Raw genomic sequence first — 57,450 nt, 5'->3', positions numbered from 1 at the left:
GGCGGCGCGGCGGCCCAGCTCCGAGTCCACCTTCCACCAGAGGTCGAGCGGCTTCATCCCCAGGCGCGGGCCGAAGACCTGCAACAGCAGCGCCTTCAGGCTGTTGCGCGTCCGGCTGGGGGGAAGGCCTTCGATCTTGCGATGTTTGAGGCTGGGAAAGATGCGCTCGTTCTGTGGGCTGGAGTAGAGGTCGGTGATGAACGTCTCGAGCATGCCTCCCTCTTCGAGGGCCAGGGGAACCTGGTAGAAGTCGCGGTCCCGGTTGAAGGCGACCACGAACGGCTTCTGCTTGGTGGGGGAGGTCTCCATCGCTAAAGCGTTTCCTTTCATCCAGTGCTTGCTCGTGCGGGGTGGATGTATCTGAGCAAAAGACTACCATCCCGACCGGGGTGATGCAGGTCGTGCAAGGGCCTCCCCGGGCCGGTTTTAAAATCTTCGCTGCCGACCCCCCTTGCCGATGACTCACCCACGCCGCCCCGAGAACGGTACGAAGTACCCCTACTGCCAGGTGATCTTGCTGCTCCCCGCGTGGTCAAACTCGATGTAGGGGCCGTTGGCGTCGTTTTTGATCGAGACAGGTGCTCCGTTACAGGTGACGCTGCGCGGGTGCTGGAAGCGGAAGCGCACGATCATGCGCGCCGCCGCGCTTCCCACGATGTCGAGCGTATCGCCCGTCCGCACCAGTGTCCGGCCCTCGAAGTCCGTGATGCTGGTGGGCTTCGACGCCGCCGGTCCCAGCAGCTCGTAGACGCGGCGGTTGTCGAGCGTCTTGACGCTGCTGTTGCCGGACTCGGACTGCGGCACCAGCGTCATCACGTCCTCGGGAATCTTGGGCAGGATGGTTCCGGCGCGGGCGTAGACGGGGATCGCATCGAGCGGCGCGTTGGCCACGATGCTCTGTCCGCCCTTGACCGCTGCCCCGGTGAAGAAGTCGATCCACTCGCCCTCCGGCAGGTAGACCACGCGGCTGACGTTCTCGTCGATCACCGGTGCGACCAGCAGGTCCGGCCCGAAGAGGTACTCGTCCTTGGCCTCGCGGGCGTGCTGGTCGTCCTGGTAGTCGAGCACCAGAGCCCGCAGGATCGGGATTCCGGTCTTGGCCGAGACCTGCGCGGCGGCGTAGCGGTAGGGGAACATCGACATGTGCAGGATGGAGTAGCGTTTATAGGCATCGAGCGCCTTGGTGCCTCCAGCGTTGGCGTCGAAGTTCCACGGCGAGATGTTCTTCGTGCTCATCACCTCCATGACGGGCGAGAAGGCGGCGTACTCGGTCCAGCGCATCAGTAGCTGTTGGTTGGGGGTGTCGGCGATGCCGAGGTAGCCGCCCAGGTCGGCCGACCACAGCGGCATCCCCGAGAGGCCCGCGCCCAGACCAGCCGTAACCGCGGTCGGCAGGCCGTTCTCCGGGCTGAAGCTGGCCTCGTTATCGCCGCCCCACAGGAAGCCGATGCCGTTGGCCCCCACCGTCGCCGAGCGGGCGAAGAGGACGCCGTTGCCCTTCAGGTCCTTCTGGACCAGCTCCTCGACCGCGTTGTTGTAGAGTACGGCATACTTGTTGCGCATCAACCGCTGGTCGGTGCCGTCGGCAAACCTCACCTGGTCGGCCCCGCCGACGAAGCTGCCCTCGGCGTCGTCGTCCTTGAAGCCGTCTGCTCCCTGCTTGATGACCTGCCGCAACTGGTCCTGCCACCACTGCTTCGCGCGAGGGTTGGTGAAGTCGATCAGCGACCCCTGGCCCTTCCACCAGCGCCCTACCCACGGTGTGCCGTCGGGGTTCTTGACGAAGAAGCCCTGGCTGGCGGCTTCGGCGTAGTTCGACGAGAGCAGATCCACCTTATCGGCGAAGCCCGCCTCCTTGGGCACATCGGACTTATTGTTGATCCAGCCCGTGTGCCAGAGAACCAGCTTGAAGCCCTCGGAGTGCAGGTGCTGGATCATCCCCGGAACGTCGTGGAACTGCTTGGGGTTGAACTTGTAGCTGTTGTAACCCGAGGCCCACGGCGAGTCGATCAGGATGACCGAGGCGGGCAGCCCCAGCGCGCGGGTCTTGTCGATATCCTCCAGCACATCGGCGTCGTTCTGATGAACGTCGCGGGCCTTCCACGGCGCGAAGGCCCAGTAGGGCGGCAGCACGGCGCGGCCTTCGAGCGCGGTGAAGTGCTCGAGGATCTCGGGAAAGCGCGGCCCGGTGAAGAGCACGACGCGCAGCCGTCCGGCGGTGGCGTCGATGGTGATCTCCTCCTGCTGGGCGACGTTCATGTCGAAGGTGGCCTCGGCGGTGGTGTCGAGCCAGAGCCCATAGCCGGTGGTGGACATGAAGAACGGGATCGGCTTGTAGGTGGTTGCGCCCTTCGGCCCGGCCTGGTCCAGCCCCGCGTTGCGGACGACAGTGTGGGCGTGGTTCAGGGTGTCGAAGCGCTCGCCCAGGCCGTAGTAATTGCCGCCGTCATGGATGCGGAAGCGCCAGTAGCCGATGGTGGGAGCGACGGAGGTGATCTCGACGACGCCGGGGGAGAGCTGGCGCAGGTGTAGCTTCGAGGTAGCGACCGGCTCGCCGTTAAAGTCGAAGTCGTGCAGCAACAGCGGTCCGGCCTCGAACTTGGGCGGCGTCTTCATGCCCGGCACGGTCAGGGCCAGGGAGTCGGCGTTCACGCGCACGAAGCCGGGGACAGTCGGTTCGAGGCGCGGAGCAGTCGGGGAGGCGGCGACGTTCGTTTGGGCCGTTGCGGTCAGGCTCGCGAGGGGCAGGGCAAGGGTCAGAAGCAGCTTCGAAGAGAAGGGGTGCATGTGCCGTCCTTATAGAGTAAAGGGGCTCTTGTGGGAGCCCCTTTACTCTATAAGGAATTGGTAAGACCTGTCCCGGCAGGGCGTCTTTGCTGGTTTGAAAAAAGCATACCTCAGGGGCTAAAGCCCCGACCTACCCCCGAAGCAACGGCAAGAGCAACAACAAGGACAAAAGCAGAAGCAGATTCCTCCGCTTCGCTCCTGAATGACAACCAAGAAAACAGGCAACGGCAAAGACAAAATGCTCGCTGCCGACCAGCGGAAGGCCCTTTGCTGACAACTCACCCGTGCAACCCCGAGAACCGCACGAGGTGCCGCCCGGCGTTAGGGCACCTCTGGCGTTTACATATTGGTGTGGCCGCCGCGCATGTCTTCGTTGAAGCTGGGCTTGATGAAGGCCAGCGCTTCGACCAGATGAGCCTGATACTCCGCCTTCTTCTCCATCAGAGCCGCCGTGGGCGTGGCGAAGGCCGGGTCATGCGCCAGTTGAATCAGGCCCTTTTTGATGAGCGCCTCGATCGACGCCTTCAGCTCCGCCAGCGTGGTGTTCAGGTACTGCGCGTCGCGCGGGTCCAGCAGCCACACCGGCTCGCCGTTGCCGAGGACACCCGAGAGCCAGAACGTCTTGCCCATCAGGAAGGTCTCGCGGTCAGCCGCCGTCGTGTCGTTGAAGGTATACTTCTTCTGCTTGGTCGAGTAATAGCGCGTCGTGATCGGCACCGGCTGGCGGTTGCCCGACTTCACCAGCTCGAGCTGGCCCTGGTCGAGCGTCTTGCGCACGGCGTTGAAGAGGAACGCCTCGGCAAATGGCTGCTCGGGCGCCGGGACGATCTCGCGGAAGGTCAGGGTCATGGCTGCGGCGATCTTGGCGTGCAGCACGCTGGGCTCGCCGTCTTCGAGGTTGATCTGGCCGTGGACGACCGAGGTGTCCGCACCGGCGCTGGACTCGTGGAAGGGCCAGGAGAACTGCGAGAAGCTGAGCGGAATGCCGTGCAGGGTCAGGTAAGTGTCCGGGCGCGGATTGCGCAGGCGGGTGGTGGCCTCGGTGAAGAAGAGCTTGATGGAGGAGGCGAAGTCGGGGTTGCCGGGCTGCGCGTTCAGGTCGAAGCCCTGCGAGAGCTCAAGCTGCTGGGTTTTTTCCGGAGAAGCCGCGAGGGCGAGCGTGAAGCGCGTCGTCGGGTTGCCGTTGAAGTCCACCGCGGGCGCGGACGAGAGGACGGTGAGACCGGCGGAGGCAGCGGCGGCGGCGACCTGGGTGGGCAGTGCGGCGTTGATCGTGGACATGGTTGCGGTCATCTCTTTGCGAATCTTCCTTGGTTGAAGCTCATCTCTTCTTGTTGTTTCTATTCTAATCGGGCTGCTTATAAATAGTGTTATTCGGGGGTACACTGCCCCCTGCGAGGCTATTCCATGAATCTGACAGGAAATACGATCTTTATCACGGGCGGCGGCTCCGGCATCGGCCGGGCTCTGGCCGAGGCGCTGCACAAGCTGGGCAACCAGGTCATCATCTCGGGACGCCGCAAGACCCACCTGGACGCCACGACCGAGGCCAATCCGGGGATGCAGTCCGTGGAGCTGAACATTGAAGACCCGGCGAGCATCGCGGCGGTCGCGGCCAAGCTGATCGCCGACTTCCCCGCGCTGAACGTGCTCATCAACAACGCGGGCATCATGCAGATCGACGACGCCTCGGCTCCTGTCAGCGATGAGGTGCTGGTCTCGACCGTGACGACGAACCTGCTCGGCCCCGTGCGGATGACCTCCGCGCTCATCGAGCATCTGAAGGCACAGCCCGCGGCGGCGGTGATGAACGTGACCTCGGGACTAGCTTACACGCCGATGGCCCCGACAGCGATCTACTCGGCCACCAAGGCGGCGCTGCACTCCTACACGCTCTCCGAGCGGTACAAGCTGAAGGGCACGTCGGTAAAGGTGATCGAGATCGTCCCGCCGTACGTCCAGACGGAGCTGATGGGGACGCACCAGGCCAGCGATCCTCGGGCTATGCCGCTGGCGGATTACATCGCCGAGACGATCCAGTTGCTGGGGACCGATGCGGAGGAGATTCTGGTCCAGAGAGTGCTGCCGCTGCGGAATAACGCCGGTCCGAATGAGGCTGCGTTCGTCAACCAGTTCAACGACATCATCACCCAGAATCCGCACCATTGAGCACTTCTCGTTGGCCGGAAGTAGAGCTCTTTCTTCCGGCCAACGGGAGGTCCACGCGAAGCTTTAAAAAGGCGTGTGAACGCCCGCTCCGCGCGTAGCGGGCCCATCCGGCAGGACAACAGCAAAAGCGCCCTTACGCCAGGCGGGCGGCACTTCGTGCGGTTTTGGACGCTGCGCGTGTTTCTTTGCTGCCGCGTTATGATGAGCCATCTTCCGAGCACCTCGGTCGTCAAAGGAAATCATGGCCAGTACTGATCTCGCAGCCCTCTCCACCGAAGCCCGCAACCCGCGCTCCGAGCAGCTCGACGAGCTATCCACGCTCGATCTGCTCACCGTCGTCAACGACGAGGACGCCACCGTCGCCGCCACCGTCCGGGCCGCGCTGCCCACCGTCGCGCAGGTCGTCGACGCCATCTCCGCACGCTTCACCACAGGCGGACGCCTCTTCTACATCGGAGCCGGAACCAGCGGGCGGCTGGGCGTGCTCGACGCCAGCGAGTGCCCGCCGACCTTCTCGGTCTCGCCGGAGCTGTTCGTCGGCCTCATCGCGGGAGGCGACTCCGCCCTGCGCCGCTCGTCGGAAAAGAGCGAGGACTCAAAGGAGGAGGGAGCACGCGACCTTGCCGCCGCTGGGTTCGGCGCGGGCGACTCGCTGGTAGGGATCGCCGCCAGCGGCCGCACGCCCTACGTCATCGGCGCGCTGGAGTATGCCCGCCAGCTCGGAGGTCTTACCGTCGCCCTGACCTGCGTCGCGGGTTCGGAGATGGGCCGCGTCGCCGACCACTCCATCGAAGTCGTCACCGGGCCGGAGGTGCTCACCGGCTCCACCCGCATGAAGGCCGGAACCGCGACCAAGATGGTGCTGAACATGATCTCGACCGGCGTGATGGTGCGTCAGGGAGCGGTCTTCGGCAACCTGATGGTCAACGTGCAGCCCACCAACGAGAAGCTGGTCGATCGCGCCGAGCGTATCATCGTCGCGGCCACGGGCTGCGATATGCCGCGCGCGGCCCGGCTGCTGGCCGAGGGCGGAAGCGTCAAGATCGCGATTGCGATGCAGATGCTGGGGGTAGACCGTGCGGCTGCAGAGCAGCGCCTGCGGACCAGCAGTGGGCGGCTGAGGACAATCCTTCCGGCTGGAAAAAGGTAATCACGCTGGCCGGTTCCCGCAGCAGGACGGGAGCCTCCTCAATCTGCTCGACGACGCAGTTGCGGCCGTGACGCTTGGCCGTATACATCGCGAGGTCTCCGCGCCGCCGCAGGGACTCCCACGAATCGCTGGAATCCTGCGAGGCCTTGAGTACGGCCACGCCCAGGCTGGCCGTGATGCAGATCGGCTGGCCCTCGTACAGGACCGCATGGGACGCGGTGGCGGCCCTCATGCGCTCGGCTACTTCGAGAGCCTCGGACATCGGCGTCTCGGGCAGCAGCACCATGAACTCCTCCCCGCCCGACCTGCCGATCCAGTCCTGCGAGCGCAGCTTGGTGGAGAGCAGCGAGACGAAGGAGCGCAGGGCGATATCTCCGGCGTCGTGGCCGCGCGCGTCGTTCAGGATCTTGAAGTGGTCGATGTCGAGCACGATCAGCGAGAGGGGCAGGCCCTGACGGCGACATCGGCTGATCTCGCGCTCGGCCTCCTCGTCCAGCGCCCGGCGGTTGAGCGCTCCGGTCAGGTTGTCAGTGCGGGCCTGGTGGCGCAGCGTGGCTTGCAGCTCCACGACGTAGAACCAGAGGAACGTGGCGACGAAGCAGGAGTCGAGCATCGTCAGCAGCATCATGGAGACGAGCCAGCGCGGGTCGGTCATCGGCGCGTGGATGTTGGGGCCGCTGAAGTCCAGCGTAATCAGCACGGTACGGTAGGCCATGACGAGAATCTGTAGCCCGAAGATAGCTGCCGTCACCCTCGAGACGACGAAGAACGGCCCCCGGGGCGTGCGCAACAGCAGCACGACGGAGAGGACACAGGCGACGAAGACGGGCAGGATGGCGAAGAAGAAGATCCAGGGGGTGTGCAGCAGGAGAACGACCCCGTAGAGCGCCATACTGCCCAGGAGCAGGCCCAGCCCGAGCCGGCTGCGCTGGGGCTGGCGCGGCAAAGCCGGTTGCCCCAAAGGCTGATGTCCCAGGGGTTGCCGTAACAGGAACCAGCGATAGCCGAGGTACATGGCGATGAAGCTGAAGTCGTTAAGCTCATTGCCGACGAAGACGGCCAGGAAGGTCGTAAGCGGCAGCGGATGGAACCCGCGCAGCGACTGCATGACGACCTTGAGGACGTCCACCAGCAGGCAGGCCGCGAACCAGCGCAACCCACGCACCCGGCGATTGCCTACCGCCAGCGCGCACAGCGCGATCATGTAGATGACATGAGAGGTAAGGTCCGAGATGAAGAGGGTCCGGTAGTCCATGGGGGATGTGAAAAAAGCAGGGAGAGCCATGCCGGGGAGTGGGATTCGCATCAAAAGCCTGTATAAGCGGTAATCATAACTCCATTCGGCCTCGGAGCAACCTCACTTTGCTCCCCACAGCCGAAACATCTACTATCGGCCTGAGAACTTTCTGTTGAGCGACCCCACCAATCCGAACGATCCTGACCGCATCGTCTCCGCTGGACGCGTCGAAGACGACGACGCTTTCGAGCTGAAGCTGCGGCCTACGCGGCTCTCCGAGTTCATTGGCCAGACCAAGGCCAAGGAGCAGCTCGCCATCGCGCTCGAGGCCGCCAAGAGCCGCGGCGAGGCGCTGGACCACGTGCTGCTCTTCGGGCCTCCGGGTCTGGGCAAGACCACGCTCGCGACCATCATCGCCAATGAGATGGGCGTCGGCTTCCAGCAGACCAGTGGACCGGCGTTGCAGATTCAGGGCGACCTGACCGCTATCCTCTCGAATATCAAGGATAAGCAGGTGCTGTTTCTGGACGAGATGCACCGCCTGCAACCTGTCTTGCAGGAGAAGCTCTACACCGCGCTTGAGGATTACTCGCTGGATATCATGATCGGCTCCGGGCCTGCCGCGCGGACGTTCATCCTTGATATCAAGCCCTTTACCTTTGTCGCAGCGACGACCCGGCCGGGGCTGCTCTCCTCGCCCATGCGGGCGCGCTTCGGCATCCTGCTGCGGCTGGAGTTTTATACCGACGACGAGCTGCGTTTTGTCGTCGAGCGTTCGGCCGAGGTGCTGGGTGTGCCCATCGACCGCGATGGGGCGGCGGAGATCGCCATGCGCTCGCGGGGGACGCCGAGGATCGCCAACCGGCTGCTGCGTCGGGTGCGCGACTATGCGCAGGTGCGGGCCAATGGCCATATCGACCGGCCCACGGCGATGGCCGCTCTGGAGATGCTGGAGGTCGATGCACACGGCTTCGATGAGCTGGACCGGCGGCTGCTGCGGACGATTATCGAGAAGTACGATGGCGGGCCGGTGGGGCTGAACACGCTGGCCGCTGCGTTGGCTGAGGAGCAGGACGCGCTCGAGGAGGTCTACGAGCCGTTTTTGATCCAGATCGGCTTCCTCGACCGGACGCCACGTGGCCGGGTGGCGACGCGGCTGGCGTATGAGCACCTGGGCATTGAGATGCCGGGTCGATTGAGCCTCTTCTAAACACGCGAAGCGTCGAGAACCGCACGAAGTGCCCGGCGTGAGGGTGCTTTTGCCTTTGCTTTTGCGGCTGAGAAGCAAAGACAACGGCAGATTCCTCCGCTTCGCTCCTGAATGACAACCAAAAGAACAGGCAACAACAACAACGTCCTCACGCCGGACGGGCGGCACTTCGTGCGGTTTTGGACACTGCGCGTGAAGGTGCTAGGCTGGCACAAGGATGTGTGAGGCACGCGAGAGACGGCGAGCTTTGGGGTGGGGCGCGCTGCTCGTGGCCGCCGGCGCCGTGGGCTGCGCCAGCCCGAGCGTGCCCAAGCCCCCGTCGCTCAAGCTGCCGGAGACGGTGAAGAACCTGAGCGCCAACCGCGTCGTCGACCAGGTGACGCTGCGCTGGACCACCCCCACCGAGACCACCGACCACCTGAAGCTGAAGGGAACCATGACGGCCGTAATCTGCCGGGAGCAGCCCAGCCGTCGGCGCGGACCGGGGACGTGCGCGCCGGTGGACCGGAAGGTCGTATTGCCGGGCGCGGCGGTGGAGGCGCTGGAGACGCTGCCGCCGGAGCTGACGAGCGGCAATCCGCGCTCGCTGGCCTACCGGGTGGAGCTGAAGAACGAGAATGGCCGGTCGGCGGGGCTGTCGGAACCGGCGTGGACGGCCTCGGGCAATACCCCGGGAGTGGTGTCACGGCTGGCGGTGGCCAGTCGGCGGGCGGGTGCTCTGGTGACGTGGCAGGCCCAGAAGGACGATGAGAGCTGGGTGGAGGTCAGCCGGTTGCGGCTGGATCTTCCGGCGGGGAAGAGCGCGGCGGCGATTGTGCTGCGCGGCGGCGAGGGTGACGGCAAGGTGCCCGATCAGGGTGGCCTCGTCGACACCGGGGCGGAGCGCGAGGCGCACTACCGGTACACGGCGCAGCGGGTGAGGCTGGTGACCGTGGGCGGGCGGGCGGTAGAGATTCGCGGGCCGGAGTCGCCGGAGGTGAGCTTTTCGCTGCGGGAGATGTCGGCCCCGCGAGTGCCGCAGGGGTTGGTGGCGGTGCCGTCGGAGGGCTCGATCGACCTCTCGTGGGATGCAGGGGACCAACCGGATCTGGCGGGGTACAACGTCTATCGGACCGGCCCGGACGGCGCGCAGACGAAGCTGACCACGGAACCAGTGGCCGGTCCTGCGTTTCGCGACACCACGGCAGCCGCGGGCACCGAGTACGAGTACCGGGTGACGGCGCTCGACGCCAACGGCAACGAGAGTGCGCGCAGCGGAGCGGTGAAGGAGACGGGCCGCTAAGATTGGCGGAGGATTCTCGTACCTGCCAGCTTTCTCTAGAAAAAGATCCGGCGTGCCGCCCTATAGTTTCTCTTCGGTCAGATAGCGAAGAGCAGGCCCAGCATCCTGTGCAGGATCAGCTCCTCGAACCGGATGCGCGGACGCTCAGCCAGCCGAAGAAAGCTGCCGCGGTGATGACGAGGCTGACAAGTGCGAGGGTGCTCATGGTCTCGACTCAAGCGTACTCGATTCGAACAGACCATCTTTTTTACGGGAAGATCATCTAAATTGGTGGAGGATTCTCCCAAAGGGCGGGTGGCCCGTAACATGGTTGTGCGGGAGTCTTGGTAGAATCGCTCCAGAAGATTGAGGATAAAAAAATGGCTACGTTGCTGGAACAGCTTCGCTCGATGACGACGGTGGTTGCCGATACGGGCGACATTAACTCGATTGAAAAGTTCAAGCCGCAGGATTCGACGACCAATCCTTCGCTGATCGCCGCCGCCGCGGCACAGCCCGAGTACGCGGACATCGTGGACGGCGTGCTGCGGCAGGCCCGCATCGACGCCGGTACCGGCGCGACCGATGACGAAGTGGCCAAGCTGGCGTTCAAGTCGCTGGCCGTGGCCTTCGGCAAGAAGATTCTCGAGATCGTTCCCGGCCGCGTCTCGACCGAGGTCGATGCACGCCTCTCGTTCGACGAAGAGGGCTCCATCGCTGCTGCAAAGGACATCATCGCGCAGTACGACAAGGCGGGAATCTCGCGCGACCGCGTGCTCATCAAGCTGGCGTCCACCTGGGAGGGCATCAAGGCTGCGGAGAAGCTCGAGCTTGAGGGCATCCACTGCAACCTGACGCTGCTCTTCGGCCTGCACCAGGCGATTGCCTGCGCCGAGGCCAAGGTGACCCTGATCTCGCCGTTCGTCGGCCGTATCCTCGACTGGTACAAGAAGGACACCGGCAAGGAGTACACCGGCGCTGAGGACCCCGGCGTCAAGTCGGTCACGACGATCTTCAACTACTACAAGAAATTCGACTACAAGACGGTCGTCATGGGCGCGAGCTTCCGTAATATCGGCGAGATCGAGGAGCTGGCCGGTTGCGATCTGCTGACGATCGCTCCGAAGCTGCTGGCCGAGCTGGACGCGACCGAGGGCGAGCTACCCAAGAAGCTGGACGCGGCTCACGCCAAGACGCTCGATATCCAGAAGATTCCGATGGATAAGGCGACCTTCGACGCGATGCACGCCGAGGACCGCATGGCCAAGGACAAGCTGCAGGAGGGAATCGACGGCTTCTCGAAGGCACTCGTGGACCTCGAAAAGCTGCTGTCGAAGCGGCTGAGCGAGCTGGACAAGTAAGGATCGGCAAGGCAAAAAGGAGGAGCGGACTTCGGTCTGCTCCTTTTTCTGTTTAAGTGTGTTTTTCTAGGGATACGATGAGTTTTTTTCTGGCGGTGGATGCGGGCGGGACTAAGGCCGACCTGGTGCTGGCCGATGAGGCGCGCGAGCTGGCGCGGGTGCGGACGGGCACGATCAAGCGGATGCGGGTGGATGCGGCAACGGCTGCGGCGAACCTCGACGCGGGGTTGGCAGAGATTGTGGCTAAGGGCGGGGTCTCCTTGCGCGACGTGACGCGGACGTGCGTGGGCACAGCGGGCGAGAGCGTGCCGCTGGTGGCCGCGTGGCTGCGCGAGGCGTTCGCGGCTCGGGTGGGCGGGGAGCTGGTGCTGGTGGGCGACGTGGAGATCGCACTGGACGCGGCGTTTCCCGGTGGGCCGGGGGTGCTGGTGATGGCGGGGACGGGCTCGAATGTCGCGGGCCGGGGGCTGGCCGGGGTGATCGAGACGGCGGGCGGCACGGGGCCGGTGCTGTCGGATCAGGGCTCGGGGTACAGGATCGGGTACGAGGGGCTGCGGGCTGGGTTTTTATCCCGGGATGAGCGGCGGGAGACCGGGCTGCTCGGGGCCGTGATGGAGTTCTGGGGGCTGGGGTCGGTGGAGGAGCTGATGGAGTATGCGAACAGCGTGCCGCCGCCCGATTTTTCGCGGCTGACGGAGCCGGTGGTGCGGCTGGCGGAGCAGGGCGATGTGGTGGCCGGAGAGGTCCTGCAACGTCAGGGGGAGGAGCTGGGGTACCTGGTGCGTCTGGTAATGCGGCGACTGGATGGGGTTTCGACGATGGCCTGTGCGGGCAGTGTGCTGGAGAAGGTGATGCCGGTGCGGGATGCGATGGTGGAGGCGGTGCGGCGGGAGTTTCCCGGGGTCGGGGTGCTGGATGGAGTGGTTGATCCGGTGGCCGGGGCGTTGTGGCGGGCCAGAAAGGGCAAGACCCTTTGATCGACCAGCGGGAGGACCACGCGAAGCAGTAAAAAGGCGTGCAAACGCCCGCCCGCCGCGCAGGCGGCCCGTCCGGCAGGACAGAGCTGCGCCGAGCGCACGAAAAGCACGAACTCCATACAATTTCTTTATGCAGCCTGAGCTTCAGTCCCGTGTCGTCGTCGTCCTGGTTCGTGCCCGTAACCCCTCCAACATCGGGGCCGTCGCCCGCGCCATGCACGACCTCGGCTACACCCATCTCCGCATCGTCAACGAGTACCCCGTTCCCTTTGCCGCGGCCAAGTCCGCCGTGGACGCCAGCTCTGTGCTGGACGCCGCCACCGAGCACACCTCGCTCGCCGATGCGCTTGCGGACTGCACCCTTGTGCTCGGCACCACTGCCGTCGGGGAGCGTGTCCTCGAGCACCCGCTCTACCTGCTCCCCCAGGCCGCGCCCGTCGTTGCCGAGGCTCTGGCTACGCCCGAGGCCAGGGTCGCCCTGCTCTTCGGGTCGGAGAAGACCGGCCTCTCGAACGACGAACTGAGCCACTGCCACGCGCTCGTCACCATCCCTATGAACGACCGCTCGGGCGACCGGCACCTCTCCATGAACCTTGGTCAGGCCGCCGCCGTCTGCCTCTATCAACTGGCGCTGGAGCCTGCCCCCGCAGCCGCTCCCGACCCCGACCCGCCCGCCAGCGCCGCCGAGGTGGACCGCATCCACGGCCTCTTCCGCGAGGTGCTCGACGACTCCGGCTACAGCCGCCGCCACCCCGCCAACTCCCGTGAAGCCGCCACCCGCCGCCTCGTCCTGCGCATGGCCCTCACGTCGTCCGATGCAACTGTCTGGTCCGGCATCCTGCGCCAACTGCTGCACGCTGTTCGTAAATAGTCCCTAAAAGCGTTACAAGTACACTGACCAGAGTCACCGGAGGCCCCATGCACCTTGCCAAAACCTTTGCCGCCACGCTGCTCCTCGCCTCCGCTGCACTGGCCCAAACGCAGATCCAGCCGCAAGGCCGCGTCTACACCGCCGACGACTACGCCCGCGCCGAGCGATTTATGAACTACAACGTGAACCCGCTCGTGCTCCATACCGTCACCGAGCCTGCGTGGCTGCCCGACGGGCGCGTCTGGTATCGCGACCGCGGGGCCAATGGCACCAGCTACATCCTTGTAGACCCGGCCCATGCCAGCAAGGCTCCGGCCTTCGATCAGGCCAAGCTGGCCACGGCCCTGACCGCCGCCATGCACGCCGAGCCCGCGCTCGACCCGCAGCACCTGCCCATACAGGCCTTCAACCTGGCGGATAAGGACCAGACCGTCGCCGTGGTGCTGCATGGCAAACGCTTCGACTGCGACCTCTCCGGCTCAGGCGTCTGCAAGTCGCCCGAGCCTGCTGCGGCCCCCAACGCCAAGCCCTCCGGCGGTCCCCCCGAGACCTCGCCCGATGGCCGCCGCGCCGCCTTCATTCGCGACTGGAACCTGTGGCTCCGCGACCTCAACACCGGCAAAGAGACCCCGTTGACCCGCGACGGCGTGCCCAACTACGGCTACGCCACCGACAACGCGGGCTGGACCCACTCCGACCACGCCATCCTGGTCTGGAGCCCCGATTCGCAGCGCATCGCCACCTTCCAGCAGGACCAGCGCAAGACCGGCGAGGTCTACCTGACCAACGTCGTCGCAGGCCACCCCGAACTGGCCACGCTGAAGAACCCGCTGCCCGGCGATAAGGACGTCACCATGATCGAGCGCGTCGTCATCGACCTTGGCGCAAAGGCCGAGCCCAAGCCGCGCATCGTCCGCCTGAAGATGGCTCCCGACCAGCATCGGTCTTCCTTGTGCGACGACATCTCGTGCCAGGGAAGCAGCGGCTGGGACGACGTGCAGTGGTCCGCCGACTCGAAGAGCCTAGCCTTCGTGAGCACCAGCCGCGACCATAAGCAGGAGTGGATGCGGCTCGCCAACCCCGAGACCGGCGACGTCCGCGAGGTGATGGGCGAGACTGTCCCCACCTTCTTCGAGTCGGGCAACGGCCGGGTGAACTGGCGCTACCTCTCCAAATCCAACGAGCTGCTCTGGTTCTCCGAGCGCGACAACTGGGGCCAGCTCTATCTCTATGACATCGCCTCCGGTAAGCTCAAGCACCCCATCACGCGCGGCGACGGCAACGTGACCCAGGTGCTCGGCGTCGATGAAGATCAGCGCACGCTTTACTTCCTCGCCGTGGGCAAGGAGCCCAGCCTCGACCCGTACTACCAGCTCTTCTACAGCGTCAACTTCGACGGCAATAACCTGAAGCTGCTGACGCCTGAGCCAGCCGACCACACCATCACGCTCTCGCCCGACCGCAAGTTCTTCGTGGACACCTACTCGACGCCCACCAAGCCGCAGATGACCGTGCTGCGCGACTCCGGCGGCAACATCGTGCAGGCGATCGCTCATCAGGACATCTCCCGCCTCGTCGCTACCGGCTGGCAGCCGCCCGTGCCCATCATGGTGAAGGCGCGCGACCGCCAGACCGACCTCTATGGCCTGCTCTTCCGGCCCACTAACTTTTCGACTGATGCCAAATACCCCGTCGTCGATCTGGTCTATCCCGGCCCGCAGCAGGGCTCGTGCGGCGCGCCCAATGGGTCGCGCTCCTTCACGGCCTCGCACCGCGATATGCAGGCGCTCGCCGAGCTGGGCTTCATCGTCGTGTGCATCGACGGCATGGGTACGCCGGGGCGCAGCAAGGCCTTCCACACGGCCGCCTACGGCAACATGGCCGACTACACCATTCCCGACCAAGTGGCCGGAATCCGCGATCTCGGCGCGCGCTACCCCTGGATCGACCTCGACCGCGTCGGCATCTGGGGGCACTCGGGCGGTGGAGCCGCGACCGCCGCGGCCATGTTCCGCTTTCCCGACTTCTTCAAGGTCGGCATCTCGGAGTCGGGCAACCACGACAACCGCGTCTACGAGGACGACTGGGGCGAGAAGTATCAAGGGCTACTGGTCTCCAACGCCGACGGCACCGACAACTACACCGCTCAGGCCAACCAGACCTATGCCAAGGACCTCAAGGGCCACCTGCTGTTGATGCACGGGACCGCCGACGACAATGTTCCGCCGGTCAATACTCTGCTGGTAGTCGATGCGCTCATCAAGGCCAACAAGGACTTCGATCTGGTGATGATCCCCAATGCCCAGCACGGCTATGCGGCGGCGGCGCAGTATGCCATGCGGCGGCGTTGGGATTACTTTGTCCGCTACCTCGGGGGCGGCACGCCTCCACATGAGTACGAGATGAAGCCCTACGCGGAAATTCAGAAGTTGCTCGCGCCGTAGCACGCGAAGCGTCGAGAACCGCACGAAGTGCCGCCCGCCCGGCGTTAGGGCGCTTTTGCTTCTATGTCCTGCCGGACGGACCCGCTGCGCGCGGGGCGGGCGTTTGCACGCCTTTTTTCTGCTTCGCGTGGTCCTCCCGCTGGTCGGGATTATATTGGTATCCATCACTAAAACTGGATTCCCCGTCGCCCAGGCATCCCTGTCTCGACGCCGCCCCGTGCGTCGTCCATCCACGCTATTCAGGAGCAACCCATGAAGCCTCTCGCCCAACGGCTACTCGCCACCGCAGCCGTCGCCTTCACCCTCGCCAGCCCCCTTGCCTACGCGCAGACCCCAGCTAAGACCGCCGACCGCTGGTTCATCATCCAGTCCGGCACCCTGATGGCCGACGCCACCAAGCCCATCGCCACCAAGGTCTCGGTCATCGTCAAGAACGATAAGATCGACTCCATCAAGCCCGGCTTCGTGGATTCGATCCCCGGAGTGGATTCCACGACTGTCCACGTAGTGGACTTGAAAGACAAGTTCGTCATGGCCGGGCTGATCGACGCCCACGTCCACATCGCCGGGCAAAACTGGGTCGCGGCCCTGCGCACCGCACGCGAGAAGGTCATCAGCGGCGTCACCACCGCTCGCGACGCCGGATCGAACCCCGAGCTGATCTTCCCGCTGCGCGACTCCATCAATCAGGGACTCGCGTACGGTCCGCGCATCCTGGCTTCCGGTTCTCCGATCAGCACCACCGGCGGACATGGCGACCACCGCAACGGCAACTTCCTCGAGTCGCTGGAACCGCCCGCCTTCGACTCCGGCATCTGCGACGGAGAGGACGAGTGCCGCAAGGTCACCCGCCGCCAGATCCAGCTTGGAGCCGACCAGATCAAACTCATCGCCACCGCGGGCGTGCTCGACGACTCCGACACGGGCCTCGAACAGCAGTTCTCGCTGCCCGAGATGAAGGTCATCGTGGAGTCCGCCCACCTGATGAAGCGCAAGGTAATGGCCCACGCCATCGGCCAGGAGGGCATCAAGGCCGCCGTCATCGCGGGCGTCGACTCCATCGAGCACGGCAACTACCTGGACGACGAGGGTGCGAAGATGATGGCGGCCAAGGGCGTTTATCTCTCCGCCACGCTGACCGCTCCAGCCGACGTGCTGAAGCGCGCCCTGCACCCCGAGCCCGGCGCGCGGCCGCTGAGCAAGAACACCTACAACAAGATCATGCGGATGCCCGAGGCGCAGCCCAACGGCATCGGACGGCAGGTGCGGCTGGCAACCAAGTATGGCGTCAAGCTGGCTGTGGCCACCGACTTCGGCGGCACGCCCTCGGGCGAGATGGTGCTATTGGTTCACGACGGCGGCATCAAGCCGCTCGAAGCCCTGAAGGCCGCGACGATCTCGAACGCCGATCTGCTCGGCATCTCGGACAAGGTGGGCACGCTGGAGCCGGGCAAGTCCGCCGATATCGTCGCCTTCACGGGCAGCCCCATCGACGATATCGAGAACGCCACCAAGGTCACCTTCGTGATGAGCCAGGGCCATGAGTACAAGGGACCCGGCTTCGAGCTGCCGTAACGAGAACCGCACGAAGTGCCGCCCGCCTGGCGTGAGGGCGTAGTTGCTTTTGTCCTGCCGGACGGCCCTCCTACGCGGAGGGCGGTCACTTCGTGACTTTCATACTTGTCTTGGTGAATCAACAATCTCGGTCCTCCCGTTGGTCGGAATGAAAATTCTTCAACGGGAGGGCCTTTCACAATCACTGCTCCATATCCCGAGAACCGCACGAGGCTCCATCATGAAGACTCTCTCCAGCCGGTTGTTCGCTGCTCTCCTCCTCGCTTTCACTGCCATTGCGCTCCATGCTCAATCGGCCCCCTCCGTCCTCGACGTCAAGGCCGCCAAGCTGCCCGATAGCTGGTACATCCTGCACGCGGGCACCCTGATGGCAGACGCCTCGAAACCCGTCGCCAAGCAGGTCTCGGTCATCGTCAAGAACGACAAGATCGACTCCATCAAGCCCGGCTACGTCGACGCCGCATCGCTCGGAGTCGCGCCACCCGCCATCGTTCAGGTCATCGACCTCAAAGACAAGTTCGTCATGGCGGGCCTGATCGACGCCCACACCCACATCGCCAACGGAAACCTCGTCAGCGCCCTGCGCATCTCGCGCGAGAAGATCCTCTCCGGCGTCACTACCGCGCGGGACGCAGGCTCGACGCCCGAGCTTATCTTCCCGCTACGCGACGCCATCGCCCAGAGCCTCGCGTACGGCCCGCGCATCCTGGCCTCGGGCGCACCCATCAGCACCACCGGCGGGCACGGCGACTTCCGCAACGGCAACTTCCTCGCCTCGCTCGCGCCGCCCGCCTTCTCCACCGGCATCTGCGACGGCGAAGACAACTGCCGCATGAAGGTCCGCGAGCAGATCCAGCTCGGAGCCGACCAGATCAAGATCATGGCCACCGCCGGCGTCGCCGATGACTCCGATACCGGGCTCGAGCAGCAGTTCTCCGACGCCGAACTCAAGGTCATCATCGAGACCGCGCACCTGATGAAGCGCAAGGTGATGGCCCACGCCATCGGCCAGGAGGGTATCAAGGCCGCGGTCCGCGCGGGTGTGGATTCGATCGAGCACGGCATCTACCTCGACGATGAGGGCGCGAAGATGATGAAGGAGAAGGGCGTCTATCTCGACGCGACCCTGACCGCGCTCGACGACGTCGTCAACCTGCTGCACGAAGGCTCGCCCGCGCTGAGCCAGAACACCAAGAACAAGATCCTGCGGATGCCCGACGAGAAGCCCGGCGTCCTCGGACGACAGGTGCGGCTGGCGCAGAAGTACGGCGTCAAGATGGCCGTCGGCACCGACTTCGGCGGCACGCTGGGCGGCGAGATGGTCATACTGGTGCAGAAGTGCGGCGTCCCTGCGCTCGACGTGCTGAAGGCCGACACGCTCGGCAACGCCGACCTGCTCAGCATCTCCGACAAGGTGGGCACGCTCGAGCCCGGTAAATCAGCCGATATCGTCGCCTTCAACGGCAGCCCCATCGACGACATCACCTTGACCACCAAGCCGTCCTTCGTCATGGGCATGGGCCACGAGTACGTCGCTCCCGGCTTCAAGCTGCCGTAGCACTTCGTGCCATTCCCGGCTTCGTGTGGCCCTTCCGTTGGTCGGAAAGAAAAATGCTCGCTGCCGACCAACGGGAGGCCCTCAGAAGATCACTTCCCCATACCTCCCCAAGAACCGCACGAAGTGCCCCTACTGGACGATGGTTCCGTCTGCTCCGCTCGCTGGCTTCGGAGCGCCCGATACCGCCCATCCGTTCGTCGTATTGGTCAGCGAAGCCACCGCCGTTAGCGGCCCGGTCACATCGTTCTTGACCTGCGGAAACGCCGTCTGCGTCTCGGCCGCAGTTGCCCATCCCGGCGTCCCGCTCAGCGTGTAGTGATAGTTCACCGTCGTCGTCGCGCCCGGCTGCGAGTTCGACGGCGTGGCGCTGTCGATGCTCGACACCTTCCGCGTCCCATAGCAGAAGTTCCCAAACCCCGGCTGCGACTGATCCGCCGTCCACGCGCTCCGCCCCTTGTCGGTCAGGTCGTAGTTCGTCACCTGCTTGGACCCGAGGATGAACCGTTTCTTCTCCGCCGTCGTCCGCTGCAGCAGCCCCTGGTCCACCAGCGCGTCGTAGCCCGTCGTCTTCGATACATCCGACGTATCCGCCTGTACCGGGAACTTCACCTCATCGCTCCACAGACACGAGGGCCGCGACGAGTAGTACGTGTCGATCGCGCTACGGTAGTTCAGCGTGTTATCGCTCGTCTTCTTACAGCCCGCACCGGCCAGCAAACCCACAAGCCCAACCGCTCCCACAATCCGTTGTATCGAGTTCATACGTCCCTCCTGATCCCGAGACGTTCAGATGCAGCCCATCTCAAAAGAGGTATCCGTCCCTGCCTCTCTTCTAAAAGAGAAATTCACACCCACCAGCCCCACTGCCCGCGTAGGATCATCAGCACCCGGCCTCCGAGCCTTCCACCGGCCCCTAAAATCGCTCCGAAAGGACACACCATGGGCAACCCCTTCGTTCACCTCGAGCTCAACACCACCGACACCGCCGCAGCCAAGGAGTTCTACTCCGGCCTCTTCGGCTGGACCTTCACCGACAATGACATGGGTAACGGCATCGTCTACTCCGTATTCAAGCCCGCCGAAGGCCCCGGCGGCGGCATCTTCTCCATACCCGACATGCCGACTCGCTGGCTCGCCTACGTGGGCGTGGAAGATATCAAGCAATCCACCGAAAAAGCCGTCTCGCTCGGCGCAACCCTGCACATCGGCCCCCAGGAAGTTCCCGACATGGGCTGGTTCAGCATTCTCGGCGACCCCGCCGGAGCCGCCTTCGCGCTCTGGCAGTCCACCAACATGCCTGCAAAAGAATAAGAAACACAATAAGTTACATTTAAGCCATTAAGATACAAAAATAGTTACATATACTCCGCCCCGTACAGCACGGGAATCTGCGTGAACGCGATCCGCGTCGGCGCGGACTCCCGTGCGGGCAGCATCCCCGCGAAGTGCAGCGTCGTATGGCCGAACTTCAGGTTCAGCCGGTCCATGGTGCGCGAAAGCTCGGCCCGATTGTCGGGATCGCCGAAGAGCGTGGCCTGATGCTCCGACTCCGGGATCAGCTCGCGCAGCGTGACTCCGACGAAGAACGGCCGCTCGTACTCCGCGCCGCGCGGCCTCTGCTTCCACACGTTCCGCAGCACATCGAGCAGGCTCAACGTGTCCTGACAGTCGCGAAACCGTGCCTCCATCCCCCAGCCCTGGTGCACGATTCCGCTCGAATGTTTCTTGCTCTTCTCGGCCCGAGCTGCCTGCTCCCGCGTCAGCGCGTACTTGATCGTCACGGCCAGCGTGCCGCAGTAGAACTTCTCCATCCGCAGCCGCATGGCGGCCTTGTGCAGCAGCTTGTGCGCGATGGCCCATGCGCCCTCGTCGGTGCGGAACTCCGGCCCCAGCACGTGACTGTGGCCCAGCGACTTCTGCACCTCGCTCGGCACCGGCGCGCCATCGTCGCCCGTATCCGAGCCGCGCAGCCAGTGGTACAGCCGGTCGCCCCACACCGAGTCCCAGACCCGGTGCATCCCGTTGCGGTCGAGCGCCAGAAGCTGCTCCATGGTGGTGATGCCCTTCGCGTTCAGCCGGGCCTCGGTCTTCGCGCCCACGCCGGGCAGGTCGCGCAGATCCAGATGGGCTATCGCCCGCGGCAACTGCGAGGGCAGCAGGCCGATCAACCCATCCGGCTTCTGCATATCGCTGGCGATCTTGGCCAGGTAGCGGTTGGGAGCCATGCCGATGGAGCAGCGTAGCGTCGAGCCCACGTCGTCTCTGATGGCCTGCTTGATCGCGAGCGCGATCTTTCGCGCCGTCGCAGGCACACGCTCGCGGCCTATTAGCTGGCACGCCATCTCGTCGATGGAGGGCGTGTGCGCGACGGGACAGCAACGCTCCACCGCCACCGCAATCTTGTGCGAGTACTCCGAGTAGACGGAGTGCGAGCCGTCCACCAGGATGATCTCGGGACAGATCTTCTTCGCCTCGCCGACCTTGGTGAGGGTATGGATGCCGAGGGCCTTGGCCTCGTAGCTGGCGGCGATGAGCGCGCCGGTGTCGGCCATGGTGCCGACGACGCCCAGCGGCTTGCCCCGGTACTCGGGGTGCAGCTGCTGCTCGACCGACGCGAAGAAGCTGTTCAGGTCGACGTGCAGGAAGCCGAAGAAATCGGGCTGGGCGGCATCGCTCACAACACAATTATATTCGCCTAAGTTTCGCTCTCAAAAGATCAAAAAACGCCCTCACGCCGGGCGGGCGGCACTTCGTGCGGTTCTCGGGGCGGCATGGGAAATTAGCGTCTGAGGGCCTCCCACTGGTCGGCAGCGATAATTTTCTCTCCACATTGCCCCGAGAACCGTACGAAGTACCTACTTCACAGCCTCCGCCATCACCTCGACATCCATGTGCCGCGTCGTCCCGGGAAAGTCGAACGATCCCAGCATCAGCGGCTTGCCCGGCGTCAGCATCGACGCGCCCCACACCACAGCCTGCCGGATCACCGGGTCCCTCGGTCCCACCATCGACTTCTCCTCCGCGACGCCCGACCGCTCCACCTTCGTCTGCAGCCGCACCCCCTCCGGTGACTCCTCCACCGTAGCGTCGATATTCAACCCCACATCCAGGTATGTCATCTGGGTCTGCGACGCGGACGCCATGTTGTAGCTCCCCGTCTCCACCGGAACCTTGCTGCCGTTCTTCAACGTGGTCTTCTGGCCCGAGACCAGGATGATGCTCGAGTGCTGCACGCCGATTCGCTTGCCGTCCTCTACCTCCGTAATCGTGTAGGTCAACCGAAAGTTCTTCCTGGGCCGATTCAGCTCGGTGATGAGCTTCTGCGCGGCCGCCAGCTGCTCCGCGCTCCCGCGCACCACAATCGCGTTCTGCGATCCCACCGCATTCACCTTGGCATCCGCATCGAGCGAGTTACGCAATACAGCAAGCACCTCGCCCAGATCGGCAGGCTGGCCGCTCAGGTAAAACGTCTGCACCGAAGCAGGAGCCTGCGCCCGTGCGCCCATTGCCATCAGCCCCAGAAACAACGCCGCTACAAACACTCCGCGAACTACTTTCATCTTCCCTCTCCCTCTTCTTTCTCTAGCTTTTCCGGTTGCTGTTCTTCCGTTTTGGGTGGTTCAAAAAACTGCTGAAACGCCGCCGTCTCCGCGGCTGCCTCCGCTGCGCGAGTCTCGGGTTCCAGCATCGCCATCTCCGCCGGATCGCCCTTATGCGCGATGCTTCGCAGAAGGCGCTCTTCCTTGGTCAGAGGCAGCGGCGGCGCGGGAAAGCTCTTCGCGCGCATCTCCTGCATCGCGATGGAATCGTCATCGCTCTTACGCGCAGCGATGGCTCTCCGCGCCGAGATTCTGCGCAGGGGAGGCATCTGCACGCGCCTCGCAGAGGCTTCGGGCACGGCCATCACAATGGGCTGCGGTGGCTCGATAACGACGGGGCTGCTCCGATGCCGATGGCTCGTCGGAACCATCACCGCGAAGGCAAGCATCGCCGCGAAGGCCATGCCGCCCAGCACGCCGCTTGGCCGCAGCCGCCACCACTCCGTGGCATCCTCCGCCGCCTCTTCTTCCAGAAGCTCGAGGATGCGCCGCTGCATTCCGGGCGGCGGCTCGACCGCTCCCAGGGCCGCCAACACCCTCTCTACTTGCTCCTCATTTTGATCGTTCATGCGAAACCTCCCTTCGCCAATCGCTCCTTCAGCCGCGCCCTCGCTCGAAACAGCAGCGACCGCACCGCCGACTCGCTCTTGCCCAACACCGCCGCCAGCTCCGCCGTGCCCAGCTCCTCTATCGCCGCGAGCAGCAGGGCCTTGCGCTCTTTGCCCGGAAGCCCCTCGATCACGGCCAGCACTCGCTTCAACTGCGTCGCCTCGGCAAAGACCTCGTCCTGCAACAGGCTCTGCGCCACCAGGGCCGCGGCAAATGCCTCGTCCATCTGGTCCGGCCTCACGCGCCGCCTGCGGTCGAGCGCCAGGTTCCACGCGATTCGGACCAACCACACCCGCACATCCAGCACCTTCGCCAGCTTGCTGCGGTGCTGCAACACTCGCACGAACGTGTCCTGCACCACGTCCTCGGCCTCGCTCGGGTTCCGCAGCACTGCGTGCGCCACGCGAAACAGCAATCCCGAGTACGTCTCGACCAGCCCAGCCAGGTCAACCTCATCTTTCGCAGTTGCCGGTACGGCCAAGCTGGACTCCTCAGTCAACGTCATAGGCCCCTTCTACAAGGACAGACGCGCCAGCTCCCTAACCGCTCGAATATTTATAAGGATCATTTTTAGTTACAAATAAAACACCCCTGTCTCAGAGTTGAGACAGGGGCGTTTCTTTGTAGCGAGCCGCAGATTTATCCCACGCGGCAGATGAGGCACTTCAGGTACGCCGTCTCGGGCAGGGTCACCACCGACGGATGATCCGGGGCTGCGCCGCGTGTCTCCAGCACCTGCACTCGCACGCGGGCATCGGCTGCCGCGCTCGCCACCACTTCGGTAAACTCCGCCAGCGACACGTGCTGCGAGCACGAGCACGTCACCAGCGTGCCGCCCGGACGCAGCATCTTCATCGCCCGCAGGTTCAGCTCCTTGTAACCGCGCAGCGCGCCCTCCATCGCCCGCTTGCTCTTCGCAAACGCGGGCGGGTCCAGCACGATCGTGTCATAGCGCTCGCCGCCATCCTCATACGCTCGCAGCAAGTCGAAGGCGTCGGCCTCAATCCAGTCCACCTTGGCCTTCAGGGTCGGGTTCAGTTCGAGGTTCCGATCCGCGACTTCAAGCGCCGACCGGCTCGCGTCCACGCCCGTCACCTGCTCGCAGGTCTGGGCCAGGTGCAGAGCGAATCCGCCTTGATAGGTGCAGACGTCCAGCGCCCGTCCGCGTCCGTGCCGGGCCGCCGCCGCGTAGTTCAGACGCTGGTCCAGAAAGGCCCCGGTCTTCTGGCCTGCGGAGGCGTCGTAGTGGAACCGCAACCCGTTGATCGTAAACTCCGTCGCCAGCTTGGGGGCTTCGGGATTCTCCGCGAACATGGCCTCCGCAGGCGCTGGTCCCAGCTCTTCCAGCTCTCGCACGCGTGGGTCGGGGCGCTCGACTACGGTCGCCACGCCGGGCAGGGCAAGCTCCCGCGCCAGTATGCTGCGAACGTCTGTCTGCGCCGTTCCCTGTGTGAGCAACTGGAGAACGACAAGGTCGTTGTAGCGGTCGGCCACGATCCCCGGCAGGCCGTCGGCCTCGGAGAAGATCAGGCGGCAGGCGTTGTCCTCGGCGGTCTCGGGCGATAGCTCTGCGCGCAGTGCCAGTGCGGCTTTTACGCGCTCGGCTACGTCGGCGAGATAGCCCTCGCGGTCCAGTGCCGGTGTGTTTGAGACCATCCGCAGCGTGATCTGCGAGGCCGCGCTGAAGAGCGCCGAGCCTAGCGGGATGCCGCGTCCGTCCAGAACCGTGACGACGGCTCCCGGCTCGATTGCCGTCGCGCCGAGCGCGGGGAGGAGCTGCTCCACGTCGGTCCGGTAGACCCAGAGATGCCCTGCGCGGAGCCTGTCTGCCGCGCGTCTGGTAATGACCGCCGCCGGGCCTTGCGTGTGTGCCGTTCCAACCCGGAGCGGCCGAAGTTCGTTCGTCTTTGCCATAGTTCCATGGTCGCACGGAGTTATGACGGAGAAATACGCGAAGCGTCGAGAACCACACGAAGTGCCGCCCGTCCGGCGTTAGGACGCTTTTGTTGTTGTTTCTATTGCCCGTCCGCGCTCGACCAGCTTCTTCGGCACCAGCAGCGTCAGTGCCGATCCAAGAAACAGCGATCCCGCCAGCACGTACATCCCCGCCCGCGTGCTCTGGGTCGCGCTGCTGATCCACCCGATCACGTATGGGCTGACAAACCCGGCTGAGTTGCCCGCCGTGTTGATGAGCGCTATTCCCGCCGCCGCGGCCGTGCCGCCCAGGAACGCCGTCGGCAGGCTCCAGAAGAGTGGCTGGCTGGTGATGATACCCGCCGTCGCCAGCGTCAGTCCGGCGAGCGAGAGCGCCGTATCCCCCGCGAAGATCGTGGCAAAGATCAGCCCCAGCCCGCCCGCCGTAGTCGAGAGCGCCAGATGCCAGCGCCGCTCGCCGCTGCGGTCTGCGCTGCGGCTTACCAGGATCATCGCCACCGCCGCCGCGCCGTAGGGGATCATCGTCAGCAGGCCGATGGAGAGAGGCTTTGTGATCCCGGTCGCCTTGATAATCGTCGGCAGCCAGAAGCTGATGCCGTACAGCCCCATCACCGAGCTGAAGGTAATCAGGCTCAGCAGCCACACCCAGCGGTTGCGCAGCACGCCCAGAATGGAGTGGTACGACTCCTTATGCTGTGCCTCTGCTTCGAGGTGGCCCAGCAGCAGGCTCTTCTCGGCCTCGCTCAGCCAGCGCGCGTCGTGGATGCCGTCGTCCAGCCAGAAGAACAGCACCACGCCCATCGCGATGGCGGGCAGCGCCTCCAGCAGGAAGAGCCACTGCCATCCCGCCAGGTGCCGCACCCCGTTGAACTGTTGCAATATCCAGCCCGAGAGCGGCCCGCCGATGACGCCGGAGACCGGCTGCGCCGTCATGAACAGCGCCACCATCCGCCCGCGCCGCCACGCCGGATACCAGAACGTCAGGTAGAAGATGACGCCGGGGAACATCCCCGCCTCGGCCACACCCAGCAGGCAGCGCATCGTGTAGAAGCTCGCGGGCGTTCGCACGAACAACATGCAGGCTGAGATGATGCCCCAGGTGACCATGATCCGCGCCATCCAGCGCCGAGCGCCGAAGCGGCTGAGCAGCAGATTGCTGGGCAGCTCGAAGCAACAATAGCCGATGAAGAAGATGCCCGCGCCCAGCCCGTAGGTCGCCTCGCTGAAGCGCAGGTCGTGCAGCATCTGAAGCTTGGCGAAGCCGACGTTTACCCGGTCGAGGTAGGCGATGACGTAGCAGAGGAAGAGGATCGGCAGCAGACGCCAGGTGACCCGGGCATAGGTCGCGCGCTCGTCTACTCCGGCTTCGGGCATCCCTTCGTCCCTTCCTTAGAAGCAAAGACATGTCCTACCGGACGGGGCACTTCGTGCGGTTCTCGGCTTCGCGTGGCCCTCCCGTCGGTCGGGAGGGCCGTTTTTGCTTAGGGGCGCAAGCTCGCGGGAGGGTGGCTTACCGCCGACAACGCATCGTAAGCCGCCTGCGGCAGCTCTAAACTTGCCGCTGCAATGTTCTCCTCAAGATGCGCAATCGACGACGTGCCCGGAATCGGCAGAATCACCTTCGACCGCTTGAGCAGCCACGCCAGCGCCACCTGCAATGGCGTCGCCCCCAGCACCTCCGCCTCCTTCTTCACGGCCTCGTGCGCCTCCTTCGCCTGCCCCAGCGGAGCCCACGGCATAAACCCAATCCCGTGCTTCTCACAGTGGTCGACGATGAAGTCCGACTCCCGGTCGGCAAAGCTATAGCGGTTCTGCACCGACACAATCGGCACAATCGCGGACGCCCGCTCCACATGCTCACGGGTCACGTTCGAGAGCGCCACGTGGCGGATCTTGCCCTGCTCGCGCAACTTGGCCAGCGCCCCCACCGACGCCTCGAACGAGACCGCGTTATCCGGCGCGTGAAGCTGGTAGATGTCGATCCGCTCCAGCCGCAGCCGCTTCAGGCTGCCTTCGAGCGCCTCCGCCAGATGCTTGGGACCGGCGTTGTGCGTCCACTGGTTCGGCCCCGGCCGCTGCCACCCGCCCTTGGTCGCGATCACCAGGTCCGCCGGATAGGGGTACAGCGCCTCGGCGATCAATTCCTCGGAGACCCCCGGGCCGTACGAGTCCGCCGTATCGATCAGGTTGACACCCAGCTCGACCGCCCGCCGCAGCGTCGCCAGCGCCGACTCCTTATCGGCCGGAGGGCCCCAGATACCCGGCCCGGTGATCCGCATGGCCCCATAGCCCATCCGGTTGACCGTCAGATCGCCGCCCACCGTAAACGTACCGGCCGCCGCCGCGGAAAGAACTCCACTATTGCTCACAAGAAACCTCCACACCTACCCAAGGATTGGAACGCCAAGCATAGATTAGATGCACCACGGCAGACAAACCTTCGTTCAAGGGAGGATGAAGATTTCATCCCCAGTTAAAATGAATGAGCGGCAATTGAGCCGGGCGGGAGAGGGGCTACAAGACGTGCAGGAAGTAGATGTAGCCATCCTCGGAGCCGGTGCCGCCGGTCTCATGTGCGCCCTCGAAGCCGGTCGGCGCGGACGCCGCGTGCTCGTCCTCGACCACGCCGACAAGCCCGGCAAGAAGATCCTCATCTCCGGCGGAGGCCGCTGCAACTTCACCAACCTCCACGCCACTGCCGCGAACTTCCTCTCGCAAAACCCCCACTTCGCCAAGTCCGCCCTGGCACGGTTCACCCCGGCGGATATCATCGCGCTGGTCGAAAAGCACGGTATTCCGTACCACGAGAAGACCCTCGGCCAGCTCTTCTGCGACCGCTCCGCGAAGGAGATCGTCCAGATGCTCGAGCGCGAGTGCGCCGAGGCTGGGGTCCGGCTCGCACTCGAGACCCGCATAGCCAAAGCGACCCGCGACGGGGAGGCTTTCCGCATCGAGACCTCCTCCGGCATCCTCCGGGCGGACTCCGTCGTTGTCGCTACCGGCGGTCTCTCCATTCCGAAGATGGGAGCCACCGGCCTTGGCTACGAGATCGCCCGCCACTTCGGCCTGCGTATCGTGGAGCCGCGCCCCGGCCTCGTCCCGCTGGTGCTGCACCCCGACGACCGCGACCAATGGTGCGACCTTGCGGGCCTCTCCGCCGAGGTCGTCGCCGCCACCGCGCAGCCGCGCACCCCTGCGTTTCGGGAGAAGGCGCTCATCACCCATCGCGGCCTCAGCGGTCCGGCGATCCTCCAGATCTCCTCCTACTGGCAGGCGGGCCAACCCCTCAGCTTCGACCTGGCCCCCGGTGCCGATGTGCTGGCTCCTCTGCTGGCTCCCAACGCCCGCCGCGATCCCCCCGCCTTTGCCCAGGCTCTTCGATCCATCTTCCCCACACGACTGGCCGAGCGCTGGCTGGCTCTGCATCCTCCGTCCGACTGGACTAACCCCTCACTCGCCGCCGCCGAGCGTCAACTGCACGACTGGACCCTCACCCCTGCGGGCACCGAGGGCTACGCCAAAGCTGAGGTCACCTGCGGCGGCGTCGATACCGCCGACCTCGACGCCCGGACCCTGCAATCCCGCGCGGTTCCGGGGCTGTTCTTCATCGGCGAGGTCGTCGATGTGACGGGCTGGCTGGGCGGATACAACTTCCAGTGGGCCTGGGCCTCTGGCTTCGCTGCCGGGCAGGTCGCTTAGTTCCACCACGCGAAGCAGTAAAAAGGCGTGCAAACGCCCGCCCCGCGCGCAGCGGGCCCGTCCGGCAGGACAAACAACAGCAAAAGCGCCCTAACGCCGGGCAGGCGGCACTTCGTGCGGTACTCGACGCTGCGCGTTTACTGCACCGCCAGTGTCAGGTTCACGCTCCGCACCAGCCCCGCGCTACTCGCCGAAACCACAATCGTAGAACTCCCACCCGGCGTCGTCGAAGGCCCCGTTGGCGTCCCGTCGCCCGGCACCAGCCGCCCCCACCCGCACCCCGTCACCCCAATCAAAACCAACAAAACCACCCCGGCAAACCGCCTCCGTCGCAGAGCCAGCAGCCCCAAAGGCAGCAACCCGGCAAGCCATACCACTTTACGGTTCACTACCGACGCGCTCACCACATCGGTAGCCACAGCCACTGAGACCGTCGTGGTCGTCCCCAAGGCCACGGTGGACGGCGTCACCATGCACTTCGCGTATGCTGGCAGCCCCGAGCAGGTAAACGTCGCCGACCCCGGTACCCCCGCCGGAGAGCTGAGCAGCAGCGCAAATGTCCCGGCTCCGCCGCCCGTCAGCGTCATGCTGGTCGGCCCGTTGGCCGCCAGAGTAAAGTCCACCCCGGCCCCCGTCAGGGCCAGCGTCTGCGGCGAGTTGGCCGCGCTATCCGCAATCGTAAGTACCCCGCCGCGCAGACCCGCCCCCGTGGGCGTAAACACGATCCCGAGTGTGCAGGCCGCCCCCGCCGCCAGCGTGCTGCCGCAGGTGTTCGACCCCGCCGCAACCGCAAAGTCGCCGCTTACCGTCACGTTCCCGACCGACAGCGGAACCCCGCCGTTGTTGGTCAGGGTAACGATCTGGGCCGCCGAGGCCACGCCCAGCGGAGCCGCCGCGAAGACCAGCGGCAGCGACGGTGAGAGCGAGACTCCCGGCGGGGCCAGGCCGAAGCCGCTGAGCGCCACCTGCTGGCTGCGGAACTCGTCCGAGACCGTGAGCGTGCCCGTGTTTGCGCCGATGCTGCGCGGCGTATACGAGACCGAAAACGCGCAACTGGAGTGCGCGTTCAGCGAGTTGCCGCAACCGTTCACCACCGCATAGTCTCCGCCGGTGATCGTGGCCGCGATCAGGGTCAGGGCCACGTCGCCGGAGTTGGTCAGGGTCACCTGCTGGGTCGCGCTGGCCGTGCCCTGCTGCTGCGCCGCGAAGGTCAGGCTCAGCGGCGCGAGGGTGTCGGTGGCGGGAGAGGTGCCGGTACCCGAAAGGCTCGCCGTCTGGATGCCCACGTCGTCCGCGATGGTGAAGGTGCCGGTGGCCGCGCCCGATGCGTTGGGGGCGAAGGCGATCGAGACCGTGCACCCGGTCTGGGACGGCAGGCTCGTGCCGCAGGTGTTGGCCGCGATCTTGAAGGGGCCGGAGATGCTCGGCGTCTCGAGCGCGACCGGCGCGCCGCCCGTGTTCGAGACGGTGACGTTCTGCACCGCGCTGGTGGACCCAATCAGCGTGCTGGGGAAGGTGAGCGCCAGTGGCGTCAGCACAATTGCCGCCGGGGCTGTGCCTGTGCCGTTGAGCGCGACCGTGCCCTGGCCGCCGGGGACATTGGCGTAGACCGTCAACAGGCCGCTGCTCGCGCCTGTCGCCACGGGCGAGAAGGTCACCTGCACGGTGCACGTCGCTCCGGGCTGGATTGGTGTGGCGATGCAGTCGCTGGTCTGCGCATAGCCCGCCGAGGTCGTGATGCTGCTGACCGTCATCGCCGTGCTGCCGGTGTTGGTTACGGTGACGCTCTGGGGGGCGCTCGCCGTGCTCTGCTGTTGGCTGGCGAAGGTCAGGGACGACGGGGTGAGCGAGATCGCGGGAGCAGATGGGCCTAGCGCCGTCAGCAGCGGGATCTGCCAGATGCCACGGCCGTAGGTCGCCGCCCGCAGTTCGCCCGTGCGACCGTCGCCGGCGGCCATTCCCGCCGCCGCTGCGAGTCCGACCACCGGCGAATCGGGCAGGGCAGAACCGTAGATCGTCCAGCAGTTGGTGCTGGCGCAACTTGATACATTTGTTGTTACATATATGCCCGTGTCCATCGCGACGTAGACCGTGTTGGCGTCGTTCGGGTCGACGACCAGGCTGTTGGCGGGCGCGTTGGGCAGGTTGCCGGAGATGTTTGTCCAGTCCGCGCCGAAGTCGACCGACCGGTAGACGTGCGGCGCGTTGACGCCGTTGCCCGCGAAGCCCATCACCGTCGCGTAGACCGTCGCGCCGGTTGTGTCGTGCGGGTCCGCCGTGACGGAGGAGAGATCGAAGCCGCCGGGGTTGAAGACGCCTGCCGACGCAGGATCGTTGCTCACGCTGGAGAGCGCGGCGTCGGTCCATGCTGTCGTGCTGCTCGCGGTGGCCGCCGCCTTGGTCATAAAGAGGTGGCCGGGCAGGCCGCCGCCGCCATCGGAGGTTCCGGCCAGCCCCGCGTACAGTACGGGCGAACCCATGTTTGCCGTCGCGTCGCTCGTTACGCCGCCCGCCGCCAGAGACCGCACCAGCGGCAGAGTGGAGCTGCAACTGCTCGCCGTCGAATCGCCAAAGGGGCTGCTGATCGCATCGCTGCTCGACCACTGCGAACCGTTTGCGGCGGGTCCGCGCCACTCACGGCAGGTTCCTACGATGAGGTTCGAGGTCAGAGCCGGGTCGAGCAGCCAGGGCGCGTCGGTCTCGGAGGTGTCGTTGTCCACCTGGGCCTGCCCGATGGTGGCCAGCCCGGCGAAATCACCAGCAGTGCAGGCTGCGCCGTTCGCGCAACGACCAATGTTCACCCCGGCGGCGGTCGAGAGATACCAGAGGCTCGGGTCCGCAGGGTCGATCGCGACCGTCCCACCCTCGCCTGTCGCCAGTTGTGTCCACGGATTCGTTCCCGCTGAACCAGTTCCTGCGGTGCCGTTCGCGCCCAGGCCCACCAGCAGCGTCGCCGGGTCGGTGGGGTGCTGGGCGAAGCTCACCACCTCGGCCAGCGAGCCTAGCCCGCCGTTCAGGTTGTCGAAGTGGCTCGCGTCAGTGGACGAACAGGGGCTGCCGGACTCGTTCGCTCCGTCGGTTGAGCGCCAGAGGCCGCCGTCGTTGCCCAGGTAGAGCAAGCTGCTGCCACCCAGAAGCGCCAGCGCGTGCTGCGAGGGCGCAACCCTGGCCGGGGCCGCGCAGCCGTTCAGCGCGTTGGTCGTGTCGCGCCACACGCACCCCGCCGTCAGCGAGCAGCGGAAGAGGTCCACCGTTCCGGCGTAGAGCACCGTGTCCGCACCTGCTGGCGCGGCTGCCAGCTCCAGGTTGTACCCGGCCTGCACGATCTCGGTGCTGCCGTTGGCGACCTCGAGCTGGCTCGTCCCGATCTGCTTGCCCCACGCAACCGTCGCGTTGCCGCAGCCGCTGCCCGTGGGGGCGCAGACGTCCTGCCACAGTCCCTGGTCGAGGTTGTTGCCGTCCGTCGTCAGGGCGAACATGTCGCCCGTCGCAGGCTGCACCGCCAGCGCGCCGCGAAAGAGGGGGCAGGCATACTCGCCCGGTGGGCCGGTGTTGGCCGTGCAAGCCGGTTGGGCCAATCCTGCGCCGGGCTGCGCCGCCAGCCGCATCCAGGTGATGCCGTCGAGCGACTCGTAGTAGCCGTGGTAGCGCAGCGCCGCGTAGAAACGTTTGCGCACCGGGTTCCATACCACCGACGTGGCCGCGTTGCCGCCGCCGCTCGACGAGGTAGGCGACTGCACCGTCTGGCTGCCGTCCATGATGGTGGCCATCTGCCACGTCGCGCCCGCATCCTGCGAGTAGAAGAGGCCCATACGGCTGTTCGAGAGCGGCACCGCGTTCACCGTGGCCGCGTCGCCAGCCTGCGTGACCGCCGCTACGACCGTGGTGCTGGAGGAGGCGAAGCCCGCGAAGCTGAGCCCGAGGAAGCTGAAGCTGCCCGCCAGCCCGATGGGGGTCTGCTGGATCAGCGTCCAGGTGACTCCGCCGTCGGTCGAGCGCAGCACGCCGCCGCCGTAGTAGGAGTCCGAGGCGTCGTTCGGGTCGCCCGTGCCCGCGAGCAGTACGCCGTTCGCGAGGGACAGCGCGCCGATGCTCAGCGAGGGCAGCACGGAGGCTCCCGCTCCGGCGTCGAAGACCGGAAGAGTGTCGGTGAGCGGTGTGAAGTGGACATCCGCCACCGGGCCAGCCGCATTGGTGGACTTCCACACGCCACCTCCGGTCGTGCCCACGTAGACCGTGTTACCCGTGGCATCTGCCGGGTCGATGGCGATGGCTGTCACCCGTCCGGTGACGTTGCCGTAGGCCGCTGTGGCTACCTGTACCGGGCCTACCGGCGTCCACGCCGCGCTCAGGCTCGACGCGCGGGGCAGCGCGGCCAACTCCAGATGCTGCTGCCGGGCCGTAGCCAGCGCCTGGGCCGAGATGTGACCGTCCGCAACTGAACGGCCGCGCAGAAATCTCTGCGTCCGCAGGGTGTTTGCCGTCAGCCTTCTGCTGCTTGCGGCCTGCAAGGGGACGAGCTGCTGGCCCCACGCTGAGCCTGCCGCCAACGCCAGCACGCAGCCAACGATAAACGCGGCAAGGCGCTGTTTGCGGCGATACCAGGCAGACGACAGCAAGGTGGTGCAGTCAAAAAGCACAGGGCTCCACTGGTCCATTCAGGCGGCCCGAACGGACGCAGGTCCGCGCGAGCCGGGCAAACGTCTGGAAAAGTCCAGAAGGTCTCAAAGCCGCTTTCGGCTGAGATCAACTTACAACGGAGCCAGAGGTGTCAGAGGGTAGAACGGAGGGGAATTTGCAGAATACAGACGGAAGAGTCCCAGAACGGGAATAAATGATTGGGGAGGAGAGTGTTTCGCGGCAACTCTTCGGCGCTCGCGATTGGCTTGCACTTAACAACGCACAATCTTCTCTGATGTCAGGGATTGTGTCGCGTTCCTAGAATCTATCACCAAGCGAGCCTCTTGCACGATTTTTTCGTAATCATATTCGCTATGGTCGGTGGCGATCAGCACGCAGTCGTACTCGGCCAGCCCGTCGAGCGGCGTGGACTCCATCTGGAGGTCGTACTTGCGCCCCGTGCCCACGCGCGGGAAGAAGGGGTCGTTGTACCGAACCTCCGCGCCCGCCTCGCGCAGCAGCCCGATCATGGTCAGCGACGGCGACTCGCGCAGGTCGTCCACATCGCGCTTATAGGCTACGCCCAGCACCAGCACCTTCGCCCCGGCGAGGGCTGTTCCGGCCCGCTTGAGGGCCCGCTCCAGCGTCTTGACCACGTAGGCAGGCATCGCCTCGTTGGTCTCTCCGGCCAGCTCGATGAACCGCGTAGAGAAGCCGAACTGCTTCGCCTTCCAGCTCAGGTAGAAGGGGTCGACCGGGATGCAGTGGCCGCCCACGCCGGGGCCGGGGTAGAAGGGCTGGAAGCCGAAGGGCTTGGTCGCCGCCGCGTCGATCACCTCCCAGATGTCGATGCCCATGTGCAGGCAGAGCTGCTTCAGCTCGTTGACCAGCGCGATGTTGACGCAGCGGTAGATGTTCTCGAGCAACTTGGTCATCTCCGCCGCCGCCGTGGAGGAGACCGGCACCGTGCGGTGGAAGACCGAGCCGTACAGGGCGCAGGCCGCCGCGCTGGCCGAGGTGTCCACTCCGCCGACGACCTTGGGGATATCGCGGCGCGGCGTGGTCACGTTGCCGGGGTCTTCGCGCTCGGGCGAGAAGGCCACCATGACCCCGTCCAGGGGGGTTGATTCTGCTCCCGGCACCACGCGCTGTACTCGCTGGCCGTGGCGCTCGATCGTCGCCACTATGATCTCGTCGGTGGTGCCGGGGTAGGTGGTGCTCTCGAGCACGACGAGCTGCCCGGTGCGCAGGTGTGGCCCCAGAGCCTCTATCGTGGCGGTCACGGCACGCATGTCCGGGGTGTGGTCGCGGTAGAGCGGTGTGGGCACGCAGATGAGTATGGCGTCCAGTTCGCGCACGCTGGCGAAGTCCGTGGTAGCCACAAAACCCGCGCTGCGAGCGGCGTCGAGGTGCTCCGGCTCGATCCGGTGGATGTAGCTCTCGCTGCGGTTCAGCTTGGCTACCTTCTCCGGGTCGATGTCCAGCCCGGTGATGCGGAAGCCGTCCTCGCTGAAGAGCAGCGCCAGGGGCAGACCGACGTATCCCAGGCCTACAATCCCGATTCGCGCCGTACGCCCGCTGACCCGCCCTAGCCACTCGTCGAGCGTCGCCGCAGCCGTATCAGGAGTCACTTCGCCACATCCTCATTCAAATCCAACTCTCCGCCATGCTCTTCGCGATACCACTCCACCGTCCTCCGCAGGCCTTCTTCAAAGCCGACGACCGGACGGTAACCGAACGCTTCACATGCCGCACTCACGTCCGCCAGCGAGTCGCGTACGTCGCCGGTGCGCTCCGGACCGTACTGCGGCGGCTCCGTGTAACCGAGTAAACCCGCGATGACGGAATAGGTTTCGTTCAGCGTATGGCGCTCGCCACAGGCTACGTTGAAGACACGGCCCGCGACCTTGTCTGCCGGAGCCGACATCGCCAGCAGGTTCGCCTGCACGGCGTTCTCGACGTAGGTGAAGTCGCGCCCCTGCTCGCCGTCGCCGAAGATTACCGGCCGCTCGCCGCGCATCATTTGCAGGATGAACTTCGCCATGACGCCGGAGTAGGGAGAATCCGGTACCTGGCGCGGGCCGAAGATGTTGAAGTAGCGCAGGCACACCGTCTCCAGCCCGTAGACACGCCAGTAGGACTGCATGTACAGCTCGCCGGTGAGCTTCTGTACCGGGTAGGGCGCGATGGGCTGCGGGGCCATCGTCTCGCGCCGCGGAAAGCCGGGCTGGTTGCCGTAGGCCGAGGACGAAGCCGCATAGACCACGCGCTTTACCCCCGCCGCCCGCGCGCCCTCGAGCAGGTTGAAGGTGCCGTTGATGTTCGACTCGTGGCTCGTGCGCGGGTCTTTGACCGAGCGCGGCACGCTGGGCAGAGCGCCCTGGTGCAGGATGAAATCGACGCCCTCGCAGGCGCGGCAGACGCCGTCGGCATCGCGCAGGTCGGTCTCGTAAAGCTCCAGGCGGCCGCTCAGCCCGTTAAGATTGCGCAGAAGGCCGGTGGAGAAGTTGTCCAGCCCGCGCACCTCGTGCCCGTGCGCCACCAGTGCGTGGGCCAGGTGCGATCCGATGAATCCGGCTACTCCGGTAATAAGATACTTCGCCAAAGTGGTATCAGTGCTCCACATCCAGCTTACAAGGACGCGGCGGCGTTCATCTTTAGAACGAAAAGCAAGGCGAAACGGGGATAAAAAGGAAAAAAGGATAAGAGCGGAGCCTGGAGATCTTGGCCTCTCACGCGAAGCGTCCAAGACCGCACGAAGTGCCGCCCGCCCGGCGTGAGGGCGCTTTTGCCTTTGCTTTTGAAGTTGAGAAAAGAAAGCATACCTCGGGGGCTAAAGCCCGGACCTACCCCAGAAGCAACGGCAACGGCAAAGACAGAAGCAGATTCCTCCGCTTCGCTCCTGAATGACAACCAAGAAAACAGGCAACAGCAACTGCAATAGCGCCCTTGCGCCGGGCAGGCGGGCGTTTACACGCCTTTTTACTGCTTCGAGTGGTCCTCCCGTTGGTCGGAAACAAAGATTCTTGCTGCCGACCAATGGGAGGCCCCATGCGGATTACTTTCCCATGCGGCCCCGAGAACCGCACGAAGTGCCGAAGTGCTTAGCTGTGGCCCAGGATTGGGTGCGGCTCGTAAGGCTCTTCCAGACGCTTGATCTCATCTTCCGTCAGCTTGATCGACAGCGCCGACAACGCATCGTCCAACTGATACGGCTTGCTCGCACCAATGATCGGAGCCGAGATTCCCGGCTTTGTCAGCATCCATGCCAACGCCACCTGAGCATTCTTCACTCCGCGCGCCGACGCAATCTCCGTCAACCGATCCACCACTGTGAAGTCCGAGTCCCGGTAGTAGAGCTTGTGCGCGAAGTCGTCCGTCTGCGCCCGCGTCGTCTCGCTCGCGGCCTTGTCCTCGTTGGCCTTGCGGTTGCCCGCCAGGAAGCCGCGCGCCAGAGGGCTCCACGGAATCAGCCCGATCTTCTCCGACAGGCACAGCGGAATCATCTCCCGCTCCTCTTCGCGATAGACCAGGTTGTAGTGGTTCTGCATCGTCATAAACTGCGCCAGGCCGTTCTGCTTCTGGAACTCCAGCATCTTCATGAACTGCCACGCGTACATCGACGAGGCTCCGAGGTAGAGCGCCTTGCCCGCGCGAACCACATCGTTCAGCGCCTCCAGCGTCTCCTCGATCGGCGTCTCGTAGTCGAAGCGGTGGATCTGGTAGAGGTCAACGTAATCGACTCCCAGCCGTTTCAGGCTCTTATCGATCCCGTCCATGATGTGCTTGCGCGAGAGCCCGCGATTATTCTTGCCCTCGCTCATGGGGCTGAAGACCTTGGTGGCGATCACCAGTTCCTCGCGCGGACCACCGAACTCGCGGAGCGCCCGGCCCGTGATCTCCTCGCTCACGCCCAGCGAGTAGATGTCGGCCGTGTCGTAGAAGTTGATGCCCGCCTCCACCGCGCTGCGGATCAGCGGCTTCGACTCCTCCTCGGTGAGCACCCACTGCCGCCACTGCTTGGTGCCGTAGGTCATCATGCCCAGGCACAGACGGGATACCTTCGTCCCGGTCGCTCCAAGATTTACGTACTCCATTGCTTCCCCTCCATTGGGTTGGTTGGACGAAATGATCCGTCAGGACTCGTCGGAGATCGGTTGGGGCAGAATTCCTGCCAGAGTTGATTGGACGCGATTTATCTGCAAAGAGCTTCAACAATCCGGCTTCAGTCCGCATCTAACCGGGCAGAAGTTCTTTTATGGCTTCACGAAGCTCGCACGCGGAGGTTCTATGTTTCACAGAAAATTATCCTTTTTCGCAGTGCTCGTCCTATTGCTCAGTACTGTTGCAGCCTCCGCCCAGCGCAACAACTTTTACGGCGGCGTCCGTAATGGCGGGCGCGGCGGCTACTATGGCAACGGAGACCGCTATCACCGCCGCGACAATGGCATCGGGCCTGGCAAGGGTGCGCTGATTGGTGCAGGCGGCGGCGCGGTTCTGGGGGCGCTGCTCGGCGGCGGCCTCAAGGGAACGATCATCGGCGGTGCAGCCGGAGCCGGTATCGGAGCTGTCGTCGGCCAGGCCGCTCAGAATAACCGCCGTGACAACTACTATCGGCGCTAAACAGCTCTGCAACCGGCGCGAATCTGCTTCCTATCAGCTCTATACGAAAACGAGAAAGGCTACTGCCATGATCCCGTCGTCCCCGATGCTCCGCCTCCGCAAGCTCACCACCTGCGCCGTCTTCGCCGGTACTCTCGCCCTGACGCCGGTCGCCCTCCGGGCTCAGACCCCGGCCGCCACCACGCTTAGCACCGAGCAGCTCGTTACCTCCACCGTGCATGACGCCTGGATCGCCAGTGGCAAGGACGAGACCGTCTTCTTCGGCATGATCGAGACCCTCGCCGAGCTTTCGGCCAAGAATCGCGGCATCACCCTGCCCGACGACGCAGCCGCAGGCAAACGCATGGGCGAGTACATCAAGCGCACTGCCAAGGCCGATACCGACCAGTTGCTGTATGTGGTCGTCGACAAGGCAGTCGTGTGGACCTCCAAGCACGCCGCCGCCAAGCCTGCTAACTAAGTTCAAGGGCCTGTCCTGCCGGATGGGCCTCCTCCGCAGAGGGCGGGCGTTTGCACGCCTTTTTACTGCTTCGCTTGGTCCTCCCGTTGGTCGGAAACAAAGATGTTCGCTGCCAACCAGCGGGAGGCTCCATGCAGATAATTCACCCATGCCGCCCCGAGAACGGCACGAAGTGCTATTCCAGGGCAAATACTGCGTAGACCGTGGCTGACCGACTCACCTTACCCGGCGAGATGGCCAGCGGCTTCACTTCCGGCTTCGCCTCCTTCAGCATCCTCGGCGCATTAGCCATCGCCATCATCACCGGCCCTGGCCGCATACCAGCCTGATTGCTCGCGTATACCAACGGCCCCAACGTCACATGCAGCCCCGCAGCCATGCGCTCCGCAATCTGTTTCGCATGGGCCAGCGCCTTCTCCGCCGCCTGCGCCTCCAGCGAGCCCTCAGCCGCCAGACTCCACGCAATCCCGCCGCTCTCGTTGGCCCCGTTCGTCACCGCCAGATGCAGCACCTCGGCCGCCGACGACGCCTGCACCTTTACCTGCCAACTCTGCCGAAAGACGAACCGGATCCCCGCGCCATACCGCTGCTTGTCGTTCGGGTCGACCGGACTCAGGTTCTGCGATCCACTCTGGATCTGGTCCGACTTCACCCCCGAATCCTCGAGCGCCTTCATCACCCGGTTCGAGATCCGGCTGGCGTCCGCATAGGTCTGGTCTTCAGATGCCCCATAGACAACAAACCCCACCGACACCTCGGCCGTATCCGCCAGCGCCTCTGCCGTATCCGTCGCCGTAACCGAGATTGTCTTGTTGTCCCTGCTCACCTGCAGGGTCTGCTGAACCGTCTGCCCAGCCAGCATCGGCGCCATGAACCCAACCATCCCCACCAGCACAGCTAAGCGCATTTTCATACCCATTCCTCCCACTTCAAAGGAAGCATACACTTGCCGCTCGCCCACGCCCATCGCACCACTACAAACAAAAATGCGGCCTGCAGGCCGCATTTTTACTTTTATAAAGGAATGCTCTTACCAGAGACCCCAGGCGCGGCTCATGTAATCGCACAGCGACATCATCACCAGGACGATAAACGTGAAAAAACCCGCCCCAACTGTCATCTTGATCAGCCGCGACTGATACTTCACATGCATGAAGAACAGGATGACGATTACGGCTTTGGTGCAGGCAATCCCAAGCGCCACAATCGGGTTCAGGACGCCCATATCTTTATACGCAGCCAGAACCGTGACGATCGTCCCGATCAGCAGGGCGCCGTAGACAAAACAGTACTCGCGCGGCGAAACGATATGGTGTTCGGCGTGCTCCGGGTTTGTTACATTCATCGCGTCATGGTATTCGGACACGTTAAGCTCCTTCAGATCAGGCTCTTGCTAGAGTGGATGGCGATTGATGAGGTACAGCAGCGGGAACAGGAACAGCCATACGATATCGACGAAGTGCCAGTAAAGCCCGAAGTTCTCAATCGGAGCGACGTACCCCGACGAAAAGTCGCCCTTATGCGCCCGCCATGTCAGCCAGAACAACAACGCCAGACCGATAATCATGTGTAGCGCGTGCATTCCGGTCATCGCAAAATACAGGAAGAAGAAGACCTGTGTCTTCTGCGCCATATCCGGAGCCAGCGGCTCCTCATGCAGGCCATAGGCTGCCGGATTGATGAACTCCTTCACGTCGAAGCTCGCACCCGGGATATGGTGCTTCTCCCACTTCTCGTGATACTCGTCCGCCTTGACGCCAAGGAAGGCAAATCCAAAGATCGTCGTCAGGATCAGGAAGACGACCAGAAGACCCTTCTTCCGGACCTCCGCCGCCCACACGCCGAGCGCCATAAAGAAGCCCGATGTGATGAGGATGACGGTATTCGCTGTCCCCTCCGGCACATTCAACTGGTTGGACGCCGCCACAAAGGCCGGATAGTACCAGTTGCGGTACAGCAGGTAGGCGAAGAACATGCCCCCGAAGAACATGATCTCGGTCAGCAGGAAGAGCCACATGCCAAAGCTGCCAGCCTCGCGCTGCTGTTCTTCCGTCTCGAAGTGATGGCGATGCTGCGGGAGCACGACGTGCTCGTGTTCCTCGTGCAGTTCCGCGTCGTGATGGGCTGCGATCGTGTTAGCCAACGGTCGTTACCTCGTGTTCTGTCTTATTCGCGAGCCACTCGTAGTCGTAGGCCTCGTAGTCCACAACCGGTATCTCGGTAAAGTTCTCGGTCAACGGTGGCGACTGGATCTGCCACTCAAGTCCCGTGGCCTGCCACGGATTATCACCAGCAATCTCACCATACTTCAGAGACCACGCCAGGTACAGCATCGGCAGCAGGTAGCCCACACCAAGCACCGTGGCGCCAGCCGTCGAGAGCACGTTCAGCACCTGATACTCCTGCGGATACGCATGATACCGCCGCGGCATACCCAGATAGCCCAGGATAAACTGCGGGAGGAAGGTCAGGTTGAACCCGATGAAGGTAACGACCGCAGCCAGCTTCGACATGCTCTCCGGATACATGCGGCCCGTCATCTTCGGCCACCAGAAGTGGATACCGGCCAGGAAGGCCATCAGCATTCCGCCGACCATGACGAAGTGGAAGTGAGCCACGATGAAGTAGGTCTCGGTCAGATGGATGTCCATACCCAGCGAGCCCAGAAAGACGCCCGTCAGACCTCCGATGGTGAACAGCCCCATGAAGCCGAAGGCATAGAGCATCGGCGTCTCGAAGGTGATCGATCCCTTCTGCAGGGTGAAGGCCCAGTTGAAGATCTTGATCGCCGACGGCACCGCAACCAGCATGGTCAGCAGCGAGAAGACCAGGGCCGAGTAGTTTGAGACGCCCATGATGAACATGTGGTGCGCCCATACAAAGAAGCCGAAGACCGCGATGGCTACCGAGGAGAACGCCACGGCTGTATAGCCGAAGACCCGCTTGCGGCTGAAGGTGCTGATGACCTCCGAGATCACGCCCATACCCGGCAGAATCATGATGTACACGGCCGGATGCGAGTAGAACCAGAAGAGGTGCTGGAAGAGCAGCGGGTCGCCGCCCTTAGTCGGGTCGAAGACGCCGATGCCGATCAGCCGCTCAAGCGCAACCAGGACGATCGCGATGGCAAGTACCGGAGTCCCGAGCACCATCAGGACTGAAGCTGCATAGTTTGCCCAGACGAACAGCGGCATACGGAACCAGGTCATGCCCGGCGCGCGCATCCGGTGAATCGTGACGATGAAGTTCAAGCCAGTGAAGATGGAGCTGAAACCCGCGATGAAGATGGCGGTCGCAGCCGTGACGACGTGCGTATTCAGGTAGTGCGTCGAGAGCGGCGTGGTAAAGGTCCAGCCCGTATCGACTCCACCCAGCACCAAGGCAGCCAGGGTGAACATGCCACCCGCCATGTAGAGGTACCAGCTCAGCAGGTTGATCTTGGGGAATGCAAGATCTTTCGCGCCCAGCATGATCGGGATCAGGAAGTTACCCAGGGTCGCCGGAACCGAAGGCACCAGAAACAGGAAGATCATGACGATGCCGTGCATCGTGAAGAACTTATTGTAGGTGTCGGACGCGACCAAGTCCGGCTGCGGCGTCAGCAGCTCCAGACGGATCAGACCCGCAAAAGCTCCGCCGATAAAGAAGAAGAACGTAATCGACATCAGGTACAGCATGGCGATCCGCTTGTGGTCGGCGGTGAACAGCCAGCTCAATAACCCATGCTCGTTGTTGATGTAGTGCCGCTTGGGCATTGTGGCCGTAGCCTGGTCCGGAAGATTGACGATCGTATACGTGGATGCGCTCATGGCTTCACCATCCCCGGCGTTGTGGGCGCCGCAAGGTCTGACTGTGAGGTGCCCAGTGTTTGCTGGACACGGTAGTTGCTGTTCAGGTTCTTGATGTACTCGACCAGGTCAATCAGGCCGTCTTCGCTGATCTGCCCCTGGTACGTCGGCATGATCGGCTGGTATCCGGCCGTCACATGCTGCGACGGATTCAGAATGGCATCGCGAAGATAGGCATCGTTCACCAGTACCTGCGATCCATTGGTCAACTGCAGCTTGGAGCCGTAGACTCCGGCGAGATTCGGTCCGCGCGAGGCCGCATTGCCCGAGTGGCACTGGTTGCAGCCCATGCTCGCAAACAGGCGCTCGCCGTTCTGCGCCAGCGACATGCCGCTGGTCGAATCCTTCGTCCACTTCTCATAGTCCTCGGGGCTCAGTGCGGTGACCTCGCCGATCATCTCCGAGTGCTTGGTGCCGCAGTACTGCGTGCAGAAGATGTGGTAGGTGCCAGGCGTCGTTGCGTTGAACCAGACGGTCGTGTAGCGGCCCGGGATGACCTCACGCTTGACGCGGAAGTCCGGCACCGAGAAGCTGTGGAAGACGTCCTGCGAGATCATGGTCAGCTGCACGGGGCGCCCGATGGGGACGTGCAGCGCGTTGATCTCGTGCTGGCCGCCCGGATGCTCGGCCTTCCACATCCACTGCTTACCCACGACGTAGATATTCATCGCGTTGGTCGGCGGATTGAAGATCCGGAAGTAGAGCAACGCGCCCCAGACGAAGGTCACCAGGAAGATCGCCAGCGGAATGATCGTCCACGTCGCTTCGAGCAGTGTCGAGCCTTCGACCTGCGTCGCCACAGGATTATTCTTGCGGCTGTAGCGGATCGAAAAACCAAACAGCAGCACACCCACCAGGATGAGACCGACGATGGTCATCCCAATCAGAAAGAAGTACAGCGCATCCGTATACGGAGCGATCGTCGACGCTTCCGCCGGAAACAGGGCGGAGGCCGCGAGCCATTTGGTCAAAAACTGCCACAGGACTGGACTGATATGCATCGTTACCCTTTATCCGTTCTCTTGGTCAAGTCGTGCTCACGCCCGAGCTTCAGGTCACGCCGGAACATCAGAAACATGAAACCGCCAAGGCCGGCCATCGTCATCATTCCGCCGAACTGAACCACCCGGGCCACAACCAGCGAATGCTTGTTGGTCGAGGGATCGTAGTGATAGCAGTACGTCAGAATGTTTGCGACCGGCGATCCGATCTTGTTGCCCGAAGCGTCGATCAACCCGAGCAAAATATCCTTCGGCGAGTACTCCACGCCAAGGTAGTACTGGGCCAGCTTGCCATCGGTCGTCACCAGCTCGATGGAGCTGGCATGAGCAAACTGGCTGAGCGTCCCATCCGGTCCCGGTACGCGGACGTAGCCGAATCCAACCGCATCCGTCGTCGCGTCGATCGCCGGTTTCTGGCCGGTAAGGAAGTGCCAACCCGCTGCCGTCTCGGGCCGTCCGTACCGCTTCAGATAAAACGCCTTTTTCTTGGCCGCCATCGCGGGCGTCTCAGACGGATCGATGCTGATGATGATGACATCGAAGTCCTTACCCGGGGTCATGCGTACCATCTCCAGCGCGCCGGTCAGGCCGTCAAGCTCTTCCGAGCACAGCATCGGGCACTGGTAGTAGACCATCGTCAGGATCGCCGGATGCTTGCCGAAGTAGTCACCCAGCTTGACCTTGGCACCCGTCTCGTCGACGAACACCGCGTCCAGAGGCAGCTGACGGTTGAGATGCTGCGAGACTCCCACCTTTTGCAGTACCTGGGGGAGCTGGTCGCCGGTATTCTCACCGGAAGCCTTATCGCCGTACGAGGACACCTGGGCCATGGACGGCACAGACAGGCCCACGAGCAGAAGGACGCAGCCGACTGCCGCCCTCCATCCCGTCTTCCGTTTTGTCTGTGCTGCCACCATCGGTCATTCCTCGTTACTACAAGTTTAGTACGGTCGAATCTACTGCTCTGATCTACTCCTCCGGCTTACTTTTCCGGGTGAGCCGCAGCCTCAGCCTTACCGTAGTTCATCTTCTGCTCGCGCGCTTCAATCGTCTCGAGCTCATAACCGGTCCGGGCGAAGCCGCTGGTCAGAGGAGCCTGTACCTTAGGCGTAACATCACCGGCCAGATGCTCAGAGGGAACTGCTGCCGCAACCGGAAGCCCCTTGGCGACGATCAGCTCCATCGCACGCTCGATCGGGATACGGATGCCCGCTTCGCCGGGAGCCGTGCTGTAGTGCTCGAGCAGCAGATCCTCCTTCGCGTGCAGATCGGCCGTCGCCTGGTTACCGTCGTCGGTATCGAGCCGCGGGTTCGGGAACTGCTGCGTCACAGCCTGTAGTTCTTTCTGCTGCATCTCCGTCGTGCTGGCTAGATTCTCGCGCTTGCCGCCGTCGTTTAACGCACCGGCAAAGATACCCGGCTGATGCCACTTGTCGACGGGACCGTCCTGCTTCTCAAGTGCAGTGTTGATGACCTTACCCATGCCGAAGCAGAAGAGATAGAAGATCAGCACGAATCCGAAGAGACCACCGAGGAAGACGATGACGTTGACGACGTTGACGTCGGACATCTCATAGCCGGCCTTGAGGCTCTCTGTGTCCGGCTGGATAGGATTTCCCGAGTGTTCGCCTGAGCTGTGATTAGTGGGCATGTTCCGGCTCCAGAATCTCCTCGGTGTGAGGATCGTTGACGTTGACCAGAGGCCGCGCGGCCAACTGCGTCAGATAATAGGCGGCCCAAAGACCGACGACCGCAACCGGGACCGTCAGGTAGGCCAGCGTGCCGCCGCCAAGATGGAAGTTCGCCGCAGAGTCCTTGAAGTTCGGCTCGATGATCCAGAACAGGTCGACGCAGCGCGCGAAGAGCATGAAGCAGGTAACCCAGATCATCCGCTTCTTATTGCGCTTGGTGCTGCGCGAGAGCAGGATGCAGAAGGGAATCAACCAGTGGCAGAGGAAGTCGAGCGTGCAGATGTACCACCAGCCGCCACGGATGCGGTCGAGATACCAGGGAATCTCATCCGGTACGTTGCCCGACCACATGATGAGGAACTCGCCGAAGGTCAGGTAGATATTCAACATGACGAAGGCGAAGAGGAACTTGCCCAGGTCGTGCTGCTCGGTCGTGCGCAAGATCGTCTTCATCGGCTCGAACTTCGAGAGCAGGATGACGGTTAGCACGCCCAGTGCGAGAACCGCGTAGCCTTGTCCGACGAGGAACTTGAGTCCCCAGACCGAGGAGTACCAGGTGATATTAAGCGCCATCACCCAGTCGATGATTAGGACGGTCATCACGATCACATAGATCAGCACGCCGATACCGCTCAGGTTCTCGAACTTGATGCGCCAGCGGTTGAAGCTGCTCTCGGTGCCCGCTTCTGGATCGGCGTCGCGCTGCAAGGACCACTTATTCAGCAGCGTCATGAAGGTTCCGAGGATAGCGAAGACGATCAGCGTCTGAACCACGACGGAGGTGGGGCTCAACATTGGCCGCTTGAAGTTGAGCGCGTGGGCCTGTCCCTCGGTGATGAGGTGGTGCAGTACACCGTTTTCCGTCGCCTCAACCGTCGGGTAAGCAGCCCAGAGGTAGAGCTTCTTCATGAAGAAGATGAGGGGCAGGAACATCGCCAGGACCAGCCAGAGGGTGCGCGACATGGCCTCGAGAGGACGGCGCAGAAGCAGGCCCCACTTACCGCCCGAGACGTACTGCATCATCAACAGGACGAGTCCGCCGCCAGCGAAGCTGAAGGAAAGAATGACGCCCAGCAGGTAGGCGCGCAGCATGTGGCTGCGTCCGTCCGGCGAGAACGCAAACGCCAGGGAGATCACCGCGAAGACAACCGCGACGATCAGCGCGCGGGTCCGCCAGACCAGCACCTCCGGAGGAGCGACGAGCGTCGCCGGCAGGGTGCGGGGCCCATGGTGGGCGTCGTGGTGGTGATCGCCCGCTTGCTCGTGATGTAGGTGTTCAGATGACATGCGTTTCAGGCCTTCGTCAGACTCGAGTTAGATTCCGTGCTACTTGACGCCAGCCGGTGTCGCCGGCGACGGTGAAGCTTCCGTGGCCCCGCTTACAGAGGCCGCGGGCTTCGAAGAAGACTGTGATCCATTGCCTACCAGGCTCACCGGCAGAACATACGGCTGGCCATCCGGAGTGCCCGTGACCGAGGTCGGCGGGAGAGTCCAGTCGGCCACGAAGTTCGCGGGTAGACCTTCCTTTTCGGCGATGCTCGAAAGAGGGGCGACCTGCTGGCCGGAGGCAACATCGGCCTCGGTGGCATGCTGGCTCAATTGCAATGCCTTGATGTAAGCCACGACAGCCCAGCGATCAGCCGGTGTGAGCTGTGCCGCATAGTCCGGCATCGCACCGTAGCCGTTGGTCATTACGTTGAAGAAGTGTCCGAGCGGAGCCGACTCCAGTCGGGGGGTATGGAAGTTGCCTGCCTGCGCGTAGCCGCGCTGCACGATCATACCGGCACCGTTGCCCACGCGCGAGTGGCAGGGCGTGCAATAGACGTTGTAACGCTCCTGGCCACGGGCCAGAACATCATGCGTCACTGGGAAGGGCATTGCATTGCCCTCCTGACCACTGACCAGACCGGTGTAGAAGTATCCGTCTTCGTGTAACTGTCCGCGGGCAACCGTGTTCTCTACCTGCGGGCGCACCGAGCGGCCATCAGCGTAGAAGCTCGTCCCGCGCTGCGGGAAGAACTTCGGCTGGTCGTGCATGTCCTGACGGCAGCCGGCCAGCAGCGATACGCCACCTAGCAGCGCCATTGTGGCGATGCGGGCCGTGCCTTGCGTCTTAGTTGCTGATACCAGGGTATTAATGGTCCACCTCCACCACGGAGACCGCGGGGAACTGCTCGAGGAAGCTCCGCGTCTCGGTCAGCGAGAACTTCGGATCGGTGGCCTCGAGGCAGAGAAAGAACTTATCGGTCGTCGCGCCGTTACGGAAGTTGGGCGCGTTGAAGAGCGGGTGATAGAGCTGGGGCAGGCCGTTCAGCGCGATCATACCGAACGCAGCCGAGAGACCGGCAAACAGAATCGTCCACTCGTACGCCGGAATAATGAATGCGGGCCACGAGAACAGCGGACGCCCCGCGATGTTGAGCGGATACGACCAGACGTTGATCCAGGTCTCCATCAACCACGCCGTGGTCAGACCCATGATGCCGCCCAGCAGCGTGACCAACGGCACGCGCGTCTTGTGGAAGTGCAGCGCCTCGGCAGCCTCTTCGACCGGGTACGGCGTATAGCACTCCATCCGGCGATAACCCGCGCTGCGCGCCATCTCCGTGGCGTGTACCAGCTCGCTCGGAGTATTGAACTCGGCGATCAATCCGTAGATACCTTCCCGTGGTGGCATTAGACAGTCTCCTCAATCACGGTTTCGCTGTCCGCGCCGCCGCGGTGAACCTTGGTCTGCGGCAGCATCATCCGGATCTCGGACATCGGGATCATCGGCAGGAAGCGGACGAACAGGAAGAACAGGAACGTGAACAGACCCATCGTTCCGACGTAGATCATGTAGTCCCACTTGGTCGCGCGGTAGGTTCCCCAGCTCGACGGCAGGAAGTCACGGTAGAGCGAGGTGACGACGATGACGAAGCGCTCGAACCACATACCCGTGTTGATCACGAACGAGAGCAGGAAGAGATACGTCACGTTGACCCGCAGCTTGCGCGACCAGAGAGTCGTGAGCGGAATCGCGATGTTGGTCAGGATCAGCATCCAGTAGCCCCACCAGATGGGTCCGAACATGCGGTTCCACATCATGAAGAACTCCCAGTGGCTGGCCGAGTACCACGCCATGAAGACTTCCATGCCGTACCCGTAGGCTACGATCAGCCCCGTTCCCAGCATGACCTTGGCCATGTTGTCCAGGTGGCGCAGCGTGACCAGATCCTCAAGGTGATAGAACTTGCGGATCGGAATCGCCAGCGTGATAACCATGGCGAATCCCGAGTAGATAGCACCGGCGACGAAGTACGGGGGGAAGATCGTCGTGTGCCAGCCCGGCAGCGAGGCCACCGCGAAGTCGAAGCTGATGACCGTGTGCACCGAGAGCACCAGCGGAGTCGAGAGTCCGGCCAGGAGCAGCGAAGCAGTCTCGTAGCGGATCCAGTGGCGGGTCGAACCGCGCCAGCCCAGCGACAGGATGCCGTAGAAGCTCTTGGCCAGCGGCAGCACCGCGCGATCGCGCATGGTGCCGAAGTCGGGGATCATACCCACGTACCAGAAGACGATCGATATGGTCGCGTAGGTGGATACCGCGAAGACGTCCCAGGCCAGCGGCGAACGGAACTGCGGCCAGACGTTCATCGTGTTCGGGTACGGGAAGAGCCAGTACGCGAGCCACGGACGGCCGACGTGGATCAGTGGGAAGGTTCCCGCGCAGACCACGGCGAAGATCGTCATCGCCTCGGCAAAACGGTTGATCGAGTTACGCCAGGTCTGCTTGAAGAGCAGCAGAATCGCCGAGATCAGAGTACCGGCGTGGCCGATACCGATCCACCAGACGAAGTTGATGATGGCGAAGCCCCAGGCGCCCGGGATCGTAACACCCCAGATGCCAACGCCCTTGAGGAAGAGCCAGGTGATGCCGATCACGACGCCCGAGGCCACGCCGGCGCCGACGAGCAGGCCGAAGAACCAGCCGAGAGGGGTGTTCTCCGTCAGCACGATGTCGGCGATCATCCGGGTCACGGACTTGAAGTTGTGGCCGGGCGCGATGACCGCGTACTCACCGGTGCGCGGGTCGATCATCGGATCCACAACGTTATCGGGGATAGGTCCTTTGGTAGCCATTTATGCCAGCTCCGGATTCGGGTTCGTGACGCCAGCCGTGTAGCTTGTGCGCGGGCGGAAGTTCAAGTCGGCGAGCACCTGGTAGTTGCGCTCTTCAGCCTTGAGCTTCGCCACCTTGCTGGCAGGGTCGTTGATGTTGCCGAAGGCGATCGCGCTCGTCGGGCAAGCCTGCTGGCAGGCCGTAACGATATCTCCGTCGCGAACCTCGCGGTTCTCCTTGTCGGCCTCGATCTTGGCGGCCTCGATACGCTGGATGCAGTAGGAGCACTTCTCCATGACACCGCGCGAGCGAACCGAGACGTCCGGATTGCGCATGAACTTCAGGCTCTCCGTGTCGTAGTCCGAGTACAGCAGGAAGTTGAACCGGCGCACCTTGTATGGGCAGTTGTTCGAGCAGTAGCGCGTGCCCACGCAACGGTTGTACACCATCGTGTTCAAGCCTTCAGGCGTATGCACTGTCGCGCCGACCGGGCAGACCTGCTCGCAGCCCGCGTTCTCGCAGTGCTGGCAGGCCATCGGCTGGAAGTGCGCCTTGGGAGCATGCAGATCGCCCTCGAAGTAGGTGTCGATGCGCAGCCACTGCATGTTGCGGCCGACCTTCACCTGCTCGCGTCCAACCACCGGAATGTTGTTCTCGGCGTAGCAGCTGACGATACAGGCGTTGCAGCCCACGCAGCTATTCAGGTCGATCGCCATGCCCCAGGCGTTCTGGATCTTGCCCGAGGAGGGGTCGGTGCGCTTGTAGTTCCAGGCATCGGGGAAGAAGCTGGTCTCGTGCTCTGGTGTCTCCTTCAGCGGAGAGCCTTCGTGCGCGAAGCCCGGAGTCTTCTTGAACTCCTCAAGCGTGGCCGAACGGATGACGCCGCGCTCCATGGCCTCGTTGCCGGGCAGGGAGGTGACGCCTTCGAGGTGCTTGGTCACCAGGTCCGACTGCGCGAAGCTGCCGCGGTGGTCGATCGAGTGAACCTTGGTCACGCAGATGTCGTACGTGCCCTCACCCTTCTTCGCCGTCAGGCCGCCCTGCGAGAGCACACCCGTGGTGGCGCGCAGCGTGTAGGCGTTGAAGCCAACTCCCGCACCGACGCGGCCCGCGCGGTCCGTGCGGCCGAAGCCGAGGTGAACCGTGATCGCGCCATCGGGATGACCGGGAACCATCAGGACCGGCGTAATGACCTTGCGGCCATTGAGCGTCAGCTCGAGCGTCTCGTTCTCTTCGATGTTGAGCGAGGACATGGTGTCCATGCTCATCAGGGCCGCGTTGTCCCAGCTCAGGCTGGTCACCTGCTTGGGCAGCTCCTGCAACCAGCCGACGTTCGCGAAGCGGCCGTCGTAGATCGAAGGATCGGGGCGGAAGGAGATCTCGAGGCCCGTGCCGGTGGACGGCTCGGACATGACGTGAACGTCGCTCGGGCCTTCGGACTTGGCCGTGAAGGCAGTGCCCTCGACCCAGCCATCGTGCAGCGCCTTGCGCCAACCGGCTGCGAAGTCACCCTTGATATAGTTGCGGGCGTTGGCCTGAACCACATCGTAGGCCGAAAGCTGAATGTTATCCGTCAGGGCCTGGAGCACGTTGTGTGCCGAGACGCCGGAGTAGAGAGGATCGATCATCGGCTGGATGATCGAGATGGTGCCGTCGTATGCGCGGGCGTCGGACCAGCTCTCGAGGTAGTGGGCCTTGTTCAGGTGCCAGAGCGAGGTAAATCCGGTCTCGTCGACGTGGCTGCCGAGGTGAACCGTGTTCGGAACCTTGGCAAACGCCGCCGCGAACTCGAGGTCAGCAGGAGCCGAGTAGATCGGGTTCACACCCATCACTACCAGCCACTCCACCTTGCCCGCGTTCATGTCGGCTACGAGCGCCTTGAGATCCTTGAGCTGCTCGGTCGGAAGCGGGTTCACCGTCTCGGTGTAGACCACCGTCTTGCCGACTGCGCCCAGGCTCTTGTTGAGCATGTAGGCCGCGGCGTGAACCACCGGGGGAGCCTGCTCGCCCGGGATCACCACGCACTTGCCGCCCGTGGACTTCAGGTCCTTGAGCAGCGCGGCCATGAACTTCTGCGCCTCGGGGTTCGAGAACGTGCTCGCCCCCATGCCGCCCGCGAGAGAGGCCGCGAATCCGGCCAGCTCGCTGGGCTTCAGCGCCAGCCTGTGCTCGGCCTTGAAACCGGTGACCGTCGGCATGGTCTCGACGACGTACAGCCGGTTCATCGGCTTGTTCTCTTCGTAGCGATGGCGCTCGGCATACGCGGCAGCCAGCGGCAGGAAGCCGGGGTGCGCGATACCGCCGAGGAAGTCGGCGTCGAGCGAGACGATGACGTCCGCCTCTTCGAGCTTGTACTGCGCATCCGCGTAGCTACCGAAGGCAGCCTTCGATGCGGCACGCGATGAATCCTGGTTTACCGGCTCCCACTGGATCAGCTTGGCCTGCGGATAGGCGGACTGAACCGTCTTCCACTGGGCCGCCAGCGTCGGCGAGGTGATGGTCTCGCTCAGGAAGTAGATACCCTGTCCGCCCTGAGACTTCTTGGCGGCGGTCGTAAACGCCTTCTGGAACGAGCCGAAGTCACTGGTCTCGCCGCGATAGAGCGGGTGCTGCGAGCGGTCGGGATCGTACAGATCGAGCAGGGTGGCCTGCGAGAACGCATCCGACTTGCCCTTCGACATCGGGTGGTCGGGATTGCCCTCGATCTTGATCGGACGGAACGCGTCGGACTTGACCAGAACCGGAATCGCTCCAGTCGGGAAGGGGTGCGCGGTCGCGAAGAACATCGACTTGCCGAGGACCAGGTCCTCCGGCTGCTTCACGTAGGGGAAGATCGGCTCATCCGGCTGCTTGGTGCATCCGGCCAGGCCCGCGAGCGCAAACGACGCGCCCATCACCTTCAGGAAGCCGCGACGGCTTACCGCATCGACCCACTCGCCCGCACCAGCCTGCCGCGGAAACTCCTCGTTCACCAGCTCCTGAAACTCCGGCGTCTCGGCCAGCTCGTCCAGGCTCTTCCAGTACTTGCGCCCGGTCTTGCCGTCGAGCTTCGCCCGCACCTGGGCCAGCGTCATCTTGGCCGGAGCGATCGAGGTCACCACTACCGGGCTGTTCTTCTCTTCCGTCATCGCGTTGTCCGTGTTCGAGTTCATCGGTGGCACACCTCGCAGCTCGAAAGCTCGTTGGGGGTGCGGATGTGGTACTTCTGCGTCAGATACTTGCCCAGATCTTCCTGGCTGGTGAACTTCTGATAGCTGGCAGGAACCAGGATCGCGTTAGCCGGCGGCAGATCGCTCGCCGTCTGACCATCCGCTGTTACCGGGTGCGGCTGCAGCTCGGTCCCACTCTGCGGCTGGCTCATCCCCCGTGGCGTCGCGCTCAACTGCTGCAGCATCGCCACCTTGGGATTCTCGCCACTGGGGTCCTTGGTCGTGCAGGAGAGGCCCTGCGCGGTCGGGGTCGAGGCGCCGTAGCCGCCCTTGCCCGTCTCGGCGCACCACACGGGCTTATCCGTGCTGGGACCAGACCACGCCATGTTGTAGATCTCGCTGGTCGGCCGCAGGTTCACAGCAGGGTTGCGGTGGCAGTTCAAGCACCACTCCATCTGCAGCGTGTTCTGCTGGTACATCAGCGGCATCTGGTCGACGCGGCCGTGACAGCTCGCGCAGCCGATGCCCTTGTTCACGTGGATCTCGTGGTTGAAGTACACGTAATCCGGCAAGTCGTGGACGCGAATCCAGTGGATCGACTCACCCGTCGCCCAGCTGTGCCGCACCGGCTCGAGCAGGGCCGCGTTGGTCCAGATCTGCGCGTGACAGTTAATACAGGTCTTGGTCGGCGGGATGCCCGCGTAGCTCGACTTCTCCACCGACGTGTGGCAGTACTGGCACTGCAGGCCGAGGCCTTCCACGTGGTGTTTGTGGCTGAACGGTACCGGCTGATCCGGCCGCTGACCCTGCCGCGTCACCCAGGGCGAACGCTGCAGCTGATCCAGGCCTACGCCGAGCGCAATGACGATCAAGCCAGCGATTACGAGGCTTGCCCGGGCCAGTGCGTTCGAACTGCGGTCAAAAACTTGCGCCATGAGTGCGTTCCTGCTTCCTCTGCGTCTACCGAGAGATTGAAAATATACCGCATGGACCTAAGGGGTCCAGATAACAAACTGGGACATAGACAGACAGCAAAATAATGCTGCCCGTGGAAAACGAGACCTTTGAACTCCAACTATAGCAGTGGATTTTCGTTTCCAAAGCCTTCGCAACCGGCCGTCTGCATTTTTTTATCTTGATGATTCGATTATCGAATCCCACTTCGGCACGGCGGGTGGTCCCTCTTGAAATGTGCTGCTAAAACCCGCATGGATACTGGTGTTTCGCAATTCACATTTAAGTACATCCCCTGTAAATACCACCATTTTGGTCCGAATTTGAGTGCTCGATAAACGCACTCGCATATCCGTTATTCGCACTGCACCTCGACCATATCCAGCTCGCGGAGCGTCTTGAAGCCCAACTTCTCATAGACCGAGATGGCTCGTCGATTCGATGACGACGTATGCAAAAAAGGGGTGGAGCCGCTTGCCAGGATTGCCTCGGAGAGCCGCAGGATCAGGTGGCTGGCATAGCCTTTGCCGGTGTGCGCCGGATGCGTGCAGACCCCGCTGATCTCGCACAGGCTTCCCGATGGTCCGCTCAGGCGCATCCGTTCTCCGGCCATTGCAATCAGCTCGCCCCCTGCGCGCAGGCCGATGTAGCGGCCTAGCCGGTGGGTCTCCGTGCGGAAGAATGCCGGATAGACCAGGCCGGTGAGCTTCAGCATGTCGTCCACGTCGGTGGCCGTCAGCTCCACCTCCATCGGCAGAGGCTCGGTGGAGACGGGCTGGCCGCGCAGGATCATCTGCACGACGGAGGAGCGATGCACCAGTTGGCACTCCGGGGGGAGCTGCGGGATCACGCCAACAAAGTAGTGCGTTCTGCCTGCGGGGATATCCCCCGCCGAACAGGCCGCGGAGGCCGTCTCCACCGCGCAGAAGGGCGCGATCTCCACTGGATACCGAAGCACTGCGCCGGATTGTTGCCGGAAGCGCGCCTGCTCGGAGGACAGTGCGCTCCAGACCGGATTGCGGAGGGGATCGGTAGCCATGTCCGGGTAAGAATATCCTGTTGGCCGCGCCGTTTGAACTCGGAACGGCTTTCCCCTAACGTGGACCCATGCGTTATCGCCGTCCGCTCAATCTGGGCCGAGTGCTTTATTGGTTTGTCTGGCCCGCCATCGTCTCCGCCGGTCTGCTGCGCCGTGGACATCCGCTCTGGCAGGCAGTCGTGGCGGGCGTCGTTCTTTTCCTGTTTGCGCTGCCCGGATATTTCTTCTGGTACTGGCAGGTGCTGCCCGACCGCCTGACACAGCAGCGTTACTGGCGGCGCGTCGAGATGCCCTTCAGCGAGATCGTTCGCGTCGGGCCGCTGACTGGATCGCTGGGGACGAAACAGCACCTCAGTAACTGGATTGAGGTGCGTAATGCTGCGGGTCAGCGCATTATTGTCGATGCCGCCGATCGGGATGGTTTTTTGGCCGAGATCCGGGGGCATCTGCCTGAAGGCGTACTGAATTGAAAGCGCCCTCGCGCCGGGCGGGCGGCACTTCGTGCGGTCCTCGGGGCGGTATGGGTGAGTAATCTTCTGAGGGCCTCCCGTTGGTCGGCAGCGAGAGGCTTTCCGTTGGTTGGGCTTCCGTTGTACCGTCGTAGCCATGCCTCGACCCAGCAAAACACCCCGCGCCCCCGGCTACGATACCGAGGCGGCCCTCCGCGACCTGGCCGTGGCCGACCCGAAGCTCGGCCGCCTCATCGAGCGCGCCGGTCCCTTTACGATGAAGCTCGCCAGTACGTTGTCGCCGTTTGAGGCGCTGCTCGAGAGCATCGTCTACCAGCAGATCCACGGCAAGGCCGCCGCCGCTATTCACGCCAAGCTGCTCGCGGGATTCGCCCCGGCCATCGCCGACTCGGGCTTGCCTCTAGGCACGCACCCCACAGCACAGCACCTGCTCGACTGCCCCAACGAGCAGCTACGGCAGGCGGGCCTCTCGCACAATAAGGCTCTGGCCGTACGCGATCTCGCCGCCAAGACGCTCGACGGCACGGTGCCCACGCTCGCACGCATCCGGCGCATGTCCGATGAGGCGATCATCGAGCACCTGACGCAGGTGCGGGGCATCGGCAAGTGGACGGTGGAGATGTTCCTCATCTTCCGGCTGGGACGAGCCGACGTGCTGCCGGTCTCGGACTATGGGGTTCGCAAGGGGTTTGCGCTGACGTTTCAGGGGCTGAAGCCCGATACCAAGGTGACGCCCGACCTGCTGCCCAAGCCCGATGTGATGGAGAAGCGGGCGAAGAAGTGGCGGCCCTGGTGCTCGGTGGCCAGTTGGTATCTGTGGCGGGCCTGTGACCTGGCCAACAACGATAAAGAGAATAAGGGTAAAGTCACGAAAAAGACGACGAAGCCGGTCTAACATACCAGCCATGCTGATTCCGCTCGTGCACGTCTCGGAGATTGACGGCCAGGGCCTGAAGCAGTTCCTGGAGCTGGGGTGGGCCTTTCTGCTCTCGGCCTCTATTGGGCTGGAGCGGGAGGTTCGCCGCAAGAGCGCGGGGTTGCGCACCTATACGATCGTCGGGACGACGGCGGCGCTCTTTCTGCTGGTCTCGAAGTACGGCTTTACCGATGTGCTGGTGCCGGGGCACGTCGTTCTGGACCCGTCGCGGGTGGCGGCGCAGATTGTGACCGGCATTGGATTTATCGGCGCGGGGCTTATCTTCGTGCGCAGCGACCGGGTGACCGGGCTGACGACCGCCGCTACGGTCTGGCTGGTGACGGCGGTGGGGATGGCCTGCGGGGCCGGGTTGCCGTGGCTGGCCCTGGGGGTGACGATTGCGTATTTTATTGTGGCGATTGGGTTTCCGATGCTGCTGGGGGCGCTTCCGGGGATGGCCCCGCGCAATAGCTCCGGGATACCGGATGATCCGGAGATCAAGCAGGATTAGGGGCAATCAGCCAATCGGGACCACGCTCCGCACGACCCAGACCGCCCACTCCTGCTCGCTGATCTCGCCCGAGGCCGCCTGCAGCACCATCGCCGTCTCCTCCACCTGAGAGCAGTTCAGGTCATACCCGTTCAGTTCAAGGAACATTGTCAACCCGGCGAATGCGGCCCGCTTGTTGCCGTCCGCAAATGGATGGTTGCGGAGAATTGCCCACGCCAGCGCCGCCCCCAGCTCAGCCGGGGAAGTCAGTTCGCCGTAGGCCTCCAAGTGCTCCGGGCGGGCAATCGCCGATTGCAAAGCATTCTCGTCCCGAACCCCGGCCAAACCTCCGTAGCGTTGAATCAGGCGGCTTTGCACGTTTTTGAGCACGTCCGCGCGGACGAATTCAAAGCTCACTTGGCCAGCTCGCGGTAGGTGTCGCGGTGACGCGCCTCCGTCTTAAGAAACGCCTCCACCTGCCGCGTAAACTGCTCATCCGACGGCGTCATTTGGATCGTTCCCTTGACCGTCTCCACCTCAAGCAGAGACCCCTCCTGTAAGACCATCTCGTCGAGGAGTTGCTTGGGAAAGAGAACGCCGTAACCATTGCCGATTTTGCGAATCTTCAGCTGCATGTTAAGAATTATAACTTCAGTTATAACTCGGATATTCTCCGCTTCTCAGATTTTCATGCTTGAATTTCTCACGCCACCGCGTGCAAACCCCACTCCGTTTAGCATCGAATCCATACGAATGCGTAAAAACACCAGTAAAGCCGCACTCTCCACCCCACAGCCTCCACCGGTGACCCGCTTCGTCTGTATCCACGGACACTTCTACCAGCCGCCGCGCGAGAACCCCTGGCTCGAGACCGTCGAGGTGCAGGACTCCGCCGCGCCCTACCACGACTGGAACGACCGCATCACGGCCGAGTGCTACGCGCCCAATGGCGCCTCGCGCATCCAGAACCGGAAGAACGAGATCGTCCGCATCATCAATAACTACTCGCGGATGAGCTTCAACTTCGGGCCAACGCTGCTGAGCTGGCTTAACGAGAAGGCCCCGCGCACCTACCACATGATTCTGGACGCGGATAAGACCAGCGCGGCGCGCTACAGCGGCCACGGCTCGGCGCTGGCGCAGGTCTACAACCACATCATCATGCCGCTGGCGAGCACGCGCGACGCCCGCACCCAGATCCGCTGGGGCATCGCCGACTTCGTTTCCCGCTTTGGCCGACGGCCCGAGGGCATGTGGCTGGCCGAGGCCGCCGTGAACCGCCATGTCCTCGACCTGCTGGCACAGGAGGGGATTCTCTTCACGATCCTGGCCCCCAACCAGTGCGCGCGGGTACGGCCGCTGGAAGCGGCGGAGGCGACTCCGGTAGTAGCCTCCGAAAACGGAAACGGCGCGAAGGCTCCCGCCGAGATTCCCTGGAAGCCGACCCCCAACGCCTCGGTCGACCCCACCCAGCCCTACCAGGTTCAGCTCGACGAGGGCCGCTCCATCGCAGTCTTCTTCTACGACGGTCCGGCCTCGCGCGCCATCGCCTTCGAGGGCCTGCTCGACTCCGGCGAGAAGTTCGGCCAGCGCCTTGTCGGAACCTTTCACCCCGTCCCCTCGGGTGAGATCGACCGCGCCCAGCTCG

50 protein-coding genes (2 of these 50 running past the window's edge) are annotated in these 57,450 nt (G+C 63.7%); 18 read left to right on the top strand and 32 right to left on the bottom strand.

From position 1 onward, the window contains the following. The 3 genes from FTO74_RS00495 to FTO74_RS00485 all read right to left on the bottom strand — a co-directional run. Window positions 1-309 carry the 5' portion of a glycosyltransferase family 4 protein gene (locus FTO74_RS00495; protein ID WP_162536390.1) on the bottom strand. Its footprint begins 903 nt before the window's first position, so only the first 309 of its 1,212 coding nucleotides appear in the window; the start codon lies at window positions 307-309; the stop codon falls past the left edge of the window. 189 nt (window positions 310-498) lie between these two features. Beyond that, on the bottom strand, window positions 499-2,787 hold the full coding sequence (locus tag FTO74_RS00490; RefSeq protein ID WP_162536389.1) for a glycoside hydrolase family 31 protein: 2,289 nt from the start codon (window positions 2,785-2,787) through the stop codon (window positions 499-501). A gap of 339 nt (window positions 2,788-3,126) precedes the next feature. Continuing rightward, window positions 3,127-4,080, bottom strand: a complete 954-nt coding sequence (locus FTO74_RS00485; protein ID WP_162536388.1) for a hypothetical protein — start codon at window positions 4,078-4,080, stop codon at window positions 3,127-3,129. Window positions 4,081-4,194: 114 nt separating this feature from the next. On the opposite strand from FTO74_RS00485, the gene FTO74_RS00480 reads away from it, so the two are divergent. Together FTO74_RS00480 and murQ are read left to right on the top strand one after the other, a co-directional pair. After that, on the top strand, window positions 4,195-4,956 hold the full coding sequence (locus FTO74_RS00480) for an SDR family NAD(P)-dependent oxidoreductase (protein ID WP_162536387.1): 762 nt from the start codon (window positions 4,195-4,197) through the stop codon (window positions 4,954-4,956). Between the two features lie 241 nt (window positions 4,957-5,197). Beyond that, entirely contained in the window at window positions 5,198-6,106 is a 909-nt protein-coding gene (gene murQ / locus FTO74_RS00475) for an N-acetylmuramic acid 6-phosphate etherase (protein ID WP_162536386.1), read from the top strand. Here murQ and FTO74_RS00470 read toward each other — a convergent pair. After that, complete coding sequence (locus FTO74_RS00470; protein WP_162536385.1) at window positions 5,994-7,412, bottom strand: GGDEF domain-containing protein; 1,419 nt, start codon at window positions 7,410-7,412, stop codon at window positions 5,994-5,996. The two genes, murQ and FTO74_RS00470, sit on opposite strands and share 113 nt — an antisense overlap. Before the next feature lie 103 nt (window positions 7,413-7,515). Here FTO74_RS00470 and ruvB point away from each other — a divergent pair, with 103 nt between their 5' ends. From ruvB to FTO74_RS00430, 8 genes are all read left to right on the top strand, one after another. Next, complete coding sequence (gene ruvB / locus FTO74_RS00465; protein ID WP_162536384.1) at window positions 7,516-8,553, top strand: Holliday junction branch migration DNA helicase RuvB; 1,038 nt, start codon at window positions 7,516-7,518, stop codon at window positions 8,551-8,553. A gap of 217 nt (window positions 8,554-8,770) precedes the next feature. Then, window positions 8,771-9,835 (top strand): hypothetical protein, encoded by a 1,065-nt coding sequence (locus FTO74_RS00460; protein WP_162536383.1) that lies wholly within the window; start codon window positions 8,771-8,773, stop codon window positions 9,833-9,835. Between the two features lie 359 nt (window positions 9,836-10,194). Continuing rightward, the gene (locus FTO74_RS00455; protein ID WP_162536382.1) at window positions 10,195-11,175 is read left to right on the top strand and encodes a transaldolase; all 981 of its coding nucleotides are present in this window, start codon (window positions 10,195-10,197) and stop codon (window positions 11,173-11,175) included. Window positions 11,176-11,252: 77 nt separating this feature from the next. After that, on the top strand, window positions 11,253-12,152 hold the full coding sequence (locus FTO74_RS00450) for a BadF/BadG/BcrA/BcrD ATPase family protein (RefSeq protein WP_162536381.1): 900 nt from the start codon (window positions 11,253-11,255) through the stop codon (window positions 12,150-12,152). A 130-nt stretch (window positions 12,153-12,282) separates the two neighbouring features. Next, the gene (locus FTO74_RS00445) at window positions 12,283-13,023 is read left to right on the top strand and encodes a TrmH family RNA methyltransferase (protein ID WP_162536380.1); all 741 of its coding nucleotides are present in this window, start codon (window positions 12,283-12,285) and stop codon (window positions 13,021-13,023) included. Between the two features lie 47 nt (window positions 13,024-13,070). Further along, window positions 13,071-15,467 carry a DPP IV N-terminal domain-containing protein gene (locus FTO74_RS00440; RefSeq protein WP_162536379.1) on the top strand — a complete coding sequence of 799 codons (2,397 nt, stop codon included), beginning with the start codon at window positions 13,071-13,073 and terminating at the stop codon, window positions 15,465-15,467. A gap of 252 nt (window positions 15,468-15,719) precedes the next feature. Then, on the top strand, window positions 15,720-17,042 hold the full coding sequence (locus tag FTO74_RS00435; RefSeq protein ID WP_162536378.1) for an amidohydrolase family protein: 1,323 nt from the start codon (window positions 15,720-15,722) through the stop codon (window positions 17,040-17,042). A 220-nt stretch (window positions 17,043-17,262) separates the two neighbouring features. Beyond that, complete coding sequence (locus tag FTO74_RS00430) at window positions 17,263-18,600, top strand: amidohydrolase family protein (RefSeq protein ID WP_162536377.1); 1,338 nt, start codon at window positions 17,263-17,265, stop codon at window positions 18,598-18,600. 129 nt (window positions 18,601-18,729) lie between these two features. On the opposite strand, the gene FTO74_RS00425 is transcribed toward FTO74_RS00430, so the two are convergent. Next, window positions 18,730-19,362 carry a hypothetical protein gene (locus FTO74_RS00425; protein WP_162536376.1) on the bottom strand — a complete coding sequence of 211 codons (633 nt, stop codon included), beginning with the start codon at window positions 19,360-19,362 and terminating at the stop codon, window positions 18,730-18,732. Window positions 19,363-19,539: 177 nt separating this feature from the next. Here FTO74_RS00425 and FTO74_RS00420 point away from each other — a divergent pair, with 177 nt between their 5' ends. Beyond that, the gene (locus FTO74_RS00420) at window positions 19,540-19,911 is read left to right on the top strand and encodes a VOC family protein (protein ID WP_162536375.1); all 372 of its coding nucleotides are present in this window, start codon (window positions 19,540-19,542) and stop codon (window positions 19,909-19,911) included. Between the two features lie 44 nt (window positions 19,912-19,955). Here the strand turns inward: FTO74_RS00420 and FTO74_RS00415 are convergent, their stop codons facing one another. From FTO74_RS00415 to FTO74_RS00385, 7 genes are all read right to left on the bottom strand, one after another. Further along, window positions 19,956-21,278: a DNA polymerase gene (locus FTO74_RS00415; RefSeq protein ID WP_162536374.1), complete on the bottom strand. Its 1,323-nt coding sequence runs from the start codon at window positions 21,276-21,278 to the stop codon at window positions 19,956-19,958. Window positions 21,279-21,455: 177 nt separating this feature from the next. After that, complete coding sequence (locus tag FTO74_RS00410; RefSeq protein WP_162536373.1) at window positions 21,456-22,160, bottom strand: secretin N-terminal domain-containing protein; 705 nt, start codon at window positions 22,158-22,160, stop codon at window positions 21,456-21,458. Next, window positions 22,157-22,768 carry a hypothetical protein gene (locus FTO74_RS00405; protein WP_162536372.1) on the bottom strand — a complete coding sequence of 204 codons (612 nt, stop codon included), beginning with the start codon at window positions 22,766-22,768 and terminating at the stop codon, window positions 22,157-22,159. Before FTO74_RS00405 ends, FTO74_RS00410 begins: the two co-directional genes overlap by 4 nt. Then, entirely contained in the window at window positions 22,765-23,313 is a 549-nt protein-coding gene (locus FTO74_RS00400) for a sigma-70 family RNA polymerase sigma factor (RefSeq protein ID WP_162536371.1), read from the bottom strand. The genes FTO74_RS00405 and FTO74_RS00400 overlap by 4 nt, the downstream gene beginning before the upstream one ends. Window positions 23,314-23,447: 134 nt before the next feature. Continuing rightward, window positions 23,448-24,722 carry a class I SAM-dependent rRNA methyltransferase gene (locus FTO74_RS00395; protein ID WP_162536370.1) on the bottom strand — a complete coding sequence of 425 codons (1,275 nt, stop codon included), beginning with the start codon at window positions 24,720-24,722 and terminating at the stop codon, window positions 23,448-23,450. A gap of 78 nt (window positions 24,723-24,800) precedes the next feature. Continuing rightward, window positions 24,801-26,117 (bottom strand): MFS transporter, encoded by a 1,317-nt coding sequence (locus FTO74_RS00390; RefSeq protein WP_162536369.1) that lies wholly within the window; start codon window positions 26,115-26,117, stop codon window positions 24,801-24,803. 107 nt (window positions 26,118-26,224) lie between these two features. Further along, on the bottom strand, window positions 26,225-27,112 hold the full coding sequence (locus FTO74_RS00385) for an aldo/keto reductase (protein ID WP_162536368.1): 888 nt from the start codon (window positions 27,110-27,112) through the stop codon (window positions 26,225-26,227). A gap of 109 nt (window positions 27,113-27,221) precedes the next feature. Between FTO74_RS00385 and FTO74_RS00380 the strand changes: the two genes are divergently transcribed. After that, complete coding sequence (locus FTO74_RS00380) at window positions 27,222-28,442, top strand: NAD(P)/FAD-dependent oxidoreductase (protein ID WP_162536367.1); 1,221 nt, start codon at window positions 27,222-27,224, stop codon at window positions 28,440-28,442. A gap of 137 nt (window positions 28,443-28,579) precedes the next feature. On the opposite strand, the gene FTO74_RS00375 is transcribed toward FTO74_RS00380, so the two are convergent. The 4 genes from FTO74_RS00375 to FTO74_RS00360 all read right to left on the bottom strand — a co-directional run bounded on the left by FTO74_RS00375 (window position 28,580) and on the right by FTO74_RS00360 (window position 37,159). Continuing rightward, window positions 28,580-33,082, bottom strand: coding sequence for a choice-of-anchor D domain-containing protein (locus FTO74_RS00375; RefSeq protein ID WP_255462415.1), 4,503 nt, complete (start codon window positions 33,080-33,082; stop codon window positions 28,580-28,582). 252 nt (window positions 33,083-33,334) lie between these two features. Continuing rightward, entirely contained in the window at window positions 33,335-34,693 is a 1,359-nt protein-coding gene (locus tag FTO74_RS00370; protein ID WP_162536365.1) for a nucleotide sugar dehydrogenase, read from the bottom strand. Continuing rightward, entirely contained in the window at window positions 34,690-35,667 is a 978-nt protein-coding gene (locus tag FTO74_RS00365) for an SDR family oxidoreductase (protein WP_162536364.1), read from the bottom strand. The genes FTO74_RS00370 and FTO74_RS00365 overlap by 4 nt, the downstream gene beginning before the upstream one ends. A gap of 499 nt (window positions 35,668-36,166) precedes the next feature. Continuing rightward, window positions 36,167-37,159 (bottom strand): aldo/keto reductase, encoded by a 993-nt coding sequence (locus FTO74_RS00360; RefSeq protein ID WP_162536363.1) that lies wholly within the window; start codon window positions 37,157-37,159, stop codon window positions 36,167-36,169. Window positions 37,160-37,382: 223 nt separating this feature from the next. Here FTO74_RS00360 and FTO74_RS00355 point away from each other — a divergent pair, with 223 nt between their 5' ends. Together FTO74_RS00355 and FTO74_RS00350 are read left to right on the top strand one after the other, a co-directional pair. Beyond that, window positions 37,383-37,685 carry a YMGG-like glycine zipper-containing protein gene (locus FTO74_RS00355; protein WP_181955715.1) on the top strand — a complete coding sequence of 101 codons (303 nt, stop codon included), beginning with the start codon at window positions 37,383-37,385 and terminating at the stop codon, window positions 37,683-37,685. Between the two features lie 67 nt (window positions 37,686-37,752). Continuing rightward, complete coding sequence (locus FTO74_RS00350; RefSeq protein WP_162536361.1) at window positions 37,753-38,145, top strand: hypothetical protein; 393 nt, start codon at window positions 37,753-37,755, stop codon at window positions 38,143-38,145. A gap of 175 nt (window positions 38,146-38,320) precedes the next feature. Here FTO74_RS00350 and FTO74_RS00345 read toward each other — a convergent pair whose 3' ends face one another. From FTO74_RS00345 to FTO74_RS00280, 14 genes are all read right to left on the bottom strand, one after another. Continuing rightward, a complete protein-coding gene (locus FTO74_RS00345; protein WP_162536360.1) occupies window positions 38,321-39,058 on the bottom strand; it encodes an SIMPL domain-containing protein in 738 nt (245 codons plus the stop codon). A 117-nt stretch (window positions 39,059-39,175) separates the two neighbouring features. Next, window positions 39,176-39,511 (bottom strand): cytochrome C oxidase subunit IV family protein, encoded by a 336-nt coding sequence (locus FTO74_RS00340; RefSeq protein WP_255462414.1) that lies wholly within the window; start codon window positions 39,509-39,511, stop codon window positions 39,176-39,178. Window positions 39,512-39,538: 27 nt separating this feature from the next. Continuing rightward, window positions 39,539-40,288, bottom strand: coding sequence for a cytochrome c oxidase subunit 3 family protein (locus tag FTO74_RS00335; RefSeq protein ID WP_255462413.1), 750 nt, complete (start codon window positions 40,286-40,288; stop codon window positions 39,539-39,541). Then, window positions 40,281-41,954 (bottom strand): cytochrome c oxidase subunit I, encoded by a 1,674-nt coding sequence (ctaD, locus tag FTO74_RS00330; RefSeq protein ID WP_162536359.1) that lies wholly within the window; start codon window positions 41,952-41,954, stop codon window positions 40,281-40,283. The genes FTO74_RS00335 and ctaD overlap by 8 nt, the downstream gene beginning before the upstream one ends. Next, entirely contained in the window at window positions 41,951-42,994 is a 1,044-nt protein-coding gene (gene coxB / locus FTO74_RS00325; protein WP_162536358.1) for a cytochrome c oxidase subunit II, read from the bottom strand. The genes ctaD and coxB overlap by 4 nt, the downstream gene beginning before the upstream one ends. A gap of 2 nt (window positions 42,995-42,996) precedes the next feature. Further along, window positions 42,997-43,911, bottom strand: a complete 915-nt coding sequence (locus FTO74_RS00320) for an SCO family protein (RefSeq protein WP_162536357.1) — start codon at window positions 43,909-43,911, stop codon at window positions 42,997-42,999. A 65-nt stretch (window positions 43,912-43,976) separates the two neighbouring features. Continuing rightward, complete coding sequence (locus FTO74_RS00315; protein ID WP_162536356.1) at window positions 43,977-44,645, bottom strand: hypothetical protein; 669 nt, start codon at window positions 44,643-44,645, stop codon at window positions 43,977-43,979. Continuing rightward, the gene (locus FTO74_RS00310; RefSeq protein WP_162536355.1) at window positions 44,635-45,972 is read right to left on the bottom strand and encodes a hypothetical protein; all 1,338 of its coding nucleotides are present in this window, start codon (window positions 45,970-45,972) and stop codon (window positions 44,635-44,637) included. The genes FTO74_RS00315 and FTO74_RS00310 overlap by 11 nt, the downstream gene beginning before the upstream one ends. 39 nt (window positions 45,973-46,011) lie before the next feature. Beyond that, window positions 46,012-46,770, bottom strand: coding sequence for a cytochrome c (locus FTO74_RS00305; protein WP_162536354.1), 759 nt, complete (start codon window positions 46,768-46,770; stop codon window positions 46,012-46,014). A gap of 49 nt (window positions 46,771-46,819) precedes the next feature. Next, a complete protein-coding gene (locus tag FTO74_RS00300) occupies window positions 46,820-47,362 on the bottom strand; it encodes a DUF3341 domain-containing protein (protein ID WP_162536353.1) in 543 nt (180 codons plus the stop codon). Next, complete coding sequence (nrfD, locus tag FTO74_RS00295) at window positions 47,362-48,804, bottom strand: NrfD/PsrC family molybdoenzyme membrane anchor subunit (protein ID WP_162536352.1); 1,443 nt, start codon at window positions 48,802-48,804, stop codon at window positions 47,362-47,364. The genes FTO74_RS00300 and nrfD overlap by 1 nt, the downstream gene beginning before the upstream one ends. Beyond that, a complete protein-coding gene (locus FTO74_RS00290) occupies window positions 48,805-51,936 on the bottom strand; it encodes a TAT-variant-translocated molybdopterin oxidoreductase (protein ID WP_162536351.1) in 3,132 nt (1,043 codons plus the stop codon). After that, window positions 51,933-52,868, bottom strand: coding sequence for a cytochrome c3 family protein (locus FTO74_RS00285; protein WP_162536350.1), 936 nt, complete (start codon window positions 52,866-52,868; stop codon window positions 51,933-51,935). The genes FTO74_RS00290 and FTO74_RS00285 overlap by 4 nt, the downstream gene beginning before the upstream one ends. Window positions 52,869-53,242: 374 nt before the next feature. Further along, complete coding sequence (locus tag FTO74_RS00280) at window positions 53,243-53,926, bottom strand: GNAT family N-acetyltransferase (RefSeq protein WP_162536349.1); 684 nt, start codon at window positions 53,924-53,926, stop codon at window positions 53,243-53,245. Between the two features lie 68 nt (window positions 53,927-53,994). On the opposite strand from FTO74_RS00280, the gene FTO74_RS00275 reads away from it, so the two are divergent. The 3 genes from FTO74_RS00275 (at window position 53,995) to FTO74_RS00265 (ending at window position 55,823) form a co-directional block, all read left to right on the top strand. Next, on the top strand, window positions 53,995-54,396 hold the full coding sequence (locus FTO74_RS00275) for a hypothetical protein (protein ID WP_162536348.1): 402 nt from the start codon (window positions 53,995-53,997) through the stop codon (window positions 54,394-54,396). 136 nt (window positions 54,397-54,532) lie between these two features. Beyond that, window positions 54,533-55,291, top strand: a complete 759-nt coding sequence (locus FTO74_RS00270; RefSeq protein WP_162536347.1) for a DNA-3-methyladenine glycosylase — start codon at window positions 54,533-54,535, stop codon at window positions 55,289-55,291. A 10-nt stretch (window positions 55,292-55,301) separates the two neighbouring features. Continuing rightward, window positions 55,302-55,823, top strand: coding sequence for an MgtC/SapB family protein (locus FTO74_RS00265; protein ID WP_162536346.1), 522 nt, complete (start codon window positions 55,302-55,304; stop codon window positions 55,821-55,823). 6 nt (window positions 55,824-55,829) lie between these two features. On the opposite strand, the gene FTO74_RS00260 is transcribed toward FTO74_RS00265, so the two are convergent. After that, window positions 55,830-56,219, bottom strand: coding sequence for a type II toxin-antitoxin system death-on-curing family toxin (locus FTO74_RS00260; protein ID WP_162536345.1), 390 nt, complete (start codon window positions 56,217-56,219; stop codon window positions 55,830-55,832). Continuing rightward, window positions 56,216-56,437 (bottom strand): AbrB/MazE/SpoVT family DNA-binding domain-containing protein, encoded by a 222-nt coding sequence (locus FTO74_RS00255; protein ID WP_162536344.1) that lies wholly within the window; start codon window positions 56,435-56,437, stop codon window positions 56,216-56,218. Before FTO74_RS00255 ends, FTO74_RS00260 begins: the two co-directional genes overlap by 4 nt. A gap of 118 nt (window positions 56,438-56,555) precedes the next feature. Here FTO74_RS00255 and FTO74_RS00250 point away from each other — a divergent pair, with 118 nt between their 5' ends. Next, window positions 56,556-57,450, top strand: the 5' portion of a protein-coding gene (locus FTO74_RS00250) for a DUF3536 domain-containing protein (RefSeq protein ID WP_162536343.1). 1,865 nt of this gene lie beyond the right edge of the window; only the first 895 of its 2,760 coding nucleotides appear in the window; the start codon lies at window positions 56,556-56,558; the stop codon falls past the right edge of the window.

The sequence above is a fragment of the Granulicella sp. WH15 genome (assembly GCF_009914315.1).
GTDB lineage: Bacteria > Acidobacteriota > Terriglobia > Terriglobales > Acidobacteriaceae > Edaphobacter.
Note: the sequence above shows the minus strand (reverse complement) of the source record. Positions and strands in the feature narration are given on the sequence as shown.

Bases quoted from the DNA above. Each gene is read 5' to 3' on its own strand.
- FTO74_RS00490 (WP_162536389.1), bottom strand. From the start codon at position 2,787: ATGCACCCCTTCTCTTCGAAGCTGCTTCTGACCCTTGCCCTGCCCCTC.
- FTO74_RS00485 (WP_162536388.1), bottom strand. From the start codon at position 4,080: ATGACCGCAACCATGTCCACGATCAACGCCGCACTGCCCACCCAGGTC.
- FTO74_RS00480 (WP_162536387.1), top strand. From the start codon at position 4,195: ATGAATCTGACAGGAAATACGATCTTTATCACGGGCGGCGGCTCCGGC.
- murQ (WP_162536386.1), top strand. From the start codon at position 5,198: ATGGCCAGTACTGATCTCGCAGCCCTCTCCACCGAAGCCCGCAACCCG.
- FTO74_RS00470 (WP_162536385.1), bottom strand. From the start codon at position 7,412: ATGCGAATCCCACTCCCCGGCATGGCTCTCCCTGCTTTTTTCACATCC.
- FTO74_RS00460 (WP_162536383.1), top strand. From the start codon at position 8,771: ATGTGTGAGGCACGCGAGAGACGGCGAGCTTTGGGGTGGGGCGCGCTG.
- FTO74_RS00455 (WP_162536382.1), top strand. From the start codon at position 10,195: ATGGCTACGTTGCTGGAACAGCTTCGCTCGATGACGACGGTGGTTGCC.
- FTO74_RS00450 (WP_162536381.1), top strand. From the start codon at position 11,253: ATGAGTTTTTTTCTGGCGGTGGATGCGGGCGGGACTAAGGCCGACCTG.
- FTO74_RS00445 (WP_162536380.1), top strand. From the start codon at position 12,283: ATGCAGCCTGAGCTTCAGTCCCGTGTCGTCGTCGTCCTGGTTCGTGCC.
- FTO74_RS00440 (WP_162536379.1), top strand. From the start codon at position 13,071: ATGCACCTTGCCAAAACCTTTGCCGCCACGCTGCTCCTCGCCTCCGCT.
- FTO74_RS00435 (WP_162536378.1), top strand. From the start codon at position 15,720: ATGAAGCCTCTCGCCCAACGGCTACTCGCCACCGCAGCCGTCGCCTTC.
- FTO74_RS00430 (WP_162536377.1), top strand. From the start codon at position 17,263: ATGAAGACTCTCTCCAGCCGGTTGTTCGCTGCTCTCCTCCTCGCTTTC.
- FTO74_RS00425 (WP_162536376.1), bottom strand. From the start codon at position 19,362: ATGAACTCGATACAACGGATTGTGGGAGCGGTTGGGCTTGTGGGTTTG.
- FTO74_RS00420 (WP_162536375.1), top strand. From the start codon at position 19,540: ATGGGCAACCCCTTCGTTCACCTCGAGCTCAACACCACCGACACCGCC.
- FTO74_RS00410 (WP_162536373.1), bottom strand. From the start codon at position 22,160: ATGAAAGTAGTTCGCGGAGTGTTTGTAGCGGCGTTGTTTCTGGGGCTG.
- FTO74_RS00405 (WP_162536372.1), bottom strand. From the start codon at position 22,768: ATGAACGATCAAAATGAGGAGCAAGTAGAGAGGGTGTTGGCGGCCCTG.
- FTO74_RS00400 (WP_162536371.1), bottom strand. From the start codon at position 23,313: ATGACGTTGACTGAGGAGTCCAGCTTGGCCGTACCGGCAACTGCGAAA.
- FTO74_RS00395 (WP_162536370.1), bottom strand. From the start codon at position 24,722: ATGGCAAAGACGAACGAACTTCGGCCGCTCCGGGTTGGAACGGCACAC.
- FTO74_RS00390 (WP_162536369.1), bottom strand. From the start codon at position 26,117: ATGCCCGAAGCCGGAGTAGACGAGCGCGCGACCTATGCCCGGGTCACC.
- FTO74_RS00380 (WP_162536367.1), top strand. From the start codon at position 27,222: ATGAATGAGCGGCAATTGAGCCGGGCGGGAGAGGGGCTACAAGACGTG.
- FTO74_RS00360 (WP_162536363.1), bottom strand. From the start codon at position 37,159: ATGGAGTACGTAAATCTTGGAGCGACCGGGACGAAGGTATCCCGTCTG.
- FTO74_RS00350 (WP_162536361.1), top strand. From the start codon at position 37,753: ATGATCCCGTCGTCCCCGATGCTCCGCCTCCGCAAGCTCACCACCTGC.
- FTO74_RS00345 (WP_162536360.1), bottom strand. From the start codon at position 39,058: ATGAAAATGCGCTTAGCTGTGCTGGTGGGGATGGTTGGGTTCATGGCG.
- ctaD (WP_162536359.1), bottom strand. From the start codon at position 41,954: ATGAGCGCATCCACGTATACGATCGTCAATCTTCCGGACCAGGCTACG.
- coxB (WP_162536358.1), bottom strand. From the start codon at position 42,994: ATGCATATCAGTCCAGTCCTGTGGCAGTTTTTGACCAAATGGCTCGCG.
- FTO74_RS00320 (WP_162536357.1), bottom strand. From the start codon at position 43,911: ATGGTGGCAGCACAGACAAAACGGAAGACGGGATGGAGGGCGGCAGTC.
- FTO74_RS00315 (WP_162536356.1), bottom strand. From the start codon at position 44,645: ATGCCCACTAATCACAGCTCAGGCGAACACTCGGGAAATCCTATCCAG.
- FTO74_RS00310 (WP_162536355.1), bottom strand. From the start codon at position 45,972: ATGTCATCTGAACACCTACATCACGAGCAAGCGGGCGATCACCACCAC.
- FTO74_RS00305 (WP_162536354.1), bottom strand. From the start codon at position 46,770: ATGGCGCTGCTAGGTGGCGTATCGCTGCTGGCCGGCTGCCGTCAGGAC.
- FTO74_RS00300 (WP_162536353.1), bottom strand. From the start codon at position 47,362: ATGCCACCACGGGAAGGTATCTACGGATTGATCGCCGAGTTCAATACT.
- nrfD (WP_162536352.1), bottom strand. From the start codon at position 48,804: ATGGCTACCAAAGGACCTATCCCCGATAACGTTGTGGATCCGATGATC.
- FTO74_RS00290 (WP_162536351.1), bottom strand. From the start codon at position 51,936: ATGAACTCGAACACGGACAACGCGATGACGGAAGAGAAGAACAGCCCG.
- FTO74_RS00285 (WP_162536350.1), bottom strand. From the start codon at position 52,868: ATGGCGCAAGTTTTTGACCGCAGTTCGAACGCACTGGCCCGGGCAAGC.
- FTO74_RS00280 (WP_162536349.1), bottom strand. From the start codon at position 53,926: ATGGCTACCGATCCCCTCCGCAATCCGGTCTGGAGCGCACTGTCCTCC.
- FTO74_RS00275 (WP_162536348.1), top strand. From the start codon at position 53,995: ATGCGTTATCGCCGTCCGCTCAATCTGGGCCGAGTGCTTTATTGGTTT.
- FTO74_RS00270 (WP_162536347.1), top strand. From the start codon at position 54,533: ATGCCTCGACCCAGCAAAACACCCCGCGCCCCCGGCTACGATACCGAG.
- FTO74_RS00265 (WP_162536346.1), top strand. From the start codon at position 55,302: ATGCTGATTCCGCTCGTGCACGTCTCGGAGATTGACGGCCAGGGCCTG.
- FTO74_RS00255 (WP_162536344.1), bottom strand. From the start codon at position 56,437: ATGCAGCTGAAGATTCGCAAAATCGGCAATGGTTACGGCGTTCTCTTT.